Annotated in this window: 66 protein-coding genes (1 of these 66 cut by a window edge); 4 read left to right on the top strand and 62 right to left on the bottom strand. The window is 37.9% G+C overall.

Features of this window, described 5'->3' with window-relative positions:
* The 48 genes from C240_RS07985 to rpsL form a co-directional block, all read right to left on the bottom strand.
* On the bottom strand, nt 1-75 hold the start of the coding sequence (locus C240_RS07985; protein ID WP_271494081.1) for an energy-coupling factor transporter transmembrane component T family protein. Its footprint begins 723 nt before the window's first position; only the first 75 of its 798 coding nucleotides appear in the window; the start codon lies at nt 73-75; its stop codon lies off the left edge, out of view.
* Nucleotides 72-941: an energy-coupling factor ABC transporter ATP-binding protein gene (locus C240_RS07980; RefSeq protein WP_271494078.1), complete on the bottom strand. Its 870-nt coding sequence runs from the start codon at nt 939-941 to the stop codon at nt 72-74. The genes C240_RS07985 and C240_RS07980 overlap by 4 nt, the downstream gene beginning before the upstream one ends.
* Entirely contained in the window at nt 917-1,756 is an 840-nt protein-coding gene (locus C240_RS07975; RefSeq protein ID WP_271494076.1) for an energy-coupling factor ABC transporter ATP-binding protein, read from the bottom strand. Before C240_RS07975 ends, C240_RS07980 begins: the two co-directional genes overlap by 25 nt.
* Before the next feature lie 405 nt (nt 1,757-2,161).
* Complete coding sequence (rplQ, locus tag C240_RS07970; RefSeq protein WP_069662435.1) at nt 2,162-2,545, bottom strand: 50S ribosomal protein L17; 384 nt, start codon at nt 2,543-2,545, stop codon at nt 2,162-2,164.
* Nucleotides 2,546-2,598: 53 nt separating this feature from the next.
* A complete protein-coding gene (locus C240_RS07965) occupies nt 2,599-3,537 on the bottom strand; it encodes a DNA-directed RNA polymerase subunit alpha (RefSeq protein ID WP_271494068.1) in 939 nt (312 codons plus the stop codon).
* 80 nt (nt 3,538-3,617) lie between these two features.
* Nucleotides 3,618-4,007, bottom strand: a complete 390-nt coding sequence (rpsK, locus tag C240_RS07960; protein WP_010761668.1) for a 30S ribosomal protein S11 — start codon at nt 4,005-4,007, stop codon at nt 3,618-3,620.
* 27 nt (nt 4,008-4,034) lie between these two features.
* Nucleotides 4,035-4,400, bottom strand: a complete 366-nt coding sequence (gene rpsM / locus C240_RS07955) for a 30S ribosomal protein S13 (protein ID WP_271494062.1) — start codon at nt 4,398-4,400, stop codon at nt 4,035-4,037.
* 18 nt (nt 4,401-4,418) lie between these two features.
* On the bottom strand, nt 4,419-4,535 hold the full coding sequence (rpmJ, locus tag C240_RS07950) for a 50S ribosomal protein L36 (RefSeq protein WP_002288710.1): 117 nt from the start codon (nt 4,533-4,535) through the stop codon (nt 4,419-4,421).
* A gap of 31 nt (nt 4,536-4,566) precedes the next feature.
* The gene (gene infA / locus C240_RS07945) at nt 4,567-4,785 is read right to left on the bottom strand and encodes a translation initiation factor IF-1 (protein ID WP_002356224.1); all 219 of its coding nucleotides are present in this window, start codon (nt 4,783-4,785) and stop codon (nt 4,567-4,569) included.
* Nucleotides 4,786-4,983: 198 nt separating this feature from the next.
* Complete coding sequence (locus C240_RS07940) at nt 4,984-5,634, bottom strand: adenylate kinase (protein ID WP_271493928.1); 651 nt, start codon at nt 5,632-5,634, stop codon at nt 4,984-4,986.
* A gap of 101 nt (nt 5,635-5,735) precedes the next feature.
* Nucleotides 5,736-7,034, bottom strand: a complete 1,299-nt coding sequence (secY, locus tag C240_RS07935; protein ID WP_271493925.1) for a preprotein translocase subunit SecY — start codon at nt 7,032-7,034, stop codon at nt 5,736-5,738.
* Nucleotides 7,034-7,477, bottom strand: coding sequence for a 50S ribosomal protein L15 (gene rplO, locus C240_RS07930; RefSeq protein ID WP_271493922.1), 444 nt, complete (start codon nt 7,475-7,477; stop codon nt 7,034-7,036). The genes secY and rplO overlap by 1 nt, the downstream gene beginning before the upstream one ends.
* A gap of 37 nt (nt 7,478-7,514) precedes the next feature.
* Complete coding sequence (rpmD, locus tag C240_RS07925) at nt 7,515-7,694, bottom strand: 50S ribosomal protein L30 (protein ID WP_069645933.1); 180 nt, start codon at nt 7,692-7,694, stop codon at nt 7,515-7,517.
* Nucleotides 7,695-7,707: 13 nt separating this feature from the next.
* Nucleotides 7,708-8,208: a 30S ribosomal protein S5 gene (rpsE, locus tag C240_RS07920; protein WP_069635454.1), complete on the bottom strand. Its 501-nt coding sequence runs from the start codon at nt 8,206-8,208 to the stop codon at nt 7,708-7,710.
* 20 nt (nt 8,209-8,228) lie between these two features.
* The gene (gene rplR, locus C240_RS07915; RefSeq protein WP_271493913.1) at nt 8,229-8,585 is read right to left on the bottom strand and encodes a 50S ribosomal protein L18; all 357 of its coding nucleotides are present in this window, start codon (nt 8,583-8,585) and stop codon (nt 8,229-8,231) included.
* Nucleotides 8,586-8,681: 96 nt separating this feature from the next.
* The gene (gene rplF / locus C240_RS07910; RefSeq protein ID WP_271493910.1) at nt 8,682-9,218 is read right to left on the bottom strand and encodes a 50S ribosomal protein L6; all 537 of its coding nucleotides are present in this window, start codon (nt 9,216-9,218) and stop codon (nt 8,682-8,684) included.
* A 31-nt stretch (nt 9,219-9,249) separates the two neighbouring features.
* Nucleotides 9,250-9,648, bottom strand: a complete 399-nt coding sequence (gene rpsH, locus C240_RS07905) for a 30S ribosomal protein S8 (protein WP_010770626.1) — start codon at nt 9,646-9,648, stop codon at nt 9,250-9,252.
* A 35-nt stretch (nt 9,649-9,683) separates the two neighbouring features.
* Entirely contained in the window at nt 9,684-9,869 is a 186-nt protein-coding gene (locus C240_RS07900; protein ID WP_002356214.1) for a type Z 30S ribosomal protein S14, read from the bottom strand.
* An 18-nt stretch (nt 9,870-9,887) separates the two neighbouring features.
* Nucleotides 9,888-10,427: a 50S ribosomal protein L5 gene (gene rplE / locus C240_RS07895; protein ID WP_271493880.1), complete on the bottom strand. Its 540-nt coding sequence runs from the start codon at nt 10,425-10,427 to the stop codon at nt 9,888-9,890.
* Between the two features lie 26 nt (nt 10,428-10,453).
* On the bottom strand, nt 10,454-10,762 hold the full coding sequence (rplX, locus tag C240_RS07890) for a 50S ribosomal protein L24 (RefSeq protein ID WP_088270035.1): 309 nt from the start codon (nt 10,760-10,762) through the stop codon (nt 10,454-10,456).
* A 34-nt stretch (nt 10,763-10,796) separates the two neighbouring features.
* Nucleotides 10,797-11,165, bottom strand: a complete 369-nt coding sequence (gene rplN / locus C240_RS07885; protein WP_010766218.1) for a 50S ribosomal protein L14 — start codon at nt 11,163-11,165, stop codon at nt 10,797-10,799.
* A gap of 58 nt (nt 11,166-11,223) precedes the next feature.
* On the bottom strand, nt 11,224-11,490 hold the full coding sequence (gene rpsQ / locus C240_RS07880; RefSeq protein ID WP_010761681.1) for a 30S ribosomal protein S17: 267 nt from the start codon (nt 11,488-11,490) through the stop codon (nt 11,224-11,226).
* Between the two features lie 23 nt (nt 11,491-11,513).
* Nucleotides 11,514-11,702 (bottom strand): 50S ribosomal protein L29, encoded by a 189-nt coding sequence (gene rpmC, locus C240_RS07875; protein ID WP_010766220.1) that lies wholly within the window; start codon nt 11,700-11,702, stop codon nt 11,514-11,516.
* A complete protein-coding gene (gene rplP / locus C240_RS07870; protein ID WP_002356208.1) occupies nt 11,692-12,126 on the bottom strand; it encodes a 50S ribosomal protein L16 in 435 nt (144 codons plus the stop codon). Before rplP ends, rpmC begins: the two co-directional genes overlap by 11 nt.
* A 2-nt stretch (nt 12,127-12,128) precedes the next feature.
* The gene (gene rpsC, locus C240_RS07865) at nt 12,129-12,785 is read right to left on the bottom strand and encodes a 30S ribosomal protein S3 (protein WP_271493799.1); all 657 of its coding nucleotides are present in this window, start codon (nt 12,783-12,785) and stop codon (nt 12,129-12,131) included.
* A 110-nt stretch (nt 12,786-12,895) separates the two neighbouring features.
* Nucleotides 12,896-13,243, bottom strand: a complete 348-nt coding sequence (gene rplV / locus C240_RS07860; RefSeq protein ID WP_069635459.1) for a 50S ribosomal protein L22 — start codon at nt 13,241-13,243, stop codon at nt 12,896-12,898.
* 21 nt (nt 13,244-13,264) lie between these two features.
* Nucleotides 13,265-13,543, bottom strand: coding sequence for a 30S ribosomal protein S19 (gene rpsS / locus C240_RS07855; RefSeq protein WP_271493795.1), 279 nt, complete (start codon nt 13,541-13,543; stop codon nt 13,265-13,267).
* Nucleotides 13,544-13,585: 42 nt separating this feature from the next.
* On the bottom strand, nt 13,586-14,416 hold the full coding sequence (rplB, locus tag C240_RS07850; protein WP_271493792.1) for a 50S ribosomal protein L2: 831 nt from the start codon (nt 14,414-14,416) through the stop codon (nt 13,586-13,588).
* Nucleotides 14,417-14,455: 39 nt separating this feature from the next.
* On the bottom strand, nt 14,456-14,746 hold the full coding sequence (locus C240_RS07845) for a 50S ribosomal protein L23 (RefSeq protein WP_271493790.1): 291 nt from the start codon (nt 14,744-14,746) through the stop codon (nt 14,456-14,458).
* Nucleotides 14,746-15,369, bottom strand: a complete 624-nt coding sequence (rplD, locus tag C240_RS07840; RefSeq protein WP_271493788.1) for a 50S ribosomal protein L4 — start codon at nt 15,367-15,369, stop codon at nt 14,746-14,748. The genes C240_RS07845 and rplD overlap by 1 nt, the downstream gene beginning before the upstream one ends.
* Before the next feature lie 25 nt (nt 15,370-15,394).
* Nucleotides 15,395-16,024 (bottom strand): 50S ribosomal protein L3, encoded by a 630-nt coding sequence (rplC, locus tag C240_RS07835; RefSeq protein WP_271493786.1) that lies wholly within the window; start codon nt 16,022-16,024, stop codon nt 15,395-15,397.
* A 24-nt stretch (nt 16,025-16,048) separates the two neighbouring features.
* The gene (gene rpsJ / locus C240_RS07830; protein WP_002389727.1) at nt 16,049-16,357 is read right to left on the bottom strand and encodes a 30S ribosomal protein S10; all 309 of its coding nucleotides are present in this window, start codon (nt 16,355-16,357) and stop codon (nt 16,049-16,051) included.
* A gap of 422 nt (nt 16,358-16,779) precedes the next feature.
* On the bottom strand, nt 16,780-18,075 hold the full coding sequence (locus tag C240_RS07825) for a sensor histidine kinase (RefSeq protein ID WP_271493498.1): 1,296 nt from the start codon (nt 18,073-18,075) through the stop codon (nt 16,780-16,782).
* Between the two features lie 13 nt (nt 18,076-18,088).
* Nucleotides 18,089-18,841: a LytR/AlgR family response regulator transcription factor gene (locus C240_RS07820; protein WP_271493494.1), complete on the bottom strand. Its 753-nt coding sequence runs from the start codon at nt 18,839-18,841 to the stop codon at nt 18,089-18,091.
* Between the two features lie 198 nt (nt 18,842-19,039).
* The gene (locus tag C240_RS07815) at nt 19,040-20,164 is read right to left on the bottom strand and encodes a WxL protein host-binding domain-containing protein (protein ID WP_271493491.1); all 1,125 of its coding nucleotides are present in this window, start codon (nt 20,162-20,164) and stop codon (nt 19,040-19,042) included.
* A 478-nt stretch (nt 20,165-20,642) separates the two neighbouring features.
* Nucleotides 20,643-21,047 (bottom strand): hypothetical protein, encoded by a 405-nt coding sequence (locus C240_RS07810; RefSeq protein WP_271493487.1) that lies wholly within the window; start codon nt 21,045-21,047, stop codon nt 20,643-20,645.
* A gap of 367 nt (nt 21,048-21,414) precedes the next feature.
* Nucleotides 21,415-22,158 carry a WxL domain-containing protein gene (locus tag C240_RS07805; RefSeq protein ID WP_271493485.1) on the bottom strand — a complete coding sequence of 248 codons (744 nt, stop codon included), beginning with the start codon at nt 22,156-22,158 and terminating at the stop codon, nt 21,415-21,417.
* A 74-nt stretch (nt 22,159-22,232) separates the two neighbouring features.
* Nucleotides 22,233-23,015 carry a WxL domain-containing protein gene (locus C240_RS07800; RefSeq protein ID WP_271493482.1) on the bottom strand — a complete coding sequence of 261 codons (783 nt, stop codon included), beginning with the start codon at nt 23,013-23,015 and terminating at the stop codon, nt 22,233-22,235.
* Between the two features lie 81 nt (nt 23,016-23,096).
* Nucleotides 23,097-23,921, bottom strand: coding sequence for a WxL domain-containing protein (locus tag C240_RS07795; protein WP_271493479.1), 825 nt, complete (start codon nt 23,919-23,921; stop codon nt 23,097-23,099).
* 36 nt (nt 23,922-23,957) lie between these two features.
* Nucleotides 23,958-24,764 carry a WxL domain-containing protein gene (locus tag C240_RS07790; protein ID WP_271493476.1) on the bottom strand — a complete coding sequence of 269 codons (807 nt, stop codon included), beginning with the start codon at nt 24,762-24,764 and terminating at the stop codon, nt 23,958-23,960.
* Nucleotides 24,765-24,790: 26 nt separating this feature from the next.
* Nucleotides 24,791-25,147, bottom strand: coding sequence for an LPXTG cell wall anchor domain-containing protein (locus C240_RS07785; RefSeq protein ID WP_271493472.1), 357 nt, complete (start codon nt 25,145-25,147; stop codon nt 24,791-24,793).
* Between the two features lie 13 nt (nt 25,148-25,160).
* On the bottom strand, nt 25,161-29,720 hold the full coding sequence (locus C240_RS07780) for a hypothetical protein (RefSeq protein ID WP_271493469.1): 4,560 nt from the start codon (nt 29,718-29,720) through the stop codon (nt 25,161-25,163).
* A 142-nt stretch (nt 29,721-29,862) separates the two neighbouring features.
* Entirely contained in the window at nt 29,863-30,522 is a 660-nt protein-coding gene (locus C240_RS07775; RefSeq protein ID WP_271493466.1) for a response regulator transcription factor, read from the bottom strand.
* A gap of 222 nt (nt 30,523-30,744) precedes the next feature.
* A complete protein-coding gene (locus C240_RS07770) occupies nt 30,745-31,854 on the bottom strand; it encodes a tyrosine-type recombinase/integrase (protein WP_271493463.1) in 1,110 nt (369 codons plus the stop codon).
* Between the two features lie 689 nt (nt 31,855-32,543).
* Nucleotides 32,544-33,731, bottom strand: coding sequence for an elongation factor Tu (tuf, locus tag C240_RS07765; protein WP_271493460.1), 1,188 nt, complete (start codon nt 33,729-33,731; stop codon nt 32,544-32,546).
* Nucleotides 33,732-33,870: 139 nt separating this feature from the next.
* A complete protein-coding gene (gene fusA / locus C240_RS07760; RefSeq protein WP_271493457.1) occupies nt 33,871-35,958 on the bottom strand; it encodes an elongation factor G in 2,088 nt (695 codons plus the stop codon).
* A gap of 82 nt (nt 35,959-36,040) precedes the next feature.
* Nucleotides 36,041-36,511 (bottom strand): 30S ribosomal protein S7, encoded by a 471-nt coding sequence (rpsG, locus tag C240_RS07755; RefSeq protein ID WP_010761695.1) that lies wholly within the window; start codon nt 36,509-36,511, stop codon nt 36,041-36,043.
* A 56-nt stretch (nt 36,512-36,567) separates the two neighbouring features.
* Complete coding sequence (gene rpsL / locus C240_RS07750) at nt 36,568-36,987, bottom strand: 30S ribosomal protein S12 (protein WP_010761696.1); 420 nt, start codon at nt 36,985-36,987, stop codon at nt 36,568-36,570.
* Nucleotides 36,988-37,390: 403 nt separating this feature from the next.
* On the opposite strand from rpsL, the gene rpiA reads away from it, so the two are divergent.
* The 3 genes from rpiA (at nt 37,391) to C240_RS07735 (ending at nt 39,632) form a co-directional block, all read left to right on the top strand.
* Nucleotides 37,391-38,068, top strand: coding sequence for a ribose-5-phosphate isomerase RpiA (gene rpiA / locus C240_RS07745; RefSeq protein WP_271493431.1), 678 nt, complete (start codon nt 37,391-37,393; stop codon nt 38,066-38,068).
* A 115-nt stretch (nt 38,069-38,183) separates the two neighbouring features.
* Complete coding sequence (locus tag C240_RS07740; protein WP_271493428.1) at nt 38,184-38,762, top strand: recombinase family protein; 579 nt, start codon at nt 38,184-38,186, stop codon at nt 38,760-38,762.
* A gap of 183 nt (nt 38,763-38,945) precedes the next feature.
* On the top strand, nt 38,946-39,632 hold the full coding sequence (locus tag C240_RS07735; RefSeq protein WP_271493426.1) for a 2,3-diphosphoglycerate-dependent phosphoglycerate mutase: 687 nt from the start codon (nt 38,946-38,948) through the stop codon (nt 39,630-39,632).
* A gap of 53 nt (nt 39,633-39,685) precedes the next feature.
* Here C240_RS07735 and C240_RS07730 read toward each other — a convergent pair whose 3' ends face one another.
* From C240_RS07730 to C240_RS07670, 13 genes are all read right to left on the bottom strand, one after another.
* Nucleotides 39,686-40,024: a hypothetical protein gene (locus C240_RS07730; protein ID WP_271493423.1), complete on the bottom strand. Its 339-nt coding sequence runs from the start codon at nt 40,022-40,024 to the stop codon at nt 39,686-39,688.
* Nucleotides 40,025-40,055: 31 nt separating this feature from the next.
* Nucleotides 40,056-41,246, bottom strand: coding sequence for an iron-containing alcohol dehydrogenase (locus C240_RS07725; RefSeq protein ID WP_271493420.1), 1,191 nt, complete (start codon nt 41,244-41,246; stop codon nt 40,056-40,058).
* A 414-nt stretch (nt 41,247-41,660) separates the two neighbouring features.
* Complete coding sequence (gene deoD, locus C240_RS07720; protein ID WP_271493417.1) at nt 41,661-42,368, bottom strand: purine-nucleoside phosphorylase; 708 nt, start codon at nt 42,366-42,368, stop codon at nt 41,661-41,663.
* Between the two features lie 16 nt (nt 42,369-42,384).
* On the bottom strand, nt 42,385-43,203 hold the full coding sequence (locus tag C240_RS07715; protein WP_271493412.1) for a purine-nucleoside phosphorylase: 819 nt from the start codon (nt 43,201-43,203) through the stop codon (nt 42,385-42,387).
* Between the two features lie 10 nt (nt 43,204-43,213).
* The gene (gene deoB, locus C240_RS07710) at nt 43,214-44,380 is read right to left on the bottom strand and encodes a phosphopentomutase (protein WP_271494206.1); all 1,167 of its coding nucleotides are present in this window, start codon (nt 44,378-44,380) and stop codon (nt 43,214-43,216) included.
* Between the two features lie 120 nt (nt 44,381-44,500).
* Nucleotides 44,501-45,463: an ABC transporter permease gene (locus C240_RS07705; protein ID WP_271493409.1), complete on the bottom strand. Its 963-nt coding sequence runs from the start codon at nt 45,461-45,463 to the stop codon at nt 44,501-44,503.
* Nucleotides 45,463-46,596 carry an ABC transporter permease gene (locus C240_RS07700; RefSeq protein WP_333908799.1) on the bottom strand — a complete coding sequence of 378 codons (1,134 nt, stop codon included), beginning with the start codon at nt 46,594-46,596 and terminating at the stop codon, nt 45,463-45,465. Before C240_RS07700 ends, C240_RS07705 begins: the two co-directional genes overlap by 1 nt.
* Complete coding sequence (locus tag C240_RS07695; RefSeq protein ID WP_271493404.1) at nt 46,589-48,154, bottom strand: ABC transporter ATP-binding protein; 1,566 nt, start codon at nt 48,152-48,154, stop codon at nt 46,589-46,591. The genes C240_RS07700 and C240_RS07695 overlap by 8 nt, the downstream gene beginning before the upstream one ends.
* Before the next feature lie 172 nt (nt 48,155-48,326).
* On the bottom strand, nt 48,327-49,433 hold the full coding sequence (locus C240_RS07690; protein ID WP_271493401.1) for a BMP family lipoprotein: 1,107 nt from the start codon (nt 49,431-49,433) through the stop codon (nt 48,327-48,329).
* 163 nt (nt 49,434-49,596) lie between these two features.
* Complete coding sequence (locus C240_RS07685; RefSeq protein ID WP_271493399.1) at nt 49,597-49,992, bottom strand: cytidine deaminase; 396 nt, start codon at nt 49,990-49,992, stop codon at nt 49,597-49,599.
* Between the two features lie 19 nt (nt 49,993-50,011).
* Entirely contained in the window at nt 50,012-50,674 is a 663-nt protein-coding gene (gene deoC, locus C240_RS07680) for a deoxyribose-phosphate aldolase (protein ID WP_271493397.1), read from the bottom strand.
* A 16-nt stretch (nt 50,675-50,690) separates the two neighbouring features.
* Nucleotides 50,691-51,992: a pyrimidine-nucleoside phosphorylase gene (locus C240_RS07675; RefSeq protein WP_271493395.1), complete on the bottom strand. Its 1,302-nt coding sequence runs from the start codon at nt 51,990-51,992 to the stop codon at nt 50,691-50,693.
* Nucleotides 51,993-52,114: 122 nt separating this feature from the next.
* On the bottom strand, nt 52,115-53,143 hold the full coding sequence (locus tag C240_RS07670; RefSeq protein WP_271494202.1) for a LacI family DNA-binding transcriptional regulator: 1,029 nt from the start codon (nt 53,141-53,143) through the stop codon (nt 52,115-52,117).
* Between the two features lie 140 nt (nt 53,144-53,283).
* Between C240_RS07670 and add the strand changes: the two genes are divergently transcribed.
* Entirely contained in the window at nt 53,284-54,306 is a 1,023-nt protein-coding gene (add, locus tag C240_RS07665; protein ID WP_271493393.1) for an adenosine deaminase, read from the top strand.
* A gap of 389 nt (nt 54,307-54,695) precedes the next feature.
* Here the strand turns inward: add and C240_RS07660 are convergent, their stop codons facing one another.
* Nucleotides 54,696-57,443: an endo-beta-N-acetylglucosaminidase gene (locus C240_RS07660; protein ID WP_271493391.1), complete on the bottom strand. Its 2,748-nt coding sequence runs from the start codon at nt 57,441-57,443 to the stop codon at nt 54,696-54,698.
* Between the last annotated feature and the right edge of the window lie 228 nt (nt 57,444-57,671).

Raw genomic sequence — 57,671 nt, 5'->3', positions numbered from 1 at the left:
TTTTGCACGTGGGTCCATTGTATGAATAAATGAATCTCCAGGTATATAACGACCAAAAATCAATTTGTTCATCATTGGTCTTCACCTGCTTTCTTAGAACCTTTTAACAATGCATCTGCTAACTCATCTGCAGTTAGTGGTAATTGCTCAAAATTAATGCCTTTAGCTATTAATTTTTCTGCGAAAGCTGATGCAGTAGGCACTCCTAATTGTTTTTCTTTTAACCAATTAATATCATTGAACACTACTTGAGGAGTTCCAGCTTTAACAATTTTCCCTTTTTCTAACACAATTACATGATCGGCATAATTAGCCACATCATCCATTAAATGCGTTACTAAAACAATTGTCATTCCACGCTCATCGTGTAAATGTTGAAACATTTCCATCATTTCTTTGCGCCCTTGTGGATCTAATCCAGCTGTTGGCTCATCCAGCACTAAAACTTCCGGTTCCATCGCTAAAACTCCAGCAATCGCCACCCGTCGCATCTGACCTCCTGACAACTCAAAAGGAGAACGTTCCAAATAACTTGGATCTAATCCAACTAGACCGAGCATCTCAGCCGCTAATTTTGCAGCAGCTTCTTCAGAGACACCAAAATTCTTAGGCCCAAAAGCAATATCTTTCGCAACTGTTTCTTCAAATAGTTGTGCTTCCGGGAATTGAAAAACAATCCCGACTTTTTTACGAATTGGTTTTAAGTTTTTATTATTTGTTTCTGGTGTAATCGTACGATCACCAATCGTTACTGTTCCTTTAGTTGGTTTAACCAAAGCATTCAAATGTTGTAATAAAGTCGATTTCCCACTACCAGTATGTCCAACAATCGCAGTGTAAGAACCATCTTTTATTGTCATGTTTAAATCAAATAATGCCCGTTGCTCAAAAGGTGTATTGGGTTGGTACGTAAAATCTACTTGGTCAAAACAGATGTCCATAGCCAATCCACCATCCTTTCCTCAGTCAAATATTCGTTTGGAACGTCAATTCCACGTTGTTTCAAAGCAATTTTAAGTTTTTCAGGAAAAGGCAGATCTAAGCCCATTTGAACCAATTCAGTTCCTGCAGAAAAAATCTTTTCAGGTATTCCCTCATCCACTAGTTCACCTTGTTTCATCACTAAAATCCGATTCGCATTCGCTGCTTCATCGATATCATGAGTAATTGAAATAACGGTTAAATTACTTTCTTCTTTGATTTTCTTGATTGTCGAAATAACTTCTTCCCGACCTTCAGGATCCAACATACTTGTCGCTTCATCCAAAATAATAATATCTGGACGTAAAGCTACAACACCCGCTATTGCTACACGTTGTTTTTGCCCACCAGATAAACGAGCTGGTTCACGTGTAGTAAAAGCCGACATACGAACTTTCTCTAAAGCATCTTTCACCCGTACAAGCATTTCTTCTCTAGGTATTCCTTGATTTTCTAAACCAAAGGCAACATCATCTTCAACTGTTGATCCGACAAACTGGTTATCAGGATTTTGAAACACCATTCCAACCATTCGGCGAATATCCCAAACATTAGCTTCATTCAGTTCTTTACCACCGACAGCAATGCTGCCTGAATTAGGCAATAACAATCCATTGATCGTTTTTGCTAATGTAGATTTTCCAGAACCGTTGTGTCCAATTATCGCAATCCACTCACCTTGCTGAATGGAAAAAGATACATCTTTCAAAGCGGGAGAAGCATCTTCTGGTTGATAGTTAAAATGGATATTTTTTAATTCAATTATTGACTTCATCGCGTACTCCCTCAATTAATTATTCCTACTAACACTAACAAAAAATCAGTGTTTTTTCAATTATCTCTGCTTTATTTTACACTAATCCTTATTATAACAAATTAAGCGCTGGAATGGGTAGTTTTATCTGTCTTGACAGTAGATATTTTGATTTTATGAAATCAGCTTATCTTAATAAGCTCAAAAATGATAGTGAGGTGAAATTTGAGAAATCGAATTGTTATTTTGTCATAATTAAAACAAAAAAACCTAAAGGAATTTTCCTTTAGGCACAAAAAAACACCTTATATATGATGAGTGCTCTCTTGCCGAAAATCGGCAAGAGAAGCGTTGAGCTAGACTAGGAGTCGCCTCCAACATCATAACACTCTAAGAAACATCTATAAAGTGACGGTATAGTTTTGATTATTTAACAAATTCGATAATTACCATTGGTGCTGCATCTCCGCGTCTTGGTTCTGTCTTCAAGATACGAGTATAACCACCTTGGCGTTCAGCGTAACGAGGTGCAAGATCATTGAATAACTTTTGTAAAGCTGATTCAACAACAATTGCTTCGTTTTCTTCACGTACACTAGCAACTTCATTGCGAACAAAAGTAGCTGCTTGGCGACGAGCATGAAGGTCTCCGCGTTTGCCTAAAGTAATCATTTTTTCTGTTGTAGAACGAATTTCTTTTGCACGAGCTTCAGTCGTAACAATACGTTCATTGATAATTAAATCAGTAGTTAAGTCACGCAACATCGCTTTACGTTGGCTTGAAGTGCGTCCTAATTTACGATAACCCACGTTGGTATTCCTCCTTCGTTCTTTCTACTAACTTGAAATCTTTTCAAAAATGACTAGTCATCTTTACGTAAGCCTAAACCTAAATCATGAAGTTTAACTTTAACTTCTTCAAGAGATTTACGACCTAAATTACGAACTTTGATCATTTCTGGTTCAGATTTATTTGTAAGTTCTTGTACAGTGTTAATACCTGCACGTTTTAAACAGTTATATGAACGAACAGACAAGTCTAGTTCTTCGATGGTCATTTCAAGCATTTTTTCTTTTTGTGTTTCTTCTTTTTCGACCATGATTTCAGCGTTTTTCGCTTCATCAGTTAGGTTTACAAAGATGTCTAAATGCTCCGTCATAATCTTAGCAGCTAGGCTAAGAGCTTCTTGAGGAATGATTGAACCATCAGTCCATATTTCCATTGTAAGTTTGTCAAAATCATCACGACGTCCAACACGAGTGTTTTCTACTTGGTAGTTTACACGACGAACTGGTGTATAGATGGAATCAACAGGGAGAACACCGATTGGCATATCTTCCTTTTTATTTTCGTCTGCTTGAACATAGCCACGACCAGGTTTCACTGTTAAGCGAGCATGGAAAGTAGCTCCTTCAGAGACACTACAGATAATTAAATCTTTATTCAAGATCTCAACATCGCTGTCAACGATAATATCGCCAGCAGTTACTGTAGCAGGTCCTGTAATATCGATCTCAAGGGTTTTTTCTTCTTCAGCGTAAAGCTTTAATGCTAAACCTTTGATATTCAAGATGATTTGCGTTACGTCTTCTCTTACACCTTTTATGGTAGAGAATTCATGCAGCACGCCATCAATTTGAATATTAGTAATAGCAGCTCCTGGTAAAGAAGATAATAAAATACGACGTAGAGAATTGCCTAAAGTAGTCCCGTAACCTCTTTCCAGTGGTTCAACGACAAACTTGCCATAATCTCTATTCTCATCAATTTTTTCGATTCTTGGTTTTTCAAATTCAATCATTCTTATCTATACCCCTTTCAAAACGAAAAGTGTCTTGTTCAATGACGTTCTTAATTCAAACTCAGAATGAGTGGCGCTCATTAAACACGACGGCGTTTTGGAGGGCGGCATCCATTATGAGGAACTGGAGTCACGTCACGAATTGCAGTCACTTCTAAACCTGTTGCTTGCAATGAACGAATCGCTGCTTCACGTCCAGAACCTGGTCCTTTAACTGTTACATCAACAGTTTTAAGTCCGTGTTCTTGTGCTGCTTTAGTAGCAGCTTCTGCGGCCATTTGAGCTGCAAACGGTGTTGATTTTTTACTTCCTTTGAAACCTAATGAGCCTGCTGATGACCATGCTAATGCATTACCATGACTATCAGTAATCATTACAATTGTATTATTGAATGTAGAATGGATATGTGCAATCCCTGTTTCTATATTCTTTTTCACACGGCGTTTACGACTAACTTTTTTTGCTGCCATGAAGATCTAACCTCCTTCACTTAGGAATTATTTTTTCTTGCCTGCTACTGTACGAGCTGGGCCTTTACGAGTACGTGCATTATTTTTCGTGTTTTGTCCACGAGTTGGTAATCCACGACGGTGACGGATACCACGGTATGAACCGATTTCCATCAAGCGTTTGATGTTTAAGTTCACTTCACGACGAAGATCACCTTCAACTTTTAACTTATCAATTTCCGCACGGATAGCATCTGTTTGTTCGTTTGTTAAATCACGAACGCGAATATCTTCAGATACGCCAACGTTTGCTAAAACTTTTTTAGCTGTAGTATTACCAATACCAAAAATATAAGTAAGAGAAATTACTACACGTTTATCACGAGGGATGTCTACTCCTGCAATACGAGCCATTCTACGTTACACCTCCTATTATCCTTGACGTTGTTTATGTTTTGGATTTGCTGGGCAAATGACCATAACACGTCCTTTACGGCGAATTACTTTACAATGTTCACACATTGGTTTTACTGATGGTCTTACTTTCATGATAATACCTCCCTGATTTTACGGAGTACAATTATTTAAAGCGATAAGTGATTCGACCACGAGTTAAATCATATGGCGATAACTCTACAGTCACTTTATCCCCAGGTAAAATTCGAATGTAGTGCATGCGGATTTTACCGGAAACAGTTGCAAGAACTTGGTGTCCATTTTCTAGTTCAACTTTAAACATTGCATTCGGCAAAGTTTCGACGACTGTACCTTCGACTTCAATCATATCTTCTTTTGCCACGCACAGTACCTCCTTGTACTTGTTTCGCATTTTCACACGATAAAACGGCGGAAACTTCAGCTCCCACCTAGAATTTTCAATTAAACTTCTTTCTAAAAAAAAGATAGAAGTCGGACTGATATATTCTATCATAAACTATTCTATTTGGCAAGAGAATCTGAAACCAACAAAATGGTAGACTGCGGGCAATTCAAACAACTATTTTTTTTCGATGATTTCTTTCACTTCAGAAAAAACAGTATCGATTTCGCGATTCCCATCTATTGTATGCAACAAGTTTTTATTCTTATAAAAGTCTAAAATTGGTGCACTGCTTTTGATGTTGACTGCCAAACGATTTTTAACCGTTTCAGGCTTATCATCTTCTCTTTGATAAAATTCATGACCGCCGCAACGATCACATGTTCCTTCAACAGTTGGAGGATTGAAGATTTTATGGTAAGTTGCTCCACATGTTCGGCAGATAAAACGACCGGCCAAGCGCTCAACTAAAATATCTTCTGCTACATGGATGTCAATGACAGCATCAATTTTTTTATTTAATTCTGTTAACATTTTATCTAATGCTTCTGCTTGATCCAAAGTCCGTGGAAAACCATCTAATAAAAAACCTTTATCAGTATCAGGTTCAGCCAAACGTTCTTTGACAATTCCATTCGTTACATCGTCTGGAACCAAAGCACCTTTATCGATATAAGATTTCGCTTCTAAGCCAAGAGCAGTTTCATTTTGCATTGCTGCACGGAACATGTCTCCAGTAGAAATATGCGGGATACCGTAAGTATCAACAATTTTTTCTGCTTGCGTCCCTTTGCCTGCTCCAGGCAATCCCATTAAAATGAGGTTCATTTCTTTTCCTCCTAATTTTAAAGGCTGGCTTATGAAGCTAGCCAACTGTGAGAATAGTGGTAGAGAAAAACTTAAATAGTTTTATCTCCTCCACATGATTCTTACTTATTGATAAAGCCAACATATTGACGTTTCAACATTAAACCTTCTAATTGTTTAGCTGTCTCTAAAGCAACACCAATAACAATTAGTAAGCTAGTTCCTCCAAGGCCGATAGATTGCGGTAATTGCCAGATCATTTGAGCAATGATTGGTAGTAATGCAACTAAACCTAGGAATATAGAACCGACAACACTTAGTCTCATTAACATTCCAGAGATATATTCTTCTGTCCCTTTACCTGGTCGTACACTTGGAATATAACTTCCTTGTTTTTGTAAGTTTTCCGCTAATTTCTCAGGGTTAACTTGAACAAAAGCATAGAAGAATGTGAAAGCTACGATCAGTACAGTATAGATAATCGCACCTGGAACGGTATTGTAACTAAAAATTTGTGTCATTATATCATACCAACCTTCACCAGAATAATTCTTAGAGAAGGCTTGTAAAACAGCGTTCGGTGTTGCAATTAATGAACTTGCAAAGATAACTGGGATAACACCGGCAGCATTTACTTTTAAAGGTAAATAACTACTTGTTGGTGCACCAGATACACGTTTTGTATATTGGATTGGAATTTTTCTTTCTGCTTGTTGGAAGAATGTCACTAAAGTAACAATTGCTAAAATAGCGATAATTAATACAACAATAAAGATCACGGATTGCCAAATTCTAGAAGACTCAATATTGATAAAGTAATCGTCAACGATTTCTTTGATTCCTTCAGGTAAACGAGAAATAATCCCCGCGAAGATAATCATTGAAACACCGTTCCCAATTCCTTTTTCAGTAATTTGTTCTCCTAACCAAGTTACAAACATAGTACCACCAGTTAAGATTACAGCGATCATTACAAATGTACGTAAGCTAGGATTTTCTACAACTCCAACTGAACTTAATTGTTGGAATCCAGCAGTAATCCCCATTGATTGAGCAATACCCAAGACAATCGTTAGATATCTTGTTGCTTGGTTCAATTTTTTACGTCCTACTTCACCTTGTTTTGACCATTCTACAAACTTAGGTACAATATCCATTTGTAATAGTTGGATGATGATCGATGCTGTAATGTAAGGCGAAACCCCCATCGAGAAGATAGAGAAGTTTTGCATTGCACTACCGCTGACCATATTCAACATATTTAAAAATGGTAAATTGCTTAAATCCTGTAAACCTTTTGCATTCACGCCAGGTACAGTAATATGTGCACCTAAACGGAAAACAAACAGGATAAATACAGTAAACAAAATTTTCGATCTAATGTCTTTGACTTTAAAAGCGTCTTTTAATAGTTTAAACATTAGATCACCTCGATTGTTCCACCAGCTGCAACAATTGCGTCTTCTGCTGCTTTAGAGAATTTAGCTGCTTTCACAGTTAATTTTTTAGTTGTTAATTCACCGTTAGCAAGAACTTTAATCCCAGCTTTTTCGTTTTTCACGATTCCAGCTTCGATTAAGCCTGCAGGTGTAACTTCAGTTCCATCTTCGAAACGATTTAAGACATCTAAGTTGATGACTGCGTAATCTTTACGGTTGATGTTAGTGAAGCCACGTTTTGGTAAACGACGGAATAATGGAGTTTGACCCCCTTCAAATCCTAGACGAACACCACCGCCTGAACGAGCTTTTTGCCCTTTTTGTCCACGGCCGGATGTTTTACCATTACCAGATGAAGTACCACGTCCAACACGGTTACGTACTTGGCGTGAACCTTCAGCAGGTTTCAATTCATGAAGTTTCATTGGTTTGGCACCTCCTTAAACAATGTACTATTGCAAATTAAACTTCTTCAACGTCCACTAAATGTGATACAGTGTTGATCATACCTTTAATTGCTTCGTTAGCAGGTTTCACAACAGAGCTGTTTACTTTTCCTAAACCTAATGCTTTTACTGTATCTTTTTGGTTTTGAGGACGTCCGATAATGCTGCGTTTTAATGTTACTTTTAATTCAGCCATTCTTATGTCCTCCTTATCCTAAAATTTCTTCTACAGATTTACCACGAAGTGCTGCCACTTCTTCGGCACGTTTTAGTTGTTTTAACCCTTCAACTGTTGCGCGAACAACGTTGATTGGTGTGTTTGAACCTAATGATTTTGATGTAATATCTGCTACACCAGCTAATTCCAATACGGCACGAACTGGTCCACCAGCGGCTACTCCAGAACCTTCTACTGCAGGTTTCATAAGAATACGGCCACCACCAAATACTCCGATCACTTCGTGAGGGATAGTAGAACCAACCATAGGCACTTCAACTAAGTTTTTCTTCGCGTCTTCGATTGCTTTACGGATAGCTTCAGGTACTTCTTGAGCTTTACCAGTACCAAAACCAACATGTCCGTTTTTATCTCCCACAACAACTAAAGCAGCGAAACGTAGACGACGTCCACCTTTAACAACTTTAGTTACACGGTTGATCGCAACTACGCGGTCTTCTAATTCCAAGTGTTTTGGATCAATATAAACCATGAATGGTGTTCCTCCTTCTCCTAAAATTCTAGTCCATTTTCACGAGCTGCTTCGGCTAAAGCGGCTACGCGGCCATGGTAAAGGTATCCACCACGGTCAAAGACTACTACTTTAATGCCTTTTTCAGCGGCACGTTCAGCGATTAATTTACCAACAGCTGCTGCTGTTTCTGTTTTGTTTCCACCTGAAATTTCTTTCTCTAAGGCAGAGGCACTTGCTAGCGTTACACCCGCTACGTCATCAATAATTTGAGCGTAGATGTTTTTGTTAGAACGGAAAACGTTCAAGCGTGGGCACTCAGCAGTACCAGAGATTTTGTTACGTACACGACGATGTCTCTTTTGACGTGTTTTGTTTTTGTCTGGTTTTGTAATCACAATTGTCACCTCTTTGTATTTGCTAGCTATTAAGCTGCGATAAACAACGGATCGTTATTTTCCAAACAGTGTTGAAAAATAACTCTCAAGCTGCTATTATTTACCAGTTTTACCTTCTTTACGGCGTACGAATTCACCAACATAGCGGATTCCTTTGCCTTTATAAGGTTCTGGAGGACGAACGCCACGGATGTTTGCTGCTAATTCACCAACGTGTTCTTTGTTAGCGCCTTTAACAACTACTTGTGTGTTCGAAGGTACTTCTACAGTTACACCAGCTGGTGGTGTGATTTCTACTGGATGAGAGTACCCAACGTTAAGAATTAATTTAGTTCCTTGCATTTGAGCACGGTACCCAACCCCGATAAGTTCAAGTCCTTTTTCAAAACCTGTGCTTACGCCTACAACCATGTTATTGAAGTTAGCACGAGTTGTTCCGTGGATTGTTTTCATGTCTTTGCTATCGTTTGGACGAGTAAATGTTACTTCGCTTCCTTCGATATTCATTGTAATATCTGAAGAGAATTGACGAGTTAATTCACCTTTAGGTCCTTTTACAGTAATGTTGTTTCCTTCTTGTTTGACTTCAACGCCAGCAGGAAGTACAACGATTTTATTACCAATACGGCTCACTTAGAGACACCTCCTTGTGTGTTTTTTTAAATTACCATACGTAGGCGATTACTTCGCCGCCGATGTTTTTAGCTCTTGCTTCTTTATCAGTGATAACACCTTCAGAAGTTGAGATAATCGCGATTCCTAGACCATTTAATACTTTAGGTACTTCATCAGATTTGACATAAGCACGTAAGCCTGGTTTAGAGATACGTTTTAAGTTAGTGATAACACGTTCTTCGTTTTTACCGTATTTAAGGAAAACACGAATCACGCCTTGTTTGTCATCTTCAATATATTCTACATCGCGTACGAATCCTTCACGTTTCAGGATTTCAGCGATATCACGTTTGATTTTTGATGCAGGCACTTCTAAGCTTTCATGTTTAACCATGTTTGCATTACGAATGCGAGTTAAAAAATCTGCAATTGGATCTGTCATGACCATTGAACTATTTACCTCCTTTATGCGAGTTTACTTGTTTACCAGCTAGCTTTCTTCACGCCGGGAATTTGACCTTTATAGGCAAGTTCGCGGAAGCAAATACGGCAAAGATGAAATTTACGATAAACTGAATGTGGACGTCCGCAACGTTCACAACGAGTATACGCTTGTGTTGAATGTTTTGCAGGGCGTTTGTTTTTAGCAATCATTGATTTTTTAGCCACGTAGTTCGCCTCCTTATTTTATTTTTGGAATGGCATACCTAATTGTGCCAACAACTCACGAGATTCTTCATCTGTGTTCGCTGTTGTAACAATAACGATGTCCATGCCGCGTACTTTATCTACTAAATCGTAATCAACTTCTGGGAAGATTAATTGTTCTTTAATACCTAAAGTGTAGTTACCACGTCCATCAAAGGCTTTTTTACTTACACCGTGGAAGTCACGTACACGAGGTAGAGAAACTGATACTAATTTATCTAAAAATTCGTACATTCTTTCTCCGCGTAAAGTAACTTTCGCACCGATTGGCATTCCTTCACGAAGACGGAATCCAGCGATTGATTTCTTAGCTTTAGTGATTAATGGTTTTTGACCAGTGATCAAGCCTAATTCTTCAACAGCTTTATCTAAGTTTTTTGCGTTTGATACAGCGTCACCCACACCCATGTTAATAACGATTTTATCAACTTTAGGTGTTTGCATAACTGAACTATAATTAAATTTTTCCACTAATGATGGAGTAATTTCTTTAATATACTTTTCTTTCAGGCGGTTCATTTAGTAAGCCCCTCCTTCCTTTTAATCTATTTATCTAAGACTTCACCGGTTTTTTTAGAAACACGGACTTTTTTACCATCGACTTCTTTGTAGCCAACACGACCAGCTACACCTGTACCGTCAACTACCATTACATTAGAAACATGAATTGGCGCTTCGACTTCCAAGATTCCGCCTTGTGGCGCTGCTTGGCTAGGTTTTTGGTGTTTTTTCATGATGTTGACACCTTCAACGATGACTTTGTCTTTTTTAGGAAACGCTGCTAATACAACGCCTTCTTTATTTTTGTCTTTACCAGTGATAACTTTTACTTTATCGCCTTTTTTAACAAACATTACGGTTTCGCACCTCCTTTGATACGTGTCCTGATTATAATACTTCTGGTGCTAGAGAAACGATCTTCATGAAGTTGTTTTCACGTAATTCACGTGCAACAGGACCGAAGATACGAGTTCCACGTGGGCTCTTATCATCACGGATAATCACCGCAGCATTTTCATCAAATTTAATATAAGAACCGTCAGTACGACGAGCTCCTGATTTTGTACGAACGATAACGGCTTTTACTACTTCACCTTTTTTAACAACTCCACCTGGCGTTGCTTGTTTGACCGTAGCAACAATCACGTCACCAATATTAGCAGTTTTACGTCCAGAACCACCTAGTACTTTAATCGTTAAGATTTCACGAGCACCTGAGTTGTCTGCAACTTTTAATCGGCTTTCTTGTTGGATCACGATGTGTATCCCCCTTTCAGATTTTATGTTTCAATCTATATAGGAAAATCTCGTTTTATTAGATAATAACTGCTTCTTCGACTACCTCTAGTAAACGGAAACGTTTTGTAGCTGATAATGGACGAGTTTCCATGATTCTTACGATGTCACCAACTTTTGCAGTGTTGTTTTCATCATGAGCTTTGTATTTTTTAGAATATTTCATGCGTTTACCGTAAATAGGGTGGTTTTTCTTTGTTTCTACGACAACAGTGATAGTTTTATCCATTTTGTCTGAAACAACACGACCTTGGTAAACTTTGCGTTGATTTCTTTCTTCAGTCATACGCGTTTGGCCTCCTTCCACTATTAGTTAGCTTGTTCACGCAATACTGTTTTGATGCGTGCAATCGATTGACGTACTTCTTTAATACGTGCAGTGTTTTCTAATTGACCTGTTGCTAGTTGGAATCTAAGATTAAACAATTCTTCTTTGAATTGCTTTTCTTTTTCAAGCATTTCGGCAGTGGTTAATTCTCTGATTTCTTTAACCTTCATTCGATTCACCACCCATTTCCTCACGTTTTACAATCTTAGTTTTGACCGGTAATTTGTGGGATGCAAGACGAAGAGCTTCACGAGCTACTTCTTCAGGTACGCCTGCGATTTCAAACATGATCTTGCCACGTTTAACTGGTGATACCCAGCCTTCAGGAGCCCCTTTACCTTTACCCATACGAACACCGATAGCTTTACTTGTATATGATTTATGAGGGAAAATTTTAATCCATACTTTCCCGCCACGTTTCATGTAACGAGTCATCGCAATACGGGCAGCTTCGATTTGACGGTTAGTAATCCAGTGAGATTCTGTTGCTTGTAAACCCCATTCACCAAATGCTACTTCTTTTCCGCCTTTGGCTTCACCACGCATTTTACCTCTAAATTCACGACGGTGTTTTACACGTTTAGGTACTAACATGATTATTTCCCTCCTTTCTCAGTGTTTTTTTTCGCTGGAAGAATTTCTCCACGGTAAATCCACACTTTAACTCCTAATTTTCCGTAAGTTGTGTCTGCTTCTTCCCATGCGTAATCAATATCTGCACGCAAAGTATGAAGTGGAACTGTACCTTCAGAGTAACCTTCTGAACGAGCGATATCAGCACCGTTTAAACGACCTGATACTTGTGTTTTGATTCCTTTAGCGCCTGAACGCATAGTGCGTTGGATCGCTTGTTTTTGAGCACGACGGAAAGCAACACGGTTTTCTAATTGACGTGCAATTCCTTCGCCTACTAATTTTGCATCTAAATCTGGTTTTTTGATTTCAACGATGTTGATGTGAACTCGTTTGCCAGACAATTTGTTTAATTCTTTTCTTAGGTTTTCGACTTCAGATCCGCCTTTACCGATAACCATACCTGGTTTAGCTGTGTGGATTGAAATGTTCACACGATTTGCAGCGCGCTCGATCTCAATTGTAGACACAGCGGCATCAGCAAGTTTTGTCGCGATAAATTTACGGATTCTTAAATCTTCGTGTAAGAACTCAGCATACTCTTTTTCAGCATACCATTTTGCATCCCAGTCGCGGATGATGCCTACACGCATTCCAATTGGATGTACTTTTTGACCCACTGATTGTCCCTCCTCTTAATCTCTTGAGGTCTGGTTCTCATTATTCTTAAACGTTAAAGTAAAAGACTAATGATCCTTCCTCATATCTTGATCTGTTTTAAAGACACAGATTATTTTTCTGATACTACTACTGTAAGATGACTTGTACGTTTGTTAATTGGTGATGCTGAACCTTTTGCACGTGGACGGAAGCGTTTCATTGTTGGTCCTTCGTTAACAAATGCTTCAGATACTACTAAGTTTTCAACGTCTAAGTCAAAGTTATTTTCAGCGTTAGCAACTGCTGACATTAAGACTTTCTCAATGATTCCAGCTGATTTGTTTGGAGTGAATTTCAAGATTGAAATTGCATCCGCAACGCTTTTACCTCTGATAAGATCGATTACTAAACGGGCTTTACGAGGTGAAGTGCGAACTGTTTTTGCAGTTGCCTTAGCTGATGTAATTTGTTCTGACATTTGCATTTCCTCCCCTCAAAATTAACGTCTAGTTTTTTTATCGTCGGCAGCATGGCCACGATAAGTTCTAGTTGGTGCAAATTCACCTAATTTATGTCCTACCATATCTTCTTGGATGTATACAGGAACGTGTTTACGTCCATCATACACAGCAATTGTAAATCCAACAAATTGTGGAAAAATTGTAGAACGGCGTGACCAAGTTTTAATTACTTTTTTCTTTTCGGCACCTTGTTGAGCTTCGACTTTCTTCATCAAATGATCATCAGCGAAAGGCCCTTTTTTCAAACTACGACCCATGGTGAACCTCCTCTCAAAATGTACGACACATGGTCAAAAAAATTATTTAGTACGACGACGAACGATAAGTTTGTCTGATTTAGCTTTTTTATTACGAGTTTTCAAGCCGATAGCTGGTTGTCCCCAAGGTGATACGGGCGCTTTACGTCCGATTGGTTGTTTACCTTCACCACCACCGTGTGGGTGATCGTTAGGGTTCATTACGCTACCACGAACTGTTGGGCGTTTACGCATCCAACGAGAACGGCCGGCTTTACCAATGTTGATTAATTCGTGTTGTTCGTTACCAACAGCGCCGATTGTTGCACGGCAAGTTGCTAAGATCATACGAACTTCGCCAGAGTTTAAACGGATTAATACGTATTTGCCTTCTTTACCAAGTACTTGAGCACTTGTTCCAGCTGAACGAATTAATTGTCCGCCTTTACCAGGTTTCATTTCAATGTTGTGAACAACAGTACCTACTGGAATGTTTTCCAATGGTAATGCGTTCCCTACTTTAATATCTGCTTCTGGACCAGAAACAAGGCGCATGCCAACTTCCAATCCTTTTGGTGCTAAGATGTATGCTTTAACTCCATCTTCGTAGTGTACTAACGCGATGTTAGCAGAACGATTTGGATCATACTCGATAGTTTTAACAACTGCTACGACGTTGTCTTTATTACGTTTGAAGTCAATCAAACGGTATTGACGTTTGTGACCGCCACCTTGATGACGAACAGTGATACGACCGTTGTTGTTACGACCGGCATGGTTTTTTAATGGCGCCAATAACGTTTTTTCTGGTGTTGAAGTCGTGATTTCTGCGAAATCAGACGTTGTCATATTACGACGGCCATTTGTGGTAGGTTTGTACTTTTTAATCGCCACGTCTTTTTCCCTCCCATTTAGTAATTAAACATGGTCTGCTTATTCAGCAGCATCGAAAATTTGAATTTCTTTTGAATCGTTTGTTAAAGTCACAACAGCTTTGCGACGTTTTTTAGTATATCCTGCATATTTACCCATGCGTTTGAATTTTGGACGCACGTTAATGATGTTTACGTTTTTAACTTTAACATCAAATGCTGCTTCAACAGCTTGTTTTACTAAAGTTTTGTTTGCGCGAGTGTCAACTTCGAAAGTGTATTTCTTTTCGTCCATAGCAAGCATGGATTTTTCAGTGATCACTGGGCGTTTGATTACGTCTAGTAAGTTCATTATGCAAGCACCTCCTCAATTTGAGTAAGAGCAGTTTGTGTTGCCAATACCTTTGTATTAGAAACGATATCTAGAACACTTACGTTATCAGAAGTTACTACAGAAACGTTTGGTAAATTACGTGCAGATAATGCTGCAAAATCATTTCCAGTTTCTAGAACAACTAATACTTTCGTATCAATAGATAAGTTTGTAAGAACTTGTTTAAATTCTTTTGTTTTTGGTGCGTCGAAGCTTAATCCTTCAACAGCTACCAAGTTACTTTCAGCAACTTTATCTGATAATACAGATTTCATTGCTAAGCGACGAACTTTTTTAGGAAGTTTGTAGCTGTAAGAACGTGGTGTTGGTCCGAAAACTACGCCACCTCCACGCCATTGTGGTGAACGGATTGAACCTTGACGAGCACGACCAGTACCTTTTTGACGCCATGGTTTACGGCCGCCGCCACGAACTTCTCCGCGGTGTTTTACTGAGTGTGTTCCTTGTCTTAATGAAGCGCGTTGCATGATGATTGCATCGTAGACAACAGTTTCATTTGGTTCAATTCCGAAAATTTCTTCGTTTAATGTGATTTCACCATTTTGAGTTCCATCTTGTTTAAATAATGCTACATTCGGCATTCCTTAGTTCCTCCTTCCCCTATACTTATTTAGCTTTCACAGCTGATTTGATTGTGATTAATGATTTTTTCGCTCCAGGAATGTTTCCTTTAATTAGGATTACATTTCTTTCAACGTCCACTTTAACAACTTCAAGATTTTGAATTGTTACGCGGTTGCCACCCATACGGCCGGCTAAACGTTTATTTTTAAATACACGGTTAGGTGCTACTGGACCCATTGACCCAGGACGACGGTGGTAACGAGAACCGTGAGACATTGGTCCGCGGCTTTGTCCGTGACGTTTGATAACGCCTTGGAATCCTTTACCTTTTGTTGTTCCTGTAACATCAATAATGTCTCCTGCTTGGAAAACATCTACCTTAATTTCTGTTCCTACTTCGTATTCTCCCAGCTCAACATTTTTGAATTCCTTAATGAAGCGCTTAGGAGCCGTGTTTGCTTTTGCAACATGACCTTTCGCAGGTTTGTTTGATAAAACTTCACGTTTGTCTTGGTAACCAACTTGAACAGCTTCGTAACCGTCAGTTTCAACAGTTTTTACTTGTAAAACTACGTTTGGCGTAGCTTCAACTACTGTTACTGGAATTAATTCACCAGACTCAGTAAAGATTTGTGTCATTCCCACTTTTTTCCCTAAGATTCCTTTGGTCATGAGTACACCTCCATCATCTTAATTTTATAGTTTGATTTCAATATTTACACCAGACGGTAAGTCAAGCTTCATTAAAGCATCAACTGTCTTTGGTGTTGGGTTCACAATGTCGATTAGACGTTTGTGAGTACGCATTTCGAATTGTTCGCGAGAATCTTTGTATTTATGAGTCGCACGAATAACTGTGTAAAGCGAGCGTTCTGTTGGTAATGGAATCGGACCTGATACGTCAGCTCCAGTTCTTTTTGCTGTTTCCACAATTTTATCCGCTGATTGATCTAAAATACGGTGTTCATACGCTTTTAAACGGATACGAATCTTTTGTTTTGCCATCTTGTTCCCTCCTTCGCCTATTTTGAAAGTAGACATAGCTCCACGAAAATTTTTCCGTCACGCTCGTTCGTGGCAAAGCGTCCGGGCGTGTCGCAACCTCTCGTTTCTTAGCCGATAAACCAAAACCTTGATTTATCAATGCTTTTCACACTTCTGTAAACAGCACCTTTGTAATTATATTACAGAAACACAGCAATAGCAAGGTTTTTTTCACTTTTTTTCAGAGTTTCTTTCATTAGTTTCACTCAAGTCAAAATACTCAATTTTTCCTTTATTATTTTTCATATAATTTTTAGCGCAATAAATAGTAAAAAGCGAATTACACTTTGCATTTTTGCCATCCGATAACGAAACATAGCAAAAGCAAGCGCATATTCGCTTTTTGAACTTTTTCAAAAACTACTATCAAAAGAATTTAACTGTTACTCACTTTTCGGCAATGAGAAACTCGCTACAAAAAAACCAGATTCTAGATCAAAACCATAGGAAGCTTTTCGATACTGTTTTAGTAACTTAGTAAAAATATGAAGTCCTTTTCCTTGATGGCCTTTTTTTGTTGTAAAATTATTTTTAAGCAATTGGCTAATAGAAAGGCTGCCTTCATATGCATTTCTGACTTCTATCAAAGTCGATTGTTCATGAATATCTAACGTCACTTCGATTAACGGTCTTTCAACACCCTCAGATGCTTCCACTGCATTATCCAATAAAATTGAAAAACAACGAATAAAATCCAATAGATTAATCGTAATATCAAACTCAGATATTTCTTGTTTCACTATAAGTTGTACGGGAATTTTTTTCTCACGACAACTTTCCAGAAACTTAATCAGCAATCCTTGAATCGGCGGACTCTTTATCGCTGTCACCTGAGAGAAGTCATCTGATTCCGTGAAAGAATTAGAATATTCAACAATTGAAGAAACATACTTACGAGCCTCCGCAATTTGATCTTGTTCCAAATAGGTTGACAGACTTACTAGGATATTTCGGTAATCATGTCTAAATTCATTAGCCAAATGCAGTTTTTCTTCTTCTTGAAAGGATTTTTGTGAAAGAAGTCGAATGCTTTGCTGCTGTTGATAAAACTGACTAATCAGATAGATAATGTAACAAAAAACGGCTGTGAAAGCTAAAGACATCACAGTTAAATACGCGAACTTAACAATTTGTAGTTGCACTAAGCTAATCGTCCGAATCACGTTTAGCGAATAGAGTAGCGCAATACATAGAATAGATTGTGTAATATATTTTTTCTGCAACTGAGAAACAGATTCAAAAATATTATACTTAGCACTTATTTTTTTCGTAACCATAATGAGACCAAATAAAACAAGTTGCTGCAAAATCCACGCTGCGTCATCAAAAAGTTTATATTGTTCTGTCGTAATCGCTTGTCTGATCCATAAAATAAAAAATGAATCCCATGTAATTAACCCTGCAATAAGCATCATCGTATTTTGCAAAAGAAAATATAATGCTGCCAATATCCAACTTTGTAAAAAACGAATAAGAAAATAAAACTCAAGAACTACAAAAAAGATCAGCAGATTAACTGCTCTAGTATCTCTAAATACATAGTAAACAACTAATTGAACAAAAATATAAGCTGTCAGAAAAATCACTTGTCGAAAACTAAAATATTTTTTATACCCTAACAGCCACAAAACCTGAATATAATTCAAAGAGAGCAACAATACTTCCAGTGGTAACCCCATGATTTCCCTCCTTTTATAGAGCACTTTTCAATTTATTGATAATTCTTGAACCGACTTCTAATTCACTACCTTCATCAAAAACAATCAACCCTTCAGAACGGCTTAATGACGAAACATGAGTTAAATTAATAATATACGAACGCAGATCTGTGTATAAATAACGAACATCTATCTGCTCTTTCAATTTATTGATAGAGCCTTCTATTATTTGTTCAGATTGAACCGTCTTAACCACTAACATGTTTCGCATACCAGAGGCAGATTGAATATAGAGAATGTCTTTATATTTTACAAAGACTGTTTTTCCGAATTTTTTTAAAGAAATGTATTCTTCCGTATCTTGGGTTCTGTTTACAATTTCTTTTTTAATAGTAGAAAAAAGATTTTCTACCATTCGCTGATCCAGTCCCATGCCTTTGATTAGATAAGAAGTAGCATTAATATTTTGATTAATAATTTCAATGCCTTTGCTTTCTAAATTAGTTAAAAAAACAATGAAGCTGTGTTTGTTTTTTTGTCTAATCTTTTTAGCCATATCAATTCCTGAAAAATGTGTGTTCAAGTCAATATCAATAATAAAAACATCATTGTCATCAATAGTTAGTTCTTCTATCTCTTTATTAAAAAAAGCATCTAGTTCTTCTATTGAAATAATATGCAACGTAGACTGAAAAGGCGTTTCTTGAAGTGAAAAAATATAATCATGAAGTTTTTTTCTATAAACAAACTCATCTTCTATTAGATAAACACGTATAATATCAGGCATATTGTATCAACTCCTTTAATTAATTGTACAAATTCTGACCTAAATAAGAAAGTAAAAGTGCTTAGGAAGCTAATACATTCAACATAACACCTCTAGCTATACAAAAAAAACACTAGATAAAACTATTGAACTGTTTTATCTAGTACTCTGTTTAATTAACTTCATTAAAGCAAACAACACTTGGCAGTTACTTCGTTTTTACTTTTTTTCTGAAGTGCTTTTTTTACTGCCGTTTAATTGTTCTCTTTTTCTGCGAATACGTTTAGCTTTTTTGCGAGCTTCTTGTCTTCTTAATTCTTCCAGATGTTTCTTTCTTTGACGCATCATCCAGATTACTAGCCCAATAATCACTACTAATAAGATAGAGCCACCGATAATGAAGTACATCATGTAGTCATTTTGCTCTTCTGCCAATTCTACTGCTTCGTCATTGAACTTTTTCGCTTCATCAGCTTTAATTTCGAATTCTTTTTCAAATTCCCATTTTTCTCCGGCTGCTTCAGCAGTCATTTTCAGCACATATTTACCTGTTCTAAATGGTTTGTTTGCTGTTGGAATACCGTAATCAAAACTAGAATTAGGTGCCATGTTTAAGTTTTCTTGTTTATTATGGTAAATAGGTGTTTCTTTATTATCCGCGGCAAAAACATCTGCTGTTACTGTGATGTTTCCTAAAATACGGGTTGTCGGGTTTTGCAATGTTCCTAAAACGGTATTACGGTAATTTCTTTGACCTGCTTTAGCATCAATTAATTGTAAATCCGGCGTTACTGAATCATCGTTTTCTGACAAGCGAACACCGACCACGTAAGCAAATTTATTTTCAATTTGTACACCAGATTCTTTACTACCTTCAGCTTTGTCTTCTTTCTGTGTAAAATGTAAGCCCCCCAAGATAATTCCGCTAAACGACTCTGTTGGAACATCAACTTGTACATTAATCGTTTTGACTTCTTTTGCTTCAAGTTTAACTTCCGGCTCTACTTTTGATATTTTTGAAAAAGGATATTTTAAAGTACTGTCCAGTTTAGGATCTTCTGCGCCGTAGTCAATGACACCATTGTCGTTTGTAATTGCAGTGTTTGAGTGAATTAGCACAGTTACTTCTTTATCTGTATTATTTTTCAACTCAACTTCAAGTTGTTCCACTTCGCCTGGTTTAACACTTAAATCAAAATATGTTTTTGTTTTATCTCGTTGATTTTCCGGGATTTTTGCTTCAACAGAAAAACTCATTTCTTCAGCAAAAGCATTATGTCCTCCTCCAAACCCAATTGAAATAACGCCAATAATCATAAAAATAGTAGGTATTAATCGTTTCATACTGTTTTCTCCTTTTCTTATCAAATTAAGCTTTCCATAGTTAGCGTATGTTTTAGTTATGTTCACATAATTTTTTTGTTTATTTTTAAAAATCAAATTGTGTATGTATTGTTTAACTATTAGAAATGGTCGTCTCACTCCTTTTATATAAAAACAAAATTTTTAACAACCTAACAATGAAGTTCTATTGATATTTCTTTTAAATATTTAACTTGTAAAATCATATTACTATATTCTAAAAACTGAAAATGAACATTACAGCGTTCTCATTTCACTTTAGTGTTTTATTTATATTTTTATCTTCGTTTTCTGTGATAAATAATAGATAAACATGAATGTTTAAACAATATTGGTCAGCACATATTTTTTTGTTAGTGTTCTTGATTTTTTTCAAAAACAAATTGAAATTCACGAAAGTTTGATAAACAATTTTCGTGAACTTCTGCTTATTTTTCAATAAATCGAACTATAAAACAAATTAGAAATAATTTATCCCGTTAATACTAACTAAATGTTTACCAAATCCAGCTAAAATTTTATTGTTTGTAGATTGATATTCAATAATGAAGCCTTCGTTAAGTTTGATATCTTGTTTACTAATCTCATACTCATACATTCCTGCTTTTTTAGGTATTTCGATGATTCCTTTGTCGGCAAGTATTTTTCCTTGTTGACTCATGATTGACAGATGAATTGAAGCCCCTGTTTGAACCTGCCCGACATTGTAGCGAACAACATAGCCATCTGAACTTTCTTTAACAGTCAAGTTGCTCAAATACGAAGCTGCCTCTGTTTTTTGTCCCCCTGTAAACATCAAACTTACCATAGCTAATAACGCTACCACTCCTAAGAAAACACCAGATACTTTGTTACTTTTTTTCATAATAACTTTCCTCCATTTTTGTTTTATTTTATAGCACTTATATTTAAGCGCTGTAAAACCTTTCTCTTTTACTCGTGAGTCAATTCCCCTTTAAGTACAAGCTTCTATAAAAAAATGTATGTATCCACTTGTACAATAACTACGAGTTTATTTAAATATGAACTTATTGAGTGTGAGGCAAAACTAAAAACTAGTTTCGCTGCACACTTAAAATCCGAATAAACGGTGAAAAAAGCAATCCCAGCTTATTTCCGAAGCTTTCAATTCTTAGAGCTTTCACTTTTAGAAATTGGTGTCATCAAAACGAAGTGTGGTTAGTTACTTCTGCTCCTGCCGTTTATTCAGATGTATTTTCGTGACACACTATTTATTGCTGGGGACTGTCACTTAGCGTCCACACAAGGCTTGTTTTATACAATCCTGCAACTTTTTTAGAATCGCCAGGAATTTTTAATTGAATACTACTTTTAGATTGATTGCTGGTTTCTCCAAAACGGTCTACCCAAGTCCCCATACCGTGATCCGCTTCAGCATTCATTACTAGCGCTTCTTGCCCATCTGCCGTTAAAGTGAAGGTCGAAGCCGCAATTGGTGCAGTTTCTGTTTTCCCAGATTTGGCACTTAACACAGGATTTGTGAAGACTAATTCAGTTCCAGCTAAATCGTTACTACCATTTTTAAAAGCACCATTTTGCTTAACTGTTAAACGCCAGCCTACATTCGTTCCGCGGTTATCCGTAATTTGGATATAGTTAGGCACTTCAATAACGTTTTCCTCATCATCCATTACTTGATCCGGTTTCACTTGATAGACAGCATCATTTCCTTGAGCTTTTTGACTTCCAAAGCGTAGATTAGAAACATAATTAATACTCAACGGGCCTTTAGTACTAGGCGGATGCGGGTTTTCTTCTCCATCAATTTCCGGTACTGGTTTGACTGGTTTTGTTGGATTAACAGGATTAACAGGTTTTTCGATTTCTGAACCATCATTTTTTTCAATACTGACATAAGCATTTGATTCAATACTGCCACCATCTTCTGCCGATGCTGCGATAGGAAGCATTGCAATAGCTAACAAACACGTACTAAATAGAAATCCTTTTTTCATTCTTTCACTTCCTTTAAATAGAGAAAGAATAGAATTTACATCCTATTACTTTCTCCTGAATAGTCAATCATTTTTTAAACAGTTGGTGTATTATATAATGTCCATTCGATTTCAGCCGTGTATAGTCCTGCTTCTTTTTTAACTGATCCTGGAATAGTTAAGTGAACACTATTAGCTGCATCACCTAATGTAGTTTTATCACTTTCTAAAAGAGTTCCGTATAAGATATTCCAAGTTCCCATACCTTTATCTTTATCCGCATTTGCAATCAACGAAGCATTGTCAGCTGTTAAAACAACTGGTTTAACAACATTTGGCTTAAATTCAGCATTATCTGCTGCTTGCGCTTGAGCCCAAGCATTTTCTAATGTAATAGTACTTCCGTTCAAAACAGATAAATTATTTGTAAATTGTTTTGAAATTTTCGCTGTTAATGCCCAGCCAGCGTTATTACCACGGTTATCCGTTACTTGCGCAAAGTTTGGACGAGCTTTTTCTCCAACTCCTTCAAAATTCGGCGTAGGTAATTTCGCTGTGTAATCTTGTGTATTACCTGACATTTTAATTGTACCGAAGTCAAACGCTGTTAATAAGCTCAAACGTAAAGATGTATTTTGACCTGGATCAACAACACCTGGTCCAGGATTTTCTGGATCGATTTCACCACCATTGTCACCACCATCACCGCCGCCAGGGCCTACAGGCTTCTCACCTTCGTCACCACCATTATCAGCTTCTAAAACAACAGTTGCATCCGTAGTTGCTCTTGCCGGGTAATCCTCTTCTGCTTGAACGCTATATCCACCTAAAATACTGGCACTAATTAATCCGATTGCTGCAATTCCTAGTTTTTTCATTGTTTGTTTCCTCCAAATTGTTTAGTTGAAAATCAGGGTAGAGATTCAACCCTGATTTCTATTTTTCCTACTATTGCATTATTATGATGCGGGTCCGTCAGACAAGATCCACGTTAGAGTTGATTTGTATGGAACACCTGCTTTAGGTTGGGCTTTCGCCGGGATATCTAGTTTAACCCCTGTTCCATCTACTAATGTTTTATACGCAACTGATGTCTGCTCTTCTTCACCAAATTTCATTGTCCATGATCCTGTCCCAGCTTTTAATGCTGCATCTGCACTCATTAAAGTAGCCGCATCCGCGCCTAGTTCTAACTTATTCGCAAATGCGCTAGGTGCTGCGACACCTTCCGGTCCACTCAATACTGGTTGATTCAAGCTTAAAACAGCACCATTTAGTGTTGATACAACATCATTTTCATCCTTGCCAGTAAAGTTTGATGCAGAAACACTAACGTTCCAGCCACTTAATTTACCGCGGTTATCCACCACTTGGATAAAGTTTGGAATATTTTCATAGACACTATCTGCTGCATCTTTATGCTTCAACGTTAATTTTGTTCCTTTAGCCCATAATTGCATACCATTACCATTTAACTTAATCGGTACATCTTGTCCCAAGTCATTTTTTTCATTGAAACGGAAATTTGACACCCAAGCAATATTAAAACTAGCATTTCCATCTCCATTATTTCCATCGCTGCCTTCTGGATCAACAACGCCACCTTCTCCACCACCTTCAACTGGCGGTTCAACAACTTCTTCACCATCATCATTTGCACTAAATAGTACGGTTGCTTCTGATTCGGCTTCTGGCGTTGTTGTATCCGCAAAAGCGGCTGGTGCTCCTAATGTTAGTGCGCTAAAACTGATAATTCCTAAACTTAATAGAGTCATTTTTTTCATAATATTCTCTCCTATTTCTGTTCTTTAGTTTGATTTTTAGTTAGTTGGTGTAGCTGCTAATGTCCAAGTTAATGTTGAACGGTAGCTTTTATCTGCTTTAGGTTGTGCTGTAACTGGTACAGATAATTGAACACCAGCATTTTCTTTTAATGTCGTTTTATCCGTATCTGCTCCCCAAGATACTGCCCAAGTTCCTTGACCTTTACCAGCTTCTGCATTCAAGACAGTATATGGTGAACCAGTTCCTAAAATATCCACACCTGTGCTTAAAGCAGTTGGCGCTAAAGCAGCAGCTTCTGTTGTAGTTGTATCACCAATGATTTGCGCTTCATTTAAAGTAATGCTTGCACCATTCAATGTTACTTCTGGTGAAACTTTTTCTCCATCTCCATCTAATTCATAAAAAGGAGTTCCTGCAACTGCAACATTCCAACCTGCGTTTGTTCCACGGTTATCTGTTACTTGTAAAAAGTTCGCTAATCCAGTTGTTGGAGTTGTTCCGTCTTTCCAAGTTAATGTTGTTGGAGCTGAGAAAGCTGTCATTGTTGAGCTGCCGATTTTAATTTCGCCAAATTTGAAATTTGACACCCAATTGATATTGAATGATTTCGTTCCATTACCACCGTTACCGTTATCGCCAGGTTCTACTTCTTTTCCAGGTTCAGTTGGTTTCGTCGGATCTACAACTTCGGGAGTTTCTGGGTTTACTGGGTCTTTATCTTCTACAAATTTTACATCTGCGTCTGTAGAAGCTACTGGATCAGCAGCTTGCGCAAATGGCGCTCCTAAAGTTACTGCACTAAACATTACTAAACCTAAACTCATTAATTTGATTGATTTCATTATAATTATCTCTCCATATTCTTTTTTTATTTATTTTTGTGTTGCTCTTTCCTACGTTTGTAATAAAACAGTACAAGTACTGCACCGATTAAGAACATCCCCGTCAGACTAAGTCCAGCAGTAACAAGTTCTCCGGTATTCAATAATTTTCCTGATTGACCGCCAACAGGTTTTATTGTTGCTGGCGGTACTTTTTCAGGGGTTTTTCCTTCAGGTATTTCTTCTGATTCGCTAGATGACGTTGGTGTATAGTCGTTTTCAAATCTTATACCTACTTGACTATCCATTTCTGCACTTTCAGCTCCTAACACCACATTAGGCGTTACAAGAACGAGAAGGAACGTACTAAGGAAGACAATTACATACTTTATTCTTTTCTTCATCCCATCGTCCCTCCTATTCTGTAGGTGCATTCGTTAAAATCATGTCTACTCGGCTGCTATAGGTCGCATCTTTGTCAATCGCTCCTGATGGCACTTGCAAGAAGAAACCTTCATCCACGTTCCACGACACGAGATTATTCGCACTTGGAGTATCTTTTTGGTAAATCGTTTGAAAATCTTCATTTAAGGTTAAGTTGCTACCTGTTTGTTTCAATTGAAGAGCAGCTCCTTTAAGCTCTTTGACATTTCCTTCGCTACCTGTCTCGAACGGATTTTCCATTTTAGCCTGGATGACCCAGCCATTTTTAACTAAGCGGCTATCAAGTACTGTAAAGCCCCAATTTGGATCTGTTCGTTTAATTTCTTGTGTGTGCGACTTAATTTTTTGCGTTCCAAAACTCAATGGCGCAAGTGGTTCAACAATTTGTAATTCTGGTCCTGAACCGATGAATGTAACATCATAAGCGTATTTCAAGTATTTATCACTTGTAGTAGTTGTTGATTCAGTTACGTAAACACTACCTGTGTCTTCTTCACCAACTGCTAAATTCAACTTAGGATAGGTTTTAAACCCAGCTGATGTTACTCTGGTATAATTTGTTCCTGGTACACCGTTTGGCAGAGTGAAGTACGAACTAATGCTTGGGTAGCTATCATCATATCCTGTTTGCGTACTTGTTAATTCAGAAGAAATCGAAATATCTTTTGCATCTAATTGATTGAAGTACAATGGAACAAATCCTGTTTTTGTTACAACCACAAAGATTGTTTCATCATTAGGTACTCCACCTAATAATTCTGTTGGACCGATATTATTTGTATACAAAGCACGCTGCCCATCTTTCACATAGAGACGAAGAATATCACCATAGTTGACAGCCAACTGACCATCAGTTCCAAATGTATCCACTAATTGGGCTGGTGTATTTGTTCCTAAACCTTGGAAAGTCACATCTCCTGCAATATTTGGTCCATCGGTTACTTCTTTGGCATTGTTAACACCCGTTCCTTGTGCTGACAGATCATAATGCGTAATTTGATAATAAGGTTGTGCTCCCATAGCGCTGGATAATGGTGTTCCTTCATTTGCTTTTGGTAAATTTCCATATCCAGAGACAAGTCTTGGCGTTCCAGCACTATCTTCATGAATTGATAATGCGAAACTTGATTGCGCATTTGGTGTGTTCACATTTGTATTACTACCACCAAATGCAATTGCATTCCCCCATGTCACCATAACTGGCACTTCAACTTCTACTGTATTAGATGGATTTTGATTATCTGTGACTTTCACCAGCATTGGTACTGTTGGTTCCGGTGCTTTTGTTATGCGCTTCGTCGTTGGCGCCTCAAGCAGTGTCACAGAATAGTCAGTGATCTCGGTATCATCTACTCGTACTTGATTAACAGCTGTTTTTAATCGTGCTGCTGTCCAGTGCTCTGCTCCTGTTCCTAATGTCACATTCTGCAAAACTCCAATAGCATCTAAGCCAGAACCAACTGTAATATTGATTGTTGTCTGGGCCGTTGTTGAACCTTTCGTTGCACGTATTGTTGCTGTATACGTACCAGAATCAGACATTGGCGTTAACGTAGTAGCTGTAACAGAGAGTGTGATATCGGTTGTTAATCCAGTGGTATTGTCCCAGCCGATAGCATTTGAATTTTTTAAAATCATTTGCTTGATTTGCTCTTCTGTCGCATTTGTTAGTCCACTTTTTCTTATCGTGAAATCATTTGCAGCAACGGTTAGACCAGTAGTTGGCGGCACAACTGTTGTAACATTTAATGGTACTTCAATAATTTTTGTCTGTGTCGGTTCATCGCTATCCGTCATGCGAACTTTAATGTATTGCAGGCCAGCTTTAGAAGTATCTGGTGTACCATCTACAAATTCATATACTGCTGTATGCCCCGGTAGAATGATTGGATCTTTGACTAATGAAGCAGCTGTTTTTGTCCAAGTTGCATCTTTTCTGATTGATTGAGCAATTGGTGTAGCACCTAAGTTATAAACTTTAACATTCACTGTATAGTCGACAGAAGGTAGACCTTGCATTGGTCCAGGAGCTTCATTAATCGCGACCATCCCTGTCGTATAGGTTTTGATTGACCCCGACACATCATTCAAGACAGATGGTAAGGTGTCTCTAGGAATAGATAAGTGCCCTGTTGCTGTTTTATTTGCAGTAGAAGTAAACGGCATGGTTGCTTCTTGCCCATTCGGATACGTTACATATACTGTTCCGTAATCCGTAGCGGTTGGAATCTCACTTAGCGTATAGTCTGTTTCAAAACTACTGCGACTATCGTCTTGATAAATATTCCAGGTCTCTGGCGTTGCCTTCAGTTGCATATATGGTAATTCATTTCCAGCAAATACTTGATAACCGGTTTTTAGTGCGCTATCTTGCGGGATTGATTTCCACGGTGCACCTAACTGATAGGCTGTATCCACACCAGTAGCGATGGGAACACCTGCAGCGATATTTTGAACCTCAGTTCCGGTTTTAGCAAAATCATTTCCGAAATAGTTTGTCCCTGCACTAACCCCAATATTGCCATAAGCTCCTGCAATATATTTCGTATAATCAGATAACCAATTCCCTTGAGCATCTTTTAAACGAATCGTAAATCGCTTACTAGCGTTTGGCTGCATATAAAAACCACTATTATTTCCTAATGAATAAATAGGTACACTATCATTTAAATAGTCTGTATCCACACTTTCTAACATTGAGAAATTGCGAGCACCTGTTTGTAAGTTATACATTTTCAGTTCAATTGAAAAATTTAGGTTTCGAGCTAAACTCAAATCATAGACATACATAATTTGATTAGCGGAGTCTAATAGTATTTGTTTCAACGAATTGCCTTTACGTAGAAAATATTTATCCGTCAGTTGAGTAAAATTGTTACGTCCTAATCCATTGTTTCTACTCCAAGCTTTATCACCATATAATGCTGTTGAACCAACACCAGGAATATCAGCAATTCGACCATTACCAGCACTAAAAATATAGCCTTTTCCATCACTATCTCGAATAATAAATCCGTCATTAGTTGTTGCACCATCAATTCCTCGTCCTGGAAAGCCCATTTTAGACTGGTTAATTGGATTGGTAATCGTCCCTTCGGCTGAGCCTAGCGGAATATTTTTCCACTCATCGATACCTTCTCCAGCGAACACATCATCTGGCGCTACTAGAACTTTGATGACAGACGTTAGCGTCTCTGCACCTCTCGTAATAGTAACCGTTATATCGCCAACTCCTCGGTAAGCTTGAGAAATAGTAGAACCTGTTACTCTGACAGCTAAATCTTCTCCAGTTGTCAGTTCCCACGCTTTAGGACTCAATTTACTGGTAAGCAAAGATATAATCTGAGGTACTGTTTTCCCTTTAATCTCAGCGGTACTAAGTGCAGTCGGATTATAGCTCAACCCAACTTTCCCATCAACCGTTAATGCTTGGTCAGGTGCTGTTACTGTAATCGGTAGTGGAATAATCGTATTAATTTGCGGATTAGCTTTATCCGTCATTTTTACATAGCCCCAATGGAAACCTATTTCACTGGACTTAAAAGTATTGACTGGCTCAGTCTGTTCACCATCAATTGTCACCCATTCATAGGTTGCATTAGCAGCTATGGCACTAGTTACCGTTCGATATCCACTAAATAAATTAGCAGCATTGGTTCCCATATCTGCTGGAAAATCTATCCCTACTGTAAAATAATAGGGGGACTTAATATTAGCACCAAAAACAATCACGTTTTTATTCGTTGTCCCTGCTGTACCTTCAAAATCTACGCTGAATGTCGCTGTATACGCACCAACTGCATTATTTTTAGTTGTTGTAGCAGTAACAGTCGTTTCAACAGGTTCGCCTGTGCTTAAATCCCAAGCATGAGCGTTACTCTTTGCTTTGATCAGCTCTTTCAACTCATTATCGCTTTTACCAGCTGTTTCATTTGGATATAGAATGATTTGTCCGTTGAACATATCCGTTTGAAGGGCAACTTTATTAGACACTAGGAGAGTTGTATCACTATTTGTCACAGTTACTGGAATCGGCACTCGAATACTAGTCAAGTTATACATTTCAGTAATCTCAACATAGATCGTTTGAAAACCAGCTTCAGCACTACTTGGTATGACTGGTTCACCAGCTTCCGTCACATAGTCCCAAGCAATCCCAAATCCTGGTTGGGGAATTACCAGACCTGTAACTAATTTGTTCAATTCCGTTTGCGAACTGCCTGCTGCTGGAAACGCTGCATTTTGCTGCATTGTGAAAACTTTCGGTTCAGCGGTCAGACCTTCTTCATTAGAAACAAGCGGCATTGGTTGAGCTGCACGATTAATAGGTGCGGCAACTTCATCATTCTGGACCGGTTGCTTTTCCTCAACTGGCTGTTCTTTTGCATCACTTTTGTTTTCTTGCTTCGGCGCAGCTGAAAGGTTGGTTGTTTGCCATTGCCAAGTTCCAACTACTGCTAATACGATTGCCAATGTGCTTATTAGTAAAAGAGTTTTCTTAAATTTAGGATTATTTTGTTTTAATTGCTTCATTATTTTCTTTCACCTCCATTATTTTGATATTCCTCATTGGACAAACCATTTTATAGGTCACCTCCTCAACGTAAGGTGGTTTAAATTTGATCAATCGTATCTCCTCCTCAAATGTGTTTCATTAAATCTACTAACCTCACTTTTATGTAGTCGTCAGCATATATCCTTTGGAGCGAACAGTTATCACATCTACAGCACTTTCTTTTACTTTTTTTCTTAAAAGAAACGCTAAGTTGGAAATTCGATATTGTTGATCGCCAACGCTATTTTTCCAGATATATTTACGAATTTCTTCATAACTGACTACATTTTCAATGTTTTGATGCAAAAGTTCGATAAGTTGAAATTCTGATTTTGTCAATCGAATCGGTTCATCATTGACGATCACGCTTAAGCTATTTGGATCAAGTTCAACTGTTAGCTTATGATCTTTAGGTCTGTTATTGATTCTCTTTAGTCCGTTTAAAAGTAAGGAAGCTACCTCATCTGGTTCACTATCTTTTCCTACTAGACCATCAATACCAAGCTTCGTATAAATTTTTCTATTTAGTTTTGGCAACTGTTCAGAAACGATCCAAATCAGTGTCTCAGACTGATTTCGAACATAAACTAGTAACTCACAAATCGTTTCTGTAAATTTATTCTCATCATCTTGAATAACTATTGCATCCAACTGACTTATTTCTTTAAGATCTATTTGGTCATAATCAAATATTTGTACATCACGAAAAGTAAGTTCTAATGCACTAGCATGATCTTTATCTAAATTAGTACTTAGCGGTAAATACCCAATTGTATACATAAATTTTTCCTCATTTCGATTCCATTGATTATTTTTTTCAATTATTTATTTCCTATGTTAAAATAGAGTTGTGCGTGTATTTGGCGCTTTTTTTCTTTTAAAATCCTCGCTAATAAATATCTCAAATGCAATTAATTCAAGATACTATTCGCCTCACCCTATATTCCATCTACGTTTCATTTATTGTTGACGGCTTTGTTGACGGCTTCTCTTTTGAAAAATTTAAACGCCCAAGCTTTTGTCAACTTTTTTTAGAGCCGATTGTCTGCTTTCCCACAAAGAATCTGTGTATGTGTCGAGTGTCATTTTTACCGAAGAATGTCCTAATATTTTACTTAGCGTTGCAATATCCGCGCCTTGTTCAAGACATCTAGTTGCGAATGTGTGCCGTAAGCTATGAAAACTGACTGGATTAATTCCAGAATGTTTAAGAACTTTTTTAAAGCGGTAGCTGATAATTCGTGGTTCAGTAAAATCTCCTTTGCAATTGACTACATAATTTCCTATCGCAGCTTGTTTCCTTTTATGAAGGTACTTTTTAAGATTTGTTGCAAGCGGTATTGCTCGTAATGACGTTTGTGTTTTAGGTAGATCAATCAATATTTCTGTTTTCCCTGCCATTGTGGTTGAAGGAATTCTAGAGATCGTCCGGCGAACATAAATAATATTTTCGCTCCAATCTATATCCGTCCAGCGTAACCCGCTAATTTCACCAATTCTCATTCCTGTGTACAGAGCAATAATGATTGCTGAGCTTTCTTCTTCTAAAAGAGCAGCTTGTTCTAGTTTTTTCTGATCTTTTGCAGAAAGTGCATGGACTGATGATTTTTGAGCGGACGGCAATAGTAGATGTTTACATGGGTTTTGATAAATTTTCTCTTCCCGAATCGCTTCTTTAATAGCGCTTTTCAGCAAATTTACTATATTTTGAATAGTGCTGTTTGATAAATGATTTGAAGCCAAGTAGCGAACAAAAGCTTCTATATCTTGTCTTTTTAAGTCTTTCAATTGGATGTTTCCGAAAAACGGGATGATATGCTTTTCTGTTTTCCCTCTATAATTAGAGTATGTTGACAATTTAATCGTGTCTTTTATTGAATGTTCTAACCAATAAATCATCCATTCGGCTACTGTACCGTAGTAGTTGTATTCATCTTGACTCAAAATAAGATATTGCGCTTTTTTAATGGAAAGTTTTTCCTTTACTTCGGAATAACATTTTCCATAAACATAACCATATATGATACGGCCTTGCTCATTTCTGTTTTTTGTAAAACGTCCTTCCCAGCGTCCATCTTTTCGTTTATAGATGTTTTCGCCTTTTTTTACCAAGATGATCCCTCCAATTCATATGAAATTTGACGGTTATGTTGACGGCTAATAGCTCCTCGTTGAAGCGAATAAATCAAGTATCGACCTAATATATCGTATTTTTTTATTTTTTTTATCAAAAAATTTTAGTTTTAGTGAAAAACATGATAGAAAATAAGCTAGACTAGCATATATAAATAGGGTACAATCAATTCAATCAAATATTGTTATATATTTTATATCTTGAATTAATTGCATTTGAGATATTATTCCTTTATTTACCCTACTTTATTTACAATCATCAATTTCTATTACAAGCTTTTTTTGATGGATGATCGTTATTTTTTTCGAGATGTTTTTATGTAAATCAAGCTTGTAAAGTAATATTACTATATTAAAAAAAAGCGCATCGGACATTAAAACGCTTTCATTTAACATTAGATCTTTTTTTGTATAAATCTTCATTATAATTTATATATTGCTTGCTAGATCAAAGATATTAGTACTTTTTAAATAACTTATATAAGAAAAAAGCAGTCCCTGTTATAAGAGCTTCCAAAAATCAGATTTTTGGCGTTATTACAACACAGACTGCTTTTTTATTTTGATATTTTTATATGTACAAAAAAAGACGAAGGGAAATCCCTTCGTCTTACGTCCGAGTACGCCAGTTGTTTAGACTGGTTTTGTTGCTTTATATTAATCTGTAATTATTTAACGATTTCAGATACAACGCCTGAACCAACAGTACGTCCGCCTTCACGAATAGAGAAACGAGTTCCGTCTTCGATAGCGATTGGGTGGATTAATTCAACGTCCATTGCAACGTTATCACCAGGCATTACCATTTCAGTACCTTCTGGTAAATCAACTACACCAGTAACGTCAGTTGTACGGAAGTAGAACTGAGGACGGTAGTTAGTGAAGAATGGAGTGTGACGTCCGCCTTCTTCTTTAGATAAAACATAAACTTCAGCTTTAAATTTTGTATGTGGAGTGATTGTAGCTGGTTTAGCTAATACTTGTCCACGTTCAATATCTTCACGAGCTACACCACGTAATAACGCACCGATGTTGTCGCCAGCTTCAGCGTAATCTAATAATTTACGGAACATTTCAACACCTGTAACAGTTGTTTTAGATGTTTCTTCTTTGATACCTACGATTTCAACTTCGTCACCAACGCGAACTTCTCCACGTTCAACACGACCAGTTGCAACAGTACCACGACCAGTAATTGAGAATACATCCTCAACTGGCATCATGAATGGTTTTTCAGTATCACGAGCTGGAGTTGGGATATACTCATCAACAGCTGTCATTAATTCCATGATTTTTTCTTCATAAGACTCTTCGCCTTCTAAAGCTTTCAAAGCAGAACCAGCGATAACAGGAGTGTCATCACCTGGGAAGTCGTATTCAGATAATAAATCACGAACTTCCATTTCTACTAATTCTAATAATTCTTCGTCATCAACCATATCCATTTTGTTTAAGAAAACAACGATGTATGGTACACCAACGTTACGTGATAACAAGATGTGCTCACGAGTTTGAGGCATAGGACCATCAGCAGCAGATACTACTAAGATAGCTCCATCCATTTGTGCAGCACCAGTAATCATGTTTTTAACGTAATCCGCGTGTCCTGGGCAGTCCACGTGAGCGTAGTGACGTACGTCAGTTTCATATTCGATATGAGAAGTGTTGATTGTGATACCACGTTCTTTTTCTTCTGGAGCGTTATCGATATCAGCATAGTTTTGAGCTTCACCGCCACCGTGTTTAGCTAACACAGTTGCAATTGCAGCAGTTAATGTAGTTTTACCATGGTCAACGTGTCCAATAGTACCAATGTTTACATGGGGTTTAGAACGGTCAAATTTTTCTTTAGCCATTTTAAATGTTCCTCCTAAAATATATGAATTTTATTTTATTTGATAGATAGTAACAACTACCTGATCATCTTTAACTATTTTAACCGAAATCCTCAAAAAATCCTAGTCTTAGATAAGTAAATACTTACTTTCTTAACTATTAAGCGTTGTTGCCGCCATTTTTCTTGATGATTTCTTCTTGTACAGATTTTGGTACATCTTCATAGTGGTCAAATACCATCATAAACGTACCGCGACCTTGTGTTGCTGAACGTAATGTTGTAGCATAACCAAACATTTCAGCTAAAGGAATCATCGCATTAACGATTTGTGAATTACCGTGTGCTTCCATTCCTTCAACACGTCCACGACGACTTGTAACGTGTCCCATGATATCACCTAAGTAATCTTCTGGTACAGTGATCGTTACTTTCATCATTGGTTCTAAGATAACTGGATTAGCTTTCTTAGCAGCCGCACGTAGAGCCATAGAAGCTGCTACACGGAACGCTGTTTCATTTGAATCGACATCATGGTATGAACCATCATAAAGTTTTGCTTTAATATCAACTAATGGGTATCCAGCAAGAACACCGTTATTCATTGATTCAGCTAAACCTTTTTCAACCGCTGGGATGTATTCACGTGGAACCACACCACCGACGATAGCATTTTCAAATTCAAAACCTTTTCCTTCTTCGTTTGGAGTAAATTCAACCCAGACATGTCCGTATTGACCTTTACCACCAGACTGACGTACAAACTTACCTTCTGCCTGAGTAACAGGAGCACGGAAAGTTTCACGGTAAGATACTTGAGGTGCACCAACGTTAGCTTCAACCTTGAACTCACGTCTCATACGGTCTACTAATACGTCTAAGTGCAATTCGCCCATACCAGAGATAACTGTTTCACCAGTTTCAACGTTTGTTTCAACGCGGAATGACGGATCTTCTTCTGCAAGTTTTTGCAAAGCAATACCCATTTTATCTTGGTCAGCTTTTGATTTTGGCTCAACAGCAACTTGGATAACCGGTTCTGGGAACTCGATTGATTCAAGAATAACAGGTGAGTCAATCGCACATAAAGTATCCCCAGTTGTTGTATCTTTCAATCCAACAGCTGCTGCGATATCTCCTGAAAACACTTTGTCAATTTCTTTACGTGTATTCGCGTGCATTTGTAGAATACGACCGATACGTTCTTTTTTGCCTTTAGAAGCGTTCAATACGTATGAACCACTTTCAAGGACACCAGAATATACACGGAAGAAAGTTAGACGTCCAACGAATGGATCAGTCATAACTTTAAATGCTAAAGATGCAAAAGGTGCCTCGTCATCAGCAGGACGAGTAGTTTCTTCGTCTGTTTTTGTATCGATCCCTTTAATTGCATCAATATCAAGTGGTGATGGTAAGTAATCAAGAACAGCATCAAGCATTAATTGAACACCTTTGTTTTTAAACGCAGATCCAGCCATAACTGGGAAAAATTCAACATTGATTGTTGCTTGGCGGATACCCGCTTTTAATTCTTCGATTGAGATTTCTTCACCATCAAGATATTTCATCATTAGGTCTTCATCAGTTTCAGCAACAGCTTCAACTAATTTTTCACGCCATTCAACTGCTTGATCCATATATTCTTCTGGAATTTCAGTTTCTTGGATGTCTGTACCTAAGTCATTTGTATAAATTTCAGCTTTCATCGTAATTAAGTCGATGATCCCTGTAAAGTTATCTTCAGCACCAATTGGTAATTGGATTGGATGAGCATTAGCTTGTAAACGATCATGTAATGAGTTTACAGAGTATAAGAAATCCGCACCGATTTTGTCCATTTTATTACAGAAAACAACTCGTGGAACTTTATATTCAGTTGCTTGACGCCAAACTGTTTCAGTTTGAGGCTCCACACCTGATTGTGAATCAAGAACGGTTACTGCACCATCTAATACACGTAGTGAACGTTGAACTTCAATAGTGAAATCCACGTGCCCAGGAGTGTCGATGATATTTACACGGTAACCTTTCCATTCAGCAGTTGTAGCTGCAGATGTGATAGTGATACCACGTTCTTGCTCTTGTTCCATCCAGTCCATTTGTGATGCACCTTCGTGCGTTTCACCAATTTTATGGATTTTACCAGTGTAATATAGGATACGTTCTGTTGTTGTAGTTTTACCCGCATCAACATGAGCCATGATACCAATATTACGAGTTTTTTCTAAAGAAAATTCTCTTGCCATTCTAGGTTGTTCTCCTCTCTTTATTTAAATCGATTGTAAAGTGACTGTCTGTTGTAAATTTAAACTACATACAGAGAGGATCTTACCAACGATAATGTGCAAACGCACGGTTAGCATCAGCCATTTTATGTGTGTCTTCACGTTTTTTAACAGAAGCACCAGTGTTATTGGCAGCATCCATGATTTCTTTCGCTAGACGTTGTTCCATAGTATGTTCACCGCGTAGGCGAGCATAGTTAACAACCCAACGTAAACCTAAAGTTGTACGACGTTCTGGACGAACTTCAACTGGTACTTGATAGTTAGAACCCCCAACACGGCGAGCTTTTACTTCTAAGACAGGCATAACGTTTTTCATTGCTTGTTCGAAAACTTCCAATGGATCGTTACCTGTAGATTCTTTGATGATATCAAATGAATTATAGATAATATTAGCAGCAATCCCGCGTTTTCCATCAACCATTACACGGTTGATTAAGCGAGTTACTAATTTTGAGTTATAAATTGGATCTGGTAAAACATCACGTTTTGTAACAGGACCTTTACGTGGCATCCGTAACTCCTCCTTCCGAAAATTCTTTATTGTATAATACCTTAGTGATTGTCAAATTATTTAGCTGCTTTAGGCATTTTAGTACCATATTTAGAGCGGCTTTGTTTACGATCTGTAACACCGGCTGTATCAAGCGCACCACGTACGATATGATAACGTACCCCTGGTAAATCTTTTACACGTCCACCGCGTAATAATACCACGCTATGTTCTTGTAAGTTGTGACCAATACCTGGGATATAAGCTGTTACTTCGATTAAGTTAGACAAACGAACACGGGCATATTTACGTAAAGCCGAGTTAGGTTTTTTTGGTGTCATAGTTCCCACACGCGTACAAACCCCACGCTTTTGTGGTGAGTTTACGTTAGTTTGAGATTTTTTAAAGCTATTATATCCTTTGTTCAACGCTGGTGAATTAGATTTTTCCACCTTTGATTTACGAGGTTTACGTACTAATTGATTAATTGTAGGCATTCCTTGTTTCCTCCTTCCTCATTTCGCATCTAGTCCCACACATCCAGGTGGTTCTTTTTTTGCGATAAAAAATAATGCAGTCTCTGCACTCTTTATCAAATATGCTTTGATAGACAGTCAGCACGTCTCTATAGAGAGACCTGTAGATAAAGCACCTTTGATAGAATATCATATTTACACTGGAGTGTCAACCGTTTTTAGGGAATCTAACGTATTGATGTTCGCACATTTTCTCATACAAATTCATTCCATTTTTTGTAGACTATTTTTAATTTCTACTATTATAAGGAATTATCGCTATATCCTCACTTTAAAAAGCCTAGTTTCAAGCTAATAGAACTCTATCTTTTTTTCTTATTAACGTGTAAAATGTGTATGAGAATTGAACAGGAGGACGAACAAAATGAACCTTAAGCAACAAGCAGGTATTGAAGCAGCTAGTCATGTCAAAGATGGGATGATCGTCGGTCTTGGAACTGGCTCAACTGCCAAATATATGGTAGATGAAATTGGTCGCAGAGTGAAAGAAGAAGGACTTTCTATCATTGGTGTTACCACGTCAAATGCCACAGAAAAACAAGCCTTAGAATTAGGAATTCCGCTTAAAGGTATTGATGAAGTACCTTATGTTGATTTAACGATTGATGGCGCAGATGAGATAAGCGCTGATTTCCAAGGAATCAAAGGTGGAGGGGCTGCATTACTATTCGAGAAAGTAGTTGCCTCATATTCAAAACAGTGTATTTGGATTGTCGATCAATCTAAACTAGTAGAAAAATTAGGTGCCTTTCCATTACCGATCGAAGTTGTACCTTATGGTCATCAACAATTAGTTCATTTATTTACCAAAAAGGGCTTCGACCCAACTTTACGCTTAGACGAATCAGGAAATATTTTAACAACTGATGGTGGTCATTATATTATCGATTTGCATTTAAAAGTTATAGAAGAGCCGATTGCTTTTGGTGAATATTTGGATTCACTTGTTGGAGTTGTTGAACATGGATTATTCTTAAATCTTGTTTCAACAGTTATTGTTGGTAAAGAATCCGGTGTGGAAACAATCCAAGCCTTAAGATAACTTTCCGTTTTCATTGCTTTTCAATTAAAAAAAGATGAAAAAGTGCTATCATTCTATTCATTTTTGTGCTACATTTTTAGTAACTTATACTACTTTTTTATTGAAAGGATACATCATGAAAACAATAGGTTATGCACGTACTACAATCACTGACAACGATTTATCTTCGCAGATCAACTGTTTGACTGATTTTGGATGTGACGAGATTTTTCACGAGGCTTATGAAGTTTCTACCAATGAACTCGTTACTTCAGAACTCGAAAATGTTTTATACGGTTTAGATAGCGGCGATACACTTGTCATTTGTCGTCTGAATCATTTGGGAAGATCCACTCGACAACTTACGGAGTTAAGCCAAAAATTTAAAGGTAGCGGCATTCACTTGGTTAGTCTTGCGGAAGAAATCGATACTCGCCAACCAATGGGGGATATTTATTTTAAATTAATGAATGGTTTAGCCACAATGGAATGTGACTTAATCAAAGAACGCACCTTAGTTGGTTTAAATAATGCCCGTAAAAAAGGGAAAATTGGCGGACGACCTAAAATCGACGGCCGAACAGTAAAGAAAATTCGCCACTTATATCATGAAAAGAAAGAAACAATTCAGTTTATTTCTTCAAAATGTAATGTCTCTGTCGGTACTTGCTACAAGTATATCAACCTATCTGAGGCAGAGGCTGCTAAGTTTTAAGCTTTAGATTTAATTAAGACCTGCAACAAAACTAACGCTAGTTTTTGTTGTAGGTCTTAAATTTATGTTCAGAAGCATACTTTTTACTTCCCACTAATTTACAATGGAAATCTATTGAAAAACGGTGTACAATAGAAAAGGAAATGAAAGTTTCAGAAACTACAACTCAAAGGAGAGCTATACATGCCAAAATTAGTTTTTTCTCGTCATGGACTTAGTGAGTGGAATGCGTTAAACCAATTTACTGGATGGGTTGACGTAGATTTAGCACCTGAAGGAATCGAAGAAGCCAAAGAAGGCGGACGTAAAATCAAAGAAGCTGGAATCGAATTTGATATTGCTTTCACTTCAGTTTTAACACGCGCAATCAAAACTTGTAACATCCTTTTGGAAAACTCAGATCAATTATGGGTACCTCAAGTAAAATCTTGGCGCTTAAACGAACGTCATTATGGTCAATTACAAGGTTTAAACAAAAAAGAAACTGCTGAAAAATACGGAGATGACCAAGTACACATCTGGCGTCGTTCTTACGACACACTTCCTCCACTATTGGAAGTAACAGATCCAGGTTCAGCAGCTAACGATCGTCGTTACGCAATGTTAGACAAACGTGATGTTCCAGGCGGAGAAAACTTAAAAGTTACGCTTGAACGTGCACTTCCATTCTGGCAAGACGAAATCGCACCTGCTTTACTAGACAACAAAACTGTTTTAGTAGCAGCTCACGGTAACTCTTTACGTGCATTAGCAAAACATATCGAAGGTATCTCTGATGAAGATATCATGGATCTTGAAATCCCTACAGGTCAACCACTTGTTTATGAATTAAACGATGATTTAACTGTAGCTAAAAAATACTATCTATAACATTAGATAGCAAAAAGCACTCGCCAATCTTCCGATTAGCGAGTGCTTTTTTATTATTTCGAGTTCAATTGCTTTTCTAAACGATCTAACCAAGTAGAAATTGTTGCTCGTTGTACAACAAATTCAAAGTCAGACATATTATATTGAGCATCATACTGCCCATCAGCAAACCTCACCATAATAGAAGATCTAATTTGCTCATCCAACGCATCTTTTTGCGTATCTTCTCGATAGAAAATCCAACTAGTCGCTTCGACATCGTTAGCTACCTCTAAATCCGTTTGAATAATTCCTTCGATTTCTTCTATTAAATCAGCTTGCTCTAAATCTTTAAAATAGCCATACCAAAGTGTACGGTTTTTCGAAAAAGTTTCATCAAATAATTGTTTCATTACTCAATTCTCCTTTCTTGAACATACGAAGTTAAATAAAACTTGATTCTGTTAATGATGCATGATAGATTGCTTCAACGTCTGCTTCTGTCAAAGGAACAAAAGCATCTGTTTTAATAGTGCTGTGGGCAACTGCTTGTTTCGCCATTTCAGCAAATTTTTGTTCATCAATCCCAACTTCTGGTAACGTCATCGGAATTCCACAGTTTTTAAAGAAATCGTATGTTGCTTGAATCCCTTTTTTAGCAGCAGTAAACTTATCCGAATCATTAATTCCCCAAACGTTTTGCGCAAACTGAACAAATTTGTCTACGGTTTGATCGTTAAGTACATACTCCATCCAGCGTGGAGTTAAAATCGCCAATCCAACGCCATGAGTAATATCGTAAAAAGCACTCAATTCATGTTCCATCGCATGACATGACCAAACACCATGTTTACCATTACGTGTTAAACCATTCAATGCCAAACTACTTGCCCACATTAGGTTTGCACGCGCATCATAATCGTTTGGTGTTTCAAGTGCCACTGGACAATTTTTAATCACAGCCCGCATGATTCCCTCTGATACAAAATCTTGAATATCCGTACCTTCTGTTACATTAAAGTAACTTTCAAACAAGTGACTCAAAATATCTGCTGAGCCTGCTGCGGTTTGATAAGCTGGTACCGTAAAAGTATTGGCCGGATCAAGGAAGGAAACTTTTGGCATCATCGCTGGACCGCCCACACCTAATTTTTGATTCGTCGCCATATTTGAAATTACAGCACCTGCATTCATTTCACTACCTGTTGCTGCTAAAGTCAAAATCGTTACTAACGGTAGAGCATCTCCTTGATAGCCTTTTCTACCTATGATAAATTCCCATGGATCTTCTTCACTATAAAAACCTGCTGCAATCACTTTCGAACAATCAATGGTCGAACCACCGCCGACTGCTAAAATGACATCAACTTGATTTTCACGACATAATTCAACACCGCGACGAACTGTTTCAATCCGAGGATTGGGTTCAACACCACTTAGTTCGACAATATTATTTTGGTTTTTCTCAAGTAAATCAATCACTTGATCATATAAACCATTTTTCTTGATACTACCACCGCCATAAACAATCAGCACTGTCTTTCCAAAAGTATCCAGCACTTGTGTTAATTCTGAAGCTAAACGATCTTTCCCAAAACGAATATCTGTTGGCACATAAAATCTAAAATTATCCAAAACGATTCCTCCATTCAAATTAGTTCTTCTACCATACTTTATCATAGATCAATGTTTTTGAAACGGTTCTTGATCTGCTATTGCTGATTGTTTGTATTGATTCTTTGCATCTACTAAGTATTGCGTTTATTAATTCTGTTGGTACTCGTTGTGTTTTTGCTTGTCTAGTATTGGTACGTCATCAGCTCTGCTTGGGCAATTGCTGTGATTTTTGGCGTAGGACACTTCGCTCGTTTCTCTCGCCATGTATTGCGCATCATCAGCTCTGATTGGGCAATCGCTGTGATTTCGGACGAAGGACACTTCGCTCGCTTCTCTCGCCAAGTATTGCGCATCATCAGCTCTGCTTAAGCAATCGCTGTGATTTGCAATAAAAAGAGATTGAAAGTTTGTACTCTCAATCTCTTTCAATTATTACCCGTGAAGTGCTGTTTCTAAACCAACTTCAATCATATCGTTGAATGTAGTTTGGCGTTCTTCGGCGGTTGTTTCTTCTCCAGTAACTAAGCTGTCACTAACAGTCATGATCGCTAATGCTTGGACATCGAATTTAGCAGCTAAGTAATATAGAGCTGCCGCTTCCATTTCGATTGCTAAAACACCTAGTTTTCCTAGTTTGAACACTTCATCCATGCTGTCTTTGTAGAAAACATCATCGGATAAAACATTCCCTACATGGGTAGTAAAGCCTTTTTCTTTCGCTACTGTATACGATTTTAAGAGTAAATCAAAATCAGCAATCTGTGGAAAATCGTATTTTGGAAAATCATTACGGATCATTGACGATGGTGTTGCTGCTGCTTGAGCAATTACTAAATCTCTTACACGAACTTTTTCTGAGATTGAACCACAAGTGCCGACACGAATTAATTTTTTCACATCATATGAATTAATTAACTCATGAGCGTAAATCATGGCAGATGGCATCCCCATCCCAGTTCCTTGTACGGAAACACGTTCACCTTTATACGTACCTGTATAACCTAGCATTCCTCTGACTTGATTATAACAAACAGGATTTTCCAAAAATGTTTCAGCAATGTATTTTGCTCTTAATGGGTCTCCGGGAAGTAAAATCTTGTCAGCAATTTCGCCTTGTTTCGCTTCGATATGAACACTCATTTTTTTCACTCCTTTTTTATAATTCAGCTAATGTTGCTTTTACCAACTCTTTAAATTGAGCTTTCACTCGTTCTGTAGTTTCGACAACTTCAGCGTGGTTTAAACTACTTTGCATACCGGCCGCTAAGTTGGTAATACAAGAAATACCTAGAACTTTCATACCGCTATGGGCTGCTACGATAACTTCTGAAACGGTTGACATTCCCACAGCGTCAGCTCCCATCACACGAGACATACGGATTTCAGCGGGTGTTTCATAGGTTGGACCAGAATAGCCCATGTAAACACCTTCTTGTAATGGCATAGCTTGTGCTTTCGCTACTTTTTTAGCTACTTCGCAATATTCTGGTGTATATGCATGACTCATATCAGGGAAACGTGGTCCCATTTCGTCTTCATTTTCACCAATTAACGGATTATCACCTGTAAAATTAATATGATCCGTAATTAACATCAAATTACCTGGCGTAAAGTTTTCATTTACACCACCAGCTGCGTTTGTAACGATAATCGAATGTGCACCTAATGCAGACATTACTCGAACGGGGTAAGTTACCTTTTGCATAGAATGTCCTTCATAATAATGAAAACGTCCTTGCATTGCTAAAACTTTTTTCCCAGAAAGTGTCCCGTAAACTAGCTTACCAGCATGACCAACTACTGTCGATACAGCGAAATGAGGTACTTCAGAAAACGGAATAGCAATGGCATCTTCCACTTCGTCCGCTAACTCACCTAAACCAGAGCCAAGAATCAATCCAAAATCAACTTCGCCTACACCTTTTTCTTTTAAAAATGCAGTTGTTTCTTTTAATAATTCGCTTAATTTCGCCATCGTTTCTCTCCTATTTCAATTTAGTTAAAAAGCTTTCGCCATTTTCTGTTTTTGGTACAGCAAAGTTTTCAGCAATTGTTGCCGAAATATCTGCATAATGACCTTGTGCTAAACTGCCTTGCCCAGCCATTTTTTTGCTATAGACTAACAATGGAACGTATTCTCTTGTATGATCTGTTCCCGGGAAAGTCGGATCGTTACCGTGATCGGCTGTTATCATCAGCAAATCATCATCCGTCATTGCCTCAATAATTTCCGGTAAACGTAAATCAAAAGCTTCAATGGCATGTGCATAACCAACCACGTCACGGCGATGTCCGTATAACGCATCAAAATCAACTAAGTTAGTGAAACTCAAGCCTTCAAAATCTTGTTTCATCACTTTCAATAATTGATCCACACCATCCATATTGCTCTTCGTCCGAACTGACTCAGTGATACCTTGACCGTTAAAAATATCGTTAATTTTCCCAACAGCGATCACATCTTTACCATTTTCTTTTAAAGAATCTAAAACAGTATGACCAAACGGATCTAAGGCATAGTCATGACGATTACTTGTACGAGTAAAATTACCAGGTTCACCAATATATGGACGTGCAATAATCCGACCAATCATATATGGTTCATCTTTTGTGATGTCACGTACATATTGGCAGATACGATATAATTCTTCCAATGGAATGATTTCTTCGTGCGCTGCAATTTGCAATACAGGGTCAGCTGATGTATATACGATTAAATCGCCTGTTTCCATTTGATGTTTACCGTAATCATCAATAACAGCCGTACCACTGTATGGTTTATTACAAACTATTTTACGACCTGAAAAGTCTTCGATTTGCTTTAGTAATTCATCTGGAAATCCGTCAGGAAATACGCGGAATGGTTTTTGAATATTCAAACCCATAATTTCCCAGTGACCAGTCATTGTGTCTTTTCCAACTGAAACTTCTTCTAATTTTGTCGCATAACCTTTATGATCGGCAACCGCTTCAACATTATGAAGTGGGGCAATTGTTCCAAGACCTAAATTTTCTAAATTAGGGATCGTCAAACCAGCTTCTTTAGCAATATGACCTAGTGTATCGCTACCCACATCACCAAATTTTTCAGCATCTGGCGCTTCACCGATTCCAACTGAATCCATTACAACTAAATGTACACGTTTAAACATAATCATCCTTCTTCCTTCAAATTTTTATTTAAAAATAGTAGTAAGTGTTGATTTAGGTATATAAAAAGGGCATGACTTAAGATAGTGTCCCATAGCCCCGCCCTTTTATACTAACGTTAATTATTTAGATTTGATATAGTTTTGTCCGTTTGCTTTCGGTCCAGAGGCTTTTCCTAAGAAAAGAACTAGAACGATGATTGTTAAAACATACGGTGCAGCTTGTAAGTAAACTGCTGGTATTGAAGAAATGATTGGTACACTTGAACCGGCAATACTGATATTTTGTGCAAAACCAAAGAATAAAGCCGCGCCCATCGCACCTAGTGGATTCCATTTACCAAAGATCATCGCTGCCATCGAAATGAAACCTTGTCCGGCAATCGTAGTAACGGCAAAACGTCCAGCAATTGATTGAGCAAAGACTGCTCCACCGATTCCACCTAAAAATCCAGAAATCAAAACGCCTGAATAACGCATAACATACACATTAATACCTAATGTATCCGCGGCCTGAGGATTTTCCCCTACAGAACGTAAGCGTAAACCAAAGCGCGTTTTAAATAGAACAAACCATGCAATAATTGATACGATAATTGCCACAAAGGCTGGTAATGTTGTTTGTTTAAAGAACAGATCTCCTAAAATCGGAATATCTTTTAAAATCGGGAACGAGAAGTAACCAAATGATTCTCTGATTGTATCTGTTTGCCCTTTACCATAAATTACCTTAATTAAGAAAATACCTAAAGCTGGGGCCATCAAGTTGATAACCGTACCACTAATAATATGGTCAGCTCTCAAGTTAATTGTCGCAACAGCATGCAGTAATGAGAACAGCATTCCAACTAAACCGCCGACTAAACAAGCTAGCCACGGTGTTGCAGCTCCAAATGTATCCGCAAATGTCAAGTTGAATACTACTGAACTAAACGCTCCCATAACCATGATACCTTCAAGACCAACGTTAACAATCCCGCCGCGCTCAGAGAAAGTCCCGCCTAAAGCTGTAAAAATCAAAGGAGCAGAATAAACCAATGTTTGAGTAATAATTGGCGCTAATGCAGCGATAAATGCGATTTCCATTAGATTTTCCCTCCTTCTTGACTGTTAAGGTCGGTTTGTCCATCTAATTCTTCAACAACAGCAACTTCTTTTTTGTTTCCAGAAGCTTTTGCTAATAAGAAGCGAATCAGGTAACTGATGGCCACAAAGAAGATAATTGACGCAATAACAACATCTACTAACTCAATCGGTACACCAGCACGTAACGGCATTCCTTGACCACCTAACTTCAAGATACTGAAGAGAATTGCGGATAAGAAGATTCCGACAGAACTTCCTGCCCCAAGTAACGAAATCGCCATCCCATCAAATCCAATACTTAATGATGAACCTTGTACAAAGAAGTTTCCAAATGTCCCTAACCCTAAAACAACGCCGCCTAAACCGGCTAGTGTTCCTGAAATAACCATTGACATAACAATCGTCCGTTTGCTGCTCATTCCAGCATATTCAGAACCATAAGGATTCAATCCTACTGAACGGATTTCATATCCTAAAGTTGTTTTCTTCATTAAGAACCAAATTAAGACTAAGAAAATAAGTGCAAGAAAAATCCCAATATTCAAACGAGACCCGCCACTGATTTCTTTCAAGAAAGCCGTTCTCAAGCTGGCATTTTCACCGATAACTTTAGTAACACCTTTGTTGCTCATTAAATCTTCTGACATCACATTATTAACGATATGCGTACTTGTATATAAAAATACATAGTTCAACATAATCGTAACGATAACTTCACTGGTTCCGAAAAATGCTCGAAGCAATCCTGGAATTGCTGCAGCCACTGCGCCAGCTAAAGCCCCTGTAATAATAGCAACAGGCAGCACGACCATTCGAGAAGCATCCGGCATAGATAAAGCTACCCAAATACTTGCTACCCAACCGCATAAAGCTTGACCTGAAAGCCCGATATTAAAGAATCCAGCTGAATTAGCGACCGCAAAACCTAATGCTGTAAAAATTAACGGAGCCGCAGTTACAAAAATTTCACCGATACTTTTAGGACTTTGAAAAGCAGTCTGAAGCATCGCTTGATATCCGGCAATCGGATCTTGTCCTGAAATCAACATAATAATTGCGCCAAGGATAAATCCCATCAACACAGATAAAATAGGGACTAGAATATTACGTAATCGTTCTGCCCGATTATTCAACTGCCTCACCTGCCTTGTTATTTAGTTCTGCTCTTGCTTCTTCTAATGAATAACCAGCCATTAATAAACCTAGTTCATTTTCAGAGGTCTCTTTTGGATCAACGATTCCGACAATTTTCCCTGCGTGAATTACAGCAATTCGATCAGAAACATTTAAGATTTCATCTAATTCAAAACTAACTAATAAAACTGCTTTATTTTTGTCGCGCTGCTCGATTAAACGTTTGTGGATATATTCAATCGCCCCTACATCCAGACCACGAGTTGGTTGTGAAACGATTAATAAATCCGGATCACGATCGATCTCACGAGCAATGATCGCTTTTTGTTGGTTCCCACCAGATAAGGCTTTAGCTGGAACTAGCTCATTTGTTGTCCGTACATCGTATTCTTCTATCAATTTACGAGCATATGAATTAATTTGATTGTAGTTTAAAACACCGCTATTACTTAATGGTTTTTGATAGTACGTTTGTAAAGCAATGTTTTCAGCCAATGTCATTTCTAAAATCAAACCATATTTATGACGGTCTTCTGGCACATGACCCACACCAGATTCTGTTATGGCACGTGGATGTTTATTGGTAATTGCTTCACCATTTAATTCCACTGCCCCGCTTTCTGATTTTCGTAAACCAGTTAACGCTTGAATTAATTCTGTTTGTCCATTACCGTCAATTCCGGCAATCCCAACAACTTCACCAGCACGTACATCTAAACTTAAACTTTTAACAGCTTCTAAACCGCGACTTTCTTTAACAACTAGATCTTTAATTGAAAGAACAATTTCTTTAGGTTCAGCCGGTTTTTTCTCCGTTTTAAATGAAACTGAACGACCAACCATCATATCCGCCAATTGTTGTGAAGATACATCTTTTACGTTAACTGTATCAATACTCTTCCCGCGACGAATAACAGTACAACGATCTGCCACTTTTTTGATTTCATCTAATTTATGTGTAATCAAGATAATTGATTTACCTTCTTTTACCAAACCACGCATAATCTCGATTAACTCGTCGATTTCTTGCGGTGTCAAAACAGCTGTCGGTTCATCAAAAATTAATACGTCTGCTCCACGATATAAGGTTTTTAGAATTTCAACCCGTTGTTGTGCTCCTACAGAAATATCACGAATATATGCATCTGGATCTACTGATAAGCCGTATTGTTCCGAAACTCGTTTGATTTCTGCTTTCGCTTTTTTGCGATCCAATACACCACCGTTTGTCGGTTCACTGCCGAGTATAATATTTTCCGTCACAGTAAAAGCATCCACCAACATAAAATGCTGATGCACCATCCCGATTCCTAAACGATTAGCTGCCGTCGGTCCGTTAATGATTACTTTTGAGCCGTTCATAAAGATTTCACCTGAAGTTGGTTCTAATAACCCAGACAAAATGTTCATCAACGTGGATTTCCCTGCTCCGTTTTCCCCTAGCAACGCATGAATTTCTCCAGGACGGACAGTTAAGTTGATATTATCATTGGCCTTAAACGTTCCAAACTGCTTAGTGATATCACGCATCTCAATTACATAGTTTTCCTGAGCCACATTTTTCACATCCTAACGATTTAATCACTTGCATCTTACTTTTAATATAATAATTCCAAAAACAAAGCAGCTTTTAAGCTCCTAAAGAAAATAAACGACTGGGTCATTTTCTTTCCTTAACGGCTTAATAAAACCTTGACGCTGCTGTTTTAGCAGCGCCAAAGGATAAAATTTATTCTTTAACTTCTTTAGGTGTTTCTGGAACAGTGATATCACCAGCAATGATTTCTTCTTTAGCTTTATCAACTGCTGCTAGTGCATCTTCTGACAAGTATCCTTTTGTCAAATCAACACCGCCGTCTTTCAAGCCATATACTAAGTGTTCGCCGCCAGGGAATTTATCTTCTAATGCACGATTAGAGATATCTTGAACAGCTGCACCCACACCTTTAAGTGTAGATGTTAATGTAAAGTTATCTTCTTTACCGTCTTTTGTTTTGTATTCGCCCTCTTTTTGTTGGTCGCTATCTACACCGATAACCCAAACTTTATCTTTAGAGCCAGATTCGTTTAAATCTTTTGCTTCTTGGAAGACACCTTGACCTGTACCGCCAGAAGCGTGGAAGATGATGTCTGCACCTTTTTGATACATAGAAGCAGCTAGCGCTTTACCTTTAGCAGGATCACCAAATGATGCAGCGTATTCTACTGAAACAGTGATATCTTTGCCTAATGCTTTTGCACCATCGATAACACCTTGATGGAATCCAGCTTCAAAACGGTCAATAACGGCACCTTCTTCACCGCCAATGAAACCTACTTTGTCTGTTTTTGTTGTGTATGCTGCAGCAATACCAGCTAAGTATGAAGCTTCTTGGTCTTTAAATGTAGCAGATACTACATTGTCTTTATCTTCAATAACACTATCAATGATACCAAATTGTGTATCTGGGTTTGCATCAGCAGCTGTGCTGATCGAATCAGCTAGCAAATAGCCAATACCAAAGATTGTTTTAAAACCATTTGAAACGGCTGTATCAATATTTGTTACATATTCTGAAGCATCGTTTGACTGGATATAGTCATAACCATCTGCTCCTTTTTTCAAGTCATGTTCTTTCCCCCATGCTTGTAAACCTTCCCAAGCTGATTGGTTAAATGAACGGTCATCAACACCGCCAATATCAGTAACGATAACGACGCTGTGATCTGCATCCCCACCTGCTGAGTTACCACCTGTTGAATCCGTTGAATCTTTTTTACCTCCACCACACGCTGCTAATGCAACAGTAAGTCCAAGTACAGCTAAGCTAAAACCAAATATTTTTGCTTTTTTCATCTCTGTAAAGCCCCCTAAAATAGTTTTATATTTTCAACAGCCGGATGACTGAATGAAACAATAGAAAAGTCTAACAAGCTCGATTAGATTTTGATTATCCAATTCATAAGCTTGTTAAATAGTACAGCATAAAAGACAACACTCGCAACAAAAATGCAACTGTCTATAAATCTTTTTCGGTAAATGCATACGGTAATAATTCTGCAACCGTTGTTTCTTTTGTTACACCATTTTCACCGACTAAAGTCACCGGCATATCTGGTGCGCAAAATTCAGCCATTACTTGACGACAAGCGCCGCATGGCGAGATTGGTTCAGGTGTATTTCCAGCAATAACTAAATGTTGAAAGTCACGTTCACCTTCTGAAACAGCTTTAAAAATCGCTGTCCGTTCCGCACAATTGGTCAAGCCATAAGAGGCGTTCTCAATATTGACACCTTGATAAGTTTTGCCTTCCTTTGTGACTAAACATGCCCCAACTGGAAAATGAGAATAGGGTACGTAGGCTTTCGTCAGCGCTTTATCTGCGACTGTTAGCCATTCTTGTTTCGCGGACATTTTCCCACCACTTTCGTTTTTAGTAACCAACTCCTGTTGCACCTTCCATGATTGCAACTCCTGCGCTAGTTCCAATTCTAGTAGCACCGGCTTCGATCATCGCTTTGGCTTCTGCTTCGTTATGGATGCCTCCAGAAGCTTTAACACCCATATCAGGTCCAACTGTTTCACGCATTAATTTAACATCTGCGATAGTTGCCCCGCCTGTAGAAAAACCAGTAGATGTTTTGACGAAATCTGCGCCAGCTTCTTTCGCTAACTCGCAAACTTTGACTTTTTCTTCATCTGTTAGTAAAGCTGTTTCGATAATCACTTTAACTAACGCTTTACCTTTAGCTGCTTCTACAACTGCTTGAATATCTTTCAATACTTTTTTGTATTGTCCTGATTTCAACGCGCCAACGTTAATAACCATATCTACTTCTGTTGCACCATTATTGATGGCATCTGTCGCTTCATAGGCTTTAACTTCTGACGTATTTGCTCCTAATGGAAAACCAATAACGGTACAAACGTCTACTGAAGTTTCTGCTAATTGTTCTTTAGCTAAAGCGACCCAGCAAGGGTTAATACATACTGAGAAAAAATTGTATTGCTTTGCTTCCTCAATAATTCGTAAGACGTCTTCTTCCTTTGCATCTGCCTTTAAAATAGTGTGATCAATCATTTGATTTAACTCCATTATTTTTACACATCCTTTATGTGGTTATTATATCATGAATTAGCTCAGGCTCCGATCCAGAACTGCCGATTTCGATATTTTTGTATAGAAGTTCCTGTACCTCTGTAATATCTTCAGTATTCGTATAGATGGTTAATAAAGATTCACCAGCTTCGACTGGCATACCGACTTTTTTATGAAGCTTAAGTCCAACCGCATAATCAATTTCGTCTTCTTTGGTTGCTCTGCCAGCACCTAATAGCATTGCTGCAATCCCAATTTCGTTGGCAACTATTTTTTGGACAACACCTGATTTCTTAGCAGGAAGTTCAATTTTGTACTTAGCTGTCAATAGACGTTCAGGTTCATCGATAATGCTGTCATCGCCTCCTTGGTTGCGAATCATTTCACGAAACTTATCTAAAGCTTTGCCGGATTCAAGTGCTTCTTCCAGCATTTTTCTAGCTTCTTCTAAAGTTTCAGCTTTTTTCGCCAGTACAACCATTTGGCTGCCGAGGATATAGCACATTTCAACTAAGTCTTCTGGACCTTGACCTTTAAGTGTATCGATTGCTTCAACAACTTCTAAACTATTACCAATTGCTTCTCCTAAAGGTTGGGACATATCAGAAATCACCGCCATTGTTTGACGATTTGCTAAGTGACCAATCCGAACCATCGTTTCAGCTAAACGGCGGGCTTCATCGATATTTTTCATAAATGCACCTTCGCCTGTGGTTACATCAAGAACGATTGCATCCGCTCCAGCTGCGATTTTCTTACTCATAATCGAGCTGGCGATTAAAGGTATCGAATCAACTGTTGCGGTAACGTCTCGAAGTGCATATAGTTTTTTATCTGCCGGAGCTAGATCACCAGACTGTCCAATAACCGCGACATGGCTCTCATTTACCAAACGAATAAATTCATCATCAGGTAATTCAACATGAAATCCGGGAATCGCTTCCAACTTATCGATTGTTCCGCCTGTATATCCAAGACCTCGACCAGACATTTTCGCTACACTAACACCTACACTGGCAACTAGAGGCGCCAAAATCAAGGTTGTCGTATCGCCGACACCGCCAGTAGAATGCTTATCCACTTTGATGCCTTGAATTGATGATAAATCAATCATTTCACCAGAATTTGCCATAGCCAACGTTAACGTCGTAATTTCTTCATCCGTCATATCTTTATAAAAGACAGCCATCAAAAACGCGCTCATCTGATAGTCGGGAATTTCTCCTTTGGTATACCCGGAAACGATGAATTGAATCTCATCATCCGTTAAAACGTGTCCATCACGTTTTTTTTCGATCAAATCTACCATTCTCATGCTTTTCTTCCTCCAAATTAATCCCCAAGGATGTATTATACACTAAAATTGTTCAGGTTAAAACCATTTAGTAAAACAGTTTACTAACGCTTACATAACATAAAACGCTTACAACACGAACATTAAATCATATTTGCTAAATTGTCAATGCATTTTGTGCTATTTCTTAAAATAAATGTCGTATCAAAAATTTTATTAGGTATTTTTTTCTCTGGATGATTAATTGATTCTACTAAAAATTTTGCCGCGTAAAAACCAATATCAAAAGTTGGTTGATAAACAGTTGTGAGACCCGGAACGAGATATTCAGAAATTTCCAATCCATCAAAACCGACAATTGAAATATCTTCTGGAATTTTTTTCCCACTTGCCTCTATTGCCTGATACGCTCCCATTGCCATTTCATCATTACCGCAAAAAATTGCAGTGATTTCCGGATTTTCCAAAACTTTTTTAGCAGCTTCATAACCGCCGCCTAAATTCAAATCTCCACTGGACATGTATTCTTCTTTAACCGGAATTCCGTGATCTTTTAAAGCATGTTGATAGGCCGTTACTCGCTCAGTTAGCTTGTAGTAACCTTCGTTTTCCTTCAGCATCGCAATGTGTTTATGGCCTTGCTCGATTAAAAAACTTACAGCTTGGTAAGCGCCCTCATATTCTTTCACAATTAAACGTCCATTTTCACGAGTATTGATGCCTCGGTCAACTAAAATTGCTGGAACTTTACGCTTATTGGTATCCCTCAAAATATGGTCAGCAGATAAAATATTTGGTGTAGCAAAAATAATTCCATCCACCGAGCGATGAACAAGTTCTTCGACGTATTTTGCTGCTTGCTCTTCATCATGTTTAGAATTACACAACAAAATCATATATCCCAACGAATTTAAATAAGTTTCTACTCCTTCAATAACTTTGGAAAAGAAAAAATCTGTCACATCCGGCACTACCATCCCAATTGTTTTTGAATGCCGCGTAATAATGTTTGAAGCAAAATAATCTGGCTTATAATCATACTCTTTAACTACAGCCTGCACTTTTTGTCTGGTCTGTTCACTAAAACGACTGCCCTTGTTGTTTAAAATTTGAGACACCGTCGTCACGGACACACCAGCCATATCTGCAATTTCCTTAATGGTCAATTTCATCATTCATTCTCCCCTTATTGACAGGTCACAGTTGACATGTTAAAGTCTTCAAAATACTTATTGAACGATTCTAGTTTATCAGAATTGTTCGGAATAGGACAGTTCAAGATATTCTCACACAGAAAGAAGAGGTTGATAACGTGCGCCGTAATCTTGTAAAAAAGTTGCCAAAAGTAGAGCTACACTGCCATTTAGATGGTTCTATCCGTCCTCAAACACTGCGAAAAATAGCTGACCCGCAAGGAATTCCTCTGCCAACAGATAACGAACAATTAAACGCCTTATTAGTCGCACCAGAAAACTGCCAAGATTTAAATGAATACCTCGAACGTTTCGACCTTGTTTTAACTTGTCTACAAACCGAAGCAGCTTTACAAACTGCTGCTTTCGATATCATCAGCCAAGCGGCAGAAGAAAATATTAAATACATTGAAGTCCGCTTTGCCCCATCGCTGCATACCGAAAAAGGCTTATCTCTACCCAAAATTATTACTGCCGTGTTAGCTGGACTAAACGAAGGTGAGAAACAGTTTGGCGTAAAAAGCAATGCTCTATTATGCGGAATGCGCCACGAAGAACTACAGTCAATCGAGCAAATCGTCCACTTAGCTGACACTTTTAAACAATCAGGTATCGTTGGCTTTGACCTAGCAGGAAATGAAGTAGATTTCCCCCCATATACTTTTGAAGAAACTTTGGATTTGGTTAATCATTTGGACATTCCGTTAACGCTGCACGCAGGTGAATGCGGCTGTGGAAAAAATGTTGCAGATGCAGTAAAACTAGGTGCAAAACGAATCGGACATGGTATTGCATTAAAAGATACACCTGAATATTTTTCTTTACTTCAGCAAAACAACGTGCTGGTCGAAATGTGTCCAACGAGTAATTTCCAAACAAAAACTGTCACTAGTTTAGCTGAATACCCATTCAAAACATTTCTTGATGCTGGAATAAATATTTGCATTAATACCGATAACCGGACTGTATCAGGAACTACCTTAACAGATGAATACATGAAACTTCATGAATGGTACGATATTACTTATCAAGATATGGAAACATTTAATCATCACGCAGTAAACGGTGCTTTTATTCCTGATAGTGAGAAGCAGTTATTACATGATTTGCTAAGCTCAGGTTACCGACTAGCAGAAAATTAAAAAAAGTGAACAAAACTGATTTTCAGTTTTGTGTCACCTCCTATATCCAAATAAACGGCGAGAAAAAAGCAGCTACTCCACTTCGTTCCGATCACATCAATTTCTAAGAGCTAAAGCTCTAAGAATTGGAGGCTTCAGAAATAAGCCGAAATTGCTATGAAACACAGTGAGGTACGAACGGATGTAGAATAGTACCTACTTGGTTCAAAAATTTTAAGAGCACCGAATAGGTACCAAGAATCATCCATTCGCAAGCTCATGGTGATTCTTGGCAATTTTCGTGAATTCCTTCTTATTGCTGTAAAATACAACGAGAACCGATTTGGTGTTGCACAGTACCTACCCGGTTCTCGGAGTTAAACGCTTTTATCTCAGCCTCTTTTTATTCCTTATTGATTGATAATCCCAGTACCATTAACACCAATAATCTGCCAATCATAAATTCTTGCAACTTTACCATTTTGCTCGGCCTTTTCTAAAGAAAGTTTGACATATCTAGCTTCCACCAATGCAATAGCATCCTTGCTACTATTTTCTGTATTACCTCGGCGTTGGACAATATTCGTCCAATTAGTTCCATCATTGCTAACTGAAATATCGTAGTCTCTGGTATTCCATTCTGGGCTTTCACCACCAGCTCCAGCGTGGAAAAGTTCAAATCCGGCAATTGTTTTTTGTCCACCTAAATCAGCGATCATCCACGGTTTTTCACTACCATTATCACACCATTTTGTTGTTAAATCTCCATCTAACGCATAGCGGTAGCTTTCGCGCTCATTCGTATATCCCGAACCTTGTGTTGCTTGGGTTGAAGGAAGGATAGAAAGATTTTCTTTTTTAATTCCTGCATTTTGATCATAGATATACAAATAATTTTCTCTAATGACCTCAGTCTCACCTGAACTATTCACTGCAGTTGCTTTTACCGAATAATTTCCTGGTGCATCGAAAGTAACGGTTATTTCTGTTCCAGATTGAGTTTGTGGCGTTGCACCAATAATTTCCCAGTTCACTTGTTCTGTCGATTTGGAAACATTCGCTGACAAAGTAATTGCTTCGCCAACTGCACTTAACGTACTGCTAGCGTTGATAGAAATTTCTGGTTTTTTTAGCGCTTCAAAAGTATAGGTTGCTACAGCGCTGCTCTTTTGATTTTCTCTGCCATATTGATCGACAGGAACCATCCGATAATTTGTTGTATCACCTATTCGTTTTTGGTTCAATAAAGTAAATGCTGTATTGGCTGTTTCACCTTCAAATGTTGACTGTCCACCCTCTTCGCGATAAATACGGTACGATGTTGTGTTCTTGCCTTGGTGGTCCCATTGAATCCGAACACTTTCTGTTAAATCATCTACGATAGTTTTTCCCGGGAAGCGGACATTTTTTACTTGAGCAATGGATGTTGTTTTTTCTTGTCCTGCTAGTAGTTGACCTAAATAAATAGCTGCAGGTCCTGTCTGTTGATTTTTCACATTCAATCCGATTGATGTGATTGTTTGACAAGCGGCTGATTTTAACGAGTAAGTTGTTTTTACCCAGCCATTTTCTAACGCTTGTTGGTCACCTTGGATTACTAAAGGAGCTTGTTTACCCTTAATACCTAAAACGAGGGAAGTTTGGTCTGCGCCTTTCGTTACAACACTGACTTTTTCAGATGCACTTGGTTTAACTTGAGCTGCGTATAATTTAATAAATGTTTCTTGTCCAGCAGTCATTTGTCCGGATAATCCAATAGAAGAACCGCCATTGAATGCATCATCGTAGTTAATTGCAGCTTCCAGTTGGTTACCTTCCTGATTATCAATAACCCAACGATACGTTGGCATAACATCTTGAATACTCCGATTATTAAACGTACCTTCTTTGACTTTTGTACCATTTTGATAGATTGCGTCTCCGTTACCCACATTGAAATTTGTTAAGAATGGAAATGCAGTAACTGGCGTCTTCTCAACAAAATAGCGTGAAACTCCCTGCCATTCATTTTTTGTACTAGTAACATCACGTGGATCACCTTGGGCATTAATCCAAAATAGTTTTTCATTTTCCCAATAACGATCAACATCGTATTGCCCACCATCGCGCAAGGTCCAATCCGGACAATATAATCCTAGTGAAACAAGGGGTTGACTCGTTGAACCTAGAATACTGCTTGGTTTCCGGCTACTATTAATCCCATTTGCCTGAACATCGATTCCAGCATAAAGATCATACGGATCACGTTTTAACTCTTCAGCTTTAGCTTTTGAGCTTGCTAATTCACGCCAGCGAAAATCGATAAATAATTTATCTGATACGCGCTGTTTTCCGTCTTGGAAATAGCCTTTATTTTGGTCGTTCAAAGCTCCTTGCCAGTTCACACTACCGCTAGGAATCATTGAATCATACCAAATAATTTGCTGATTCTTTGGTTTTTTCGTTTGTAAATAAATCAGCAATTCTTTCATTGCAGCAGCTGTTTGGGCATCTACATTAGTTTCTTGATTGATGAACCAACCGTCAAATCCATAAGCAACTGACATTTCTAATAATTTATCTGCCATTGGAAAATTGCCTTTAGCATCTTTTTGGACAAACTGTCTTACCCATTCTGCTTTCCCGCCGTATGCTTCTGGTGGAAAGAAAACAGTTCCGACAACTGGCACTCCATTTCGATGTGCTGAGTCGGTCACATCCCCACTTGGCGGTACAATAATTCCTTCACCTGAAGAACCAGCCCATGCAACTAGAGTATCTACGTATTGCCAGTTGGTAAAATTGTAAACAGCTTTGTCTGTATCACCTTGCGATGGTGTTCCTTTAGTGTGACGGTTAACAATAGCAATCGACAAAACTTTCGCTTCAGTACTTTGGTCGGCATTTGTTTTCTCACCTTTTATGCGATCTGTTAACGGAATACGTGAGACATTGAAAGGGGCATCGGGATCAGTTTTAGCACTCCAGTTTAATAATGTTTCTGGAAATAATGCTGTTGATTCTGGGATATGATCGTAAATCGGAATACCACTTTCTGATTGAGCAGAAAACTCGCTTTCAGCATAAACCGGTGACATCGATAGTAAACTCGCTCCCATAAAAAAAGCTGCTAAAGCTGTCGAACAACAAAACACTTGTTTCAATTTTTTTCTAGCCACTGAATGAACCTCCTCTATTATTTGCCAAAATTCAGCTTTATTCATTCTCATTGAAAATGTTAACGCTTTCTTTCTTGTTTATAAATATAAAAATTATAGTATTTATGTCACAAAGTATAGGTTACTTATGTTATTTTCAGAATTTTCATATAAATAATGTGAGGCTTTGACAATTTACTAAAACCCGCCCAATGCGTTGTATGCATTGGGCGGGTTCTCAAATCTAAA

This window comes from Enterococcus sp. 5H (assembly GCF_028128615.1).
Lineage (GTDB): Bacteria > Bacillota > Bacilli > Lactobacillales > Enterococcaceae > Enterococcus_L.
The sequence above is the reverse complement of the archived record's forward strand: the minus strand, read 5'-3'. Positions and strand labels throughout refer to the sequence as shown.

Excerpts from the sequence above, each read along its gene's own strand:
- C240_RS07795 (WP_271493479.1), bottom strand. The coding sequence starts at position 23,921 with ATGAAAAAAATGACTCTATTAAGTTTAGGAATTATCAGTTTTAGCGCA.
- C240_RS07820 (WP_271493494.1), bottom strand. The coding sequence starts at position 18,841 with ATGCCTGATATTATACGTGTTTATCTAATAGAAGATGAGTTTGTTTAT.
- rpsQ (WP_010761681.1), bottom strand. The coding sequence starts at position 11,490 with ATGACTGAAGAAAGAAATCAACGCAAAGTTTACCAAGGTCGTGTTGTT.
- rplO (WP_271493922.1), bottom strand. The coding sequence starts at position 7,477 with ATGAAACTTCATGAATTGAAACCTGCTGAAGGTTCACGCCAAGTACGT.
- rpsG (WP_010761695.1), bottom strand. The coding sequence starts at position 36,511 with ATGCCACGTAAAGGTCCTGTTACAAAACGTGATGTTTTACCAGATCCA.
- rpsM (WP_271494062.1), bottom strand. The coding sequence starts at position 4,400 with ATGGCTCGTATTGCAGGAGTAGACATCCCTCGTGATAAACGTGTAGTA.
- C240_RS07800 (WP_271493482.1), bottom strand. The coding sequence starts at position 23,015 with ATGAAAAAACTAGGAATTGCAGCAATCGGATTAATTAGTGCCAGTATT.
- rpmC (WP_010766220.1), bottom strand. The coding sequence starts at position 11,702 with ATGAAGGTTAAAGAAATCAGAGAATTAACCACTGCCGAAATGCTTGAA.
- rpsJ (WP_002389727.1), bottom strand. The coding sequence starts at position 16,357 with ATGGCAAAACAAAAGATTCGTATCCGTTTAAAAGCGTATGAACACCGT.
- rpsK (WP_010761668.1), bottom strand. The coding sequence starts at position 4,007 with ATGGCAGCAAAAAAAGTTAGTCGTAAACGCCGTGTGAAAAAGAATATA.
- C240_RS07815 (WP_271493491.1), bottom strand. The coding sequence starts at position 20,164 with ATGAAACGATTAATACCTACTATTTTTATGATTATTGGCGTTATTTCA.
- rpmJ (WP_002288710.1), bottom strand. The coding sequence starts at position 4,535 with ATGAAAGTAAGACCATCAGTAAAACCAATGTGTGAACATTGTAAAGTA.
- C240_RS07705 (WP_271493409.1), bottom strand. The coding sequence starts at position 45,463 with ATGGAAATCGCATTTATCGCTGCATTAGCGCCAATTATTACTCAAACA.
- deoB (WP_271494206.1), bottom strand. The coding sequence starts at position 44,380 with ATGTTTAAACGTGTACATTTAGTTGTAATGGATTCAGTTGGAATCGGT.
- C240_RS07740 (WP_271493428.1), top strand. The coding sequence starts at position 38,184 with ATGAAAACAATAGGTTATGCACGTACTACAATCACTGACAACGATTTA.
- rplX (WP_088270035.1), bottom strand. The coding sequence starts at position 10,762 with ATGTTTGTTAAAAAAGGCGATAAAGTAAAAGTTATCACTGGTAAAGAC.
- rplD (WP_271493788.1), bottom strand. The coding sequence starts at position 15,369 with ATGCCGAATGTAGCATTATTTAAACAAGATGGAACTCAAAATGGTGAA.
- tuf (WP_271493460.1), bottom strand. The coding sequence starts at position 33,731 with ATGGCTAAAGAAAAATTTGACCGTTCTAAACCCCATGTAAACATTGGT.
- rpsE (WP_069635454.1), bottom strand. The coding sequence starts at position 8,208 with ATGGTTTATATTGATCCAAAACACTTGGAATTAGAAGACCGCGTAGTT.
- C240_RS07675 (WP_271493395.1), bottom strand. The coding sequence starts at position 51,992 with ATGAGAATGGTAGATTTGATCGAAAAAAAACGTGATGGACACGTTTTA.
- rplV (WP_069635459.1), bottom strand. The coding sequence starts at position 13,243 with ATGTCAGAACAAATTACATCAGCTAAGGCAACTGCAAAAACAGTTCGC.
- C240_RS07730 (WP_271493423.1), bottom strand. The coding sequence starts at position 40,024 with ATGAAACAATTATTTGATGAAACTTTTTCGAAAAACCGTACACTTTGG.
- C240_RS07780 (WP_271493469.1), bottom strand. The coding sequence starts at position 29,720 with ATGAAGCAATTAAAACAAAATAATCCTAAATTTAAGAAAACTCTTTTA.
- C240_RS07810 (WP_271493487.1), bottom strand. The coding sequence starts at position 21,047 with ATGAAAAAAAGTAACAAAGTATCTGGTGTTTTCTTAGGAGTGGTAGCG.
- fusA (WP_271493457.1), bottom strand. The coding sequence starts at position 35,958 with ATGGCAAGAGAATTTTCTTTAGAAAAAACTCGTAATATTGGTATCATG.
- C240_RS07975 (WP_271494076.1), bottom strand. The coding sequence starts at position 1,756 with ATGAAGTCAATAATTGAATTAAAAAATATCCATTTTAACTATCAACCA.
- deoC (WP_271493397.1), bottom strand. The coding sequence starts at position 50,674 with ATGGAGTTAAATCAAATGATTGATCACACTATTTTAAAGGCAGATGCA.
- C240_RS07670 (WP_271494202.1), bottom strand. The coding sequence starts at position 53,143 with ATGAAATTGACCATTAAGGAAATTGCAGATATGGCTGGTGTGTCCGTG.
- rpsS (WP_271493795.1), bottom strand. The coding sequence starts at position 13,543 with ATGGGTCGTAGTTTGAAAAAAGGGCCTTTCGCTGATGATCATTTGATG.
- C240_RS07775 (WP_271493466.1), bottom strand. The coding sequence starts at position 30,522 with ATGTATACAATTGGGTATTTACCGCTAAGTACTAATTTAGATAAAGAT.
- rpiA (WP_271493431.1), top strand. The coding sequence starts at position 37,391 with ATGAACCTTAAGCAACAAGCAGGTATTGAAGCAGCTAGTCATGTCAAA.
- C240_RS07690 (WP_271493401.1), bottom strand. The coding sequence starts at position 49,433 with ATGAAAAAAGCAAAAATATTTGGTTTTAGCTTAGCTGTACTTGGACTT.
- C240_RS07980 (WP_271494078.1), bottom strand. The coding sequence starts at position 941 with ATGGACATCTGTTTTGACCAAGTAGATTTTACGTACCAACCCAATACA.
- C240_RS07785 (WP_271493472.1), bottom strand. The coding sequence starts at position 25,147 with ATGAAGAAAAGAATAAAGTATGTAATTGTCTTCCTTAGTACGTTCCTT.
- C240_RS07825 (WP_271493498.1), bottom strand. The coding sequence starts at position 18,075 with ATGGGGTTACCACTGGAAGTATTGTTGCTCTCTTTGAATTATATTCAG.
- C240_RS07735 (WP_271493426.1), top strand. The coding sequence starts at position 38,946 with ATGCCAAAATTAGTTTTTTCTCGTCATGGACTTAGTGAGTGGAATGCG.
- C240_RS07940 (WP_271493928.1), bottom strand. The coding sequence starts at position 5,634 with ATGAACCTCATTTTAATGGGATTGCCTGGAGCAGGCAAAGGGACGCAA.
- secY (WP_271493925.1), bottom strand. The coding sequence starts at position 7,034 with ATGTTTAAACTATTAAAAGACGCTTTTAAAGTCAAAGACATTAGATCG.
- rpmD (WP_069645933.1), bottom strand. The coding sequence starts at position 7,694 with ATGGCTGAATTAAAAGTAACATTAAAACGCAGCATTATCGGACGTCCT.
- rpsL (WP_010761696.1), bottom strand. The coding sequence starts at position 36,987 with ATGCCTACAATTAATCAATTAGTACGTAAACCTCGTAAATCAAAGGTG.
- C240_RS07790 (WP_271493476.1), bottom strand. The coding sequence starts at position 24,764 with ATGAAATCAATCAAATTAATGAGTTTAGGTTTAGTAATGTTTAGTGCA.
- rplE (WP_271493880.1), bottom strand. The coding sequence starts at position 10,427 with ATGAACCGCCTGAAAGAAAAGTATATTAAAGAAATTACTCCATCATTA.
- rplC (WP_271493786.1), bottom strand. The coding sequence starts at position 16,024 with ATGACCAAAGGAATCTTAGGGAAAAAAGTGGGAATGACACAAATCTTT.
- C240_RS07715 (WP_271493412.1), bottom strand. The coding sequence starts at position 43,203 with ATGGCGAAATTAAGCGAATTATTAAAAGAAACAACTGCATTTTTAAAA.
- C240_RS07965 (WP_271494068.1), bottom strand. The coding sequence starts at position 3,537 with ATGATTGAATTTGAAAAACCAAGAATCGAAAAAATTGATGAGAATAGA.
- rpsH (WP_010770626.1), bottom strand. The coding sequence starts at position 9,648 with ATGGTCATGACAGATCCAATTGCAGATTTTTTAACTCGCATTCGTAAT.
- C240_RS07845 (WP_271493790.1), bottom strand. The coding sequence starts at position 14,746 with ATGAACTTACTAGACGTAATCAAACGCCCAGTGATCACTGAAAAATCC.
- C240_RS07685 (WP_271493399.1), bottom strand. The coding sequence starts at position 49,992 with ATGTCCGCGAAACAAGAATGGCTAACAGTCGCAGATAAAGCGCTGACG.
- rplP (WP_002356208.1), bottom strand. The coding sequence starts at position 12,126 with ATGTTAGTACCTAAACGTGTAAAACACCGTCGTGAATTTAGAGGTAAA.
- C240_RS07805 (WP_271493485.1), bottom strand. The coding sequence starts at position 22,158 with ATGAAAAAAGGATTTCTATTTAGTACGTGTTTGTTAGCTATTGCAATG.
- deoD (WP_271493417.1), bottom strand. The coding sequence starts at position 42,368 with ATGAGTGTTCATATCGAAGCGAAACAAGGCGAAATTGCTGACAAGATT.